Genomic DNA, 57,671 nt, shown 5'->3' on the forward strand with positions numbered 1-57,671 from the left:
TGCAACACCTGCGGCGGCACATCGGGCTGTAGCTGATGGAACATGCGTTCGAAATTGCGGGCATCCGCTGTGATGCCAATGAAATCCGCTTGCGTGGACGCAGTGTCGAGGCGCAGTTTGCGCCCGATGCTGCAGGGCCGCTCACCGATGCGTTTTCCAATAACATGGCGGTCGCATTCCTTGGGGCTTCCGCGATGAACGCACTTTATTCCGTTGATGCAATTGAAACTGAAAACGGAGCCTGCCGCGCCGTGTTTTCAATGCATTAACACAGTAATCCGGGGCGGATGCGTTCGCCCTTGGTGCCGATCAGGCCACAGGCAAAAAATCAGAGCGGTATAAATACTGAGCCTGATCAGCAAGACTTTAGGGGGGCAATGCCCTCCTTTTTTTTGCGTGATTTTCAACAAGGTATGGTTTTCGTGCCTTTGTGATAATTTGAAGCTATTCTATGATATGAAAAGTAAATTTTAGGAGATTTTTCAATGCAGTGCCACGAAGTTGATTATGAGATTTTCGGCGATGATATGCAGATCGTCGAAGTGGAATTAGACCCGCAAGAAACAGTGATCGCCGAAGCGGGCGCCATGAATTACATGGAAGACGGCATCGCGTTCGTGTCCAAAATGGGTGACGGGACAACGCCAACCAAGGGCGTGATGGGCGCGCTTTTGAACGTGGGTAAACGTGTGTTGACCGGCGAATCAATCTTTCTGACGCACTTTTCAAACGACGGGCAGGGCAAAAAGCGCGTGGCATTTGCGGCCCCTTATCCCGGTAAAATTATCCCCGTCGATATGACCACTGTCGGCGGTGAATTGATCTGTCAAAAAGATGCGTTCCTATGTGCGGCCTTTGGCACCACAACCGATATCGCGTTCCAAAAGAAACTGGGTGCTGGGTTCTTTGGCGGTGAAGGGTTTATCTTGCAGCGTCTACGTGGCGACGGCATGGCATTCATTCACGTCGGCGGCACGGTAATCAAACGCGAATTGCAACCGGGTGAAGTGTTGCGCGTCGACACGGGGTGTATCGCGGCGTTTGACGCAGGTGTGACTTACGACATCGAACGTGCGGGCAATCTCAAATCTATGGTGTTCGGCGGCGAAGGCTTGTTTCTTGCCACGCTACGCGGCCCCGGCACAGTGTATCTGCAAAGCCTGCCATTCTCGCGCCTCGCTGATCGCATTCTGCGCGCGGCAGGGCCGGGCGGCAACAAGGGCGAAGGATCGGTTTTGGGCGGTCTTGGCGATATGTTCGGCGACCGCTAACGCGGGATGTCAAAGCCGGGTTCTGCAAGGTGGAACCCGGCAAAATCGAACCCCGGCGACACGGTGCAGCTGACCAATGTCCAATCACCCGTTGTGGCTGCGGCCTGCCAGTGATTTTCTGGCACAATGATTTGCGGGGCTTGGTCACCCAACACATCCGGACCTAGGATATGATCGACCGCTGGCCCTTGGTCGGTGGCGGATAGGCTTAGCATAATCGGCGCGCCAGCGTGATAGAGCCAAATTTCGGTCGCATCAACACGGTGCCAATGGCTGCTTTCGCCATCTTTCAGCAAAAAATAGATGCAAGTGCCTGTTGGTCGCCCGTTATTTTCTGCAATCCAAGTTTGACGATAGTAGCCGCCTTCCGGATGGGGCTGTAGGTTCAGCTTCTTAATGATCGCATCAGCTGTCATTTGAGCACCGGAATATGCGCGGCGGCTGTGATCGGGAGTTGACCCGCGAGCCGTGGATCCTCTGCAACTTCAACCTTTTGCAGGATTATTTTAAATCCAGAGCGGCGGTAAAACCCTAATGCTTGCGGGCTGTCAAAGGTACAGGTGTGAAGATGCATCCGTTGAATGGGGCGTGAAAACCCGCGCGAAAGCGCATGGCCCATCATCGCGCGCCCCAATCCTTTGCCGACCGCAGCTGGAATCAGGCCAAAGAACGCCAATTCGCTTGTGTCTGCGGTACGGTGATCAATCTCGACCAGCCCCACATCCGCGCCATGATGTTGAAGCGTCCAGAGTTCATAATCAGGGTGGTGCAGCACGGCCGTTAGCGCGTCATCATCCATCTTGAGCCGCGAGAGCCAAAGCCAGTCTTCGCCCACGGCCCGAAACATGCCTCGATACCAATCCGGCGCGGCATGCGTGTGTCGATGAAACGCATATCCCGCCGGTAGCGGAGCATCAGCAGCCTGCGGTGGCGACGTCATCTCGAGGTAGGTTACAATTGTTGCGACCATGCCGCGCGGAATTTGGTGAAAGCCGGGGTTTATCACTATATCTACTTCCAATTAGTAAAACCGATCACGAGTTTGCTTTGCTAGTTTGATAGCGAAAATTAGTATGGATAGTAGGAAATAGGCAACGGCACCTGAGCCAATGCCAACGAAAATTGGATATGCTGGATATGTCGATAAGAAATAAACGTTTGACGAATTTCTTTCGAGTGAAACTATACTAGGAGAAAACAAAACCCAATATGTGATCCAAAGAATACAAATATTGATGAGAACACCAAAGATGGCCCGCCAATTCATGGGGACATAGCCCCCAGATGCTCTCCATTCACGCAGGTAGATAGTGAGGTACACGCCTGTTGATATTATTGATGCGATCAAACTCCATGGTAATACCGCAAGGTAGATATCACCGGATGCACCATCAATTGATTGAAGATTTCTGTGCCGAATCTCGCAAGATTCACAGATTCTTATGATCAATTCTGGGTAATAGAGAAATTTGATGCCAATAAGACCAGAATAAACAAGGCTTCCAAATATGAACAGCACGGCCGTGAAGGGCAACGTGAACCTGTTAAAGAAGCTAGAAGTCTTGCTTTGCAGGTTAGGGTATTCGTCGATTTCCATCGGATAATTATGCGGGTTGTTCAAAAAACTCTTAAACATCAATTTTCCAAATGGTTGAACTGCCTACGAAATTTGTGATCATTTGGTCAGAATTGCGTATCGGGAAGGTTACCCCGCGCAACCAACCGGTGCGCGGGGCAGTTATTTAGCCTTTTAGAATCGAACGGCCTGCGTAAGTCGCTGTTTCGCCGAGTAGTTCTTCGATGCGGATCAGCTGGTTGTATTTCGCCAGACGGTCAGAGCGTGACAGCGAGCCGGTTTTGATCTGGCCGCAGTTTGTGGCGACCGCAAGGTCTGCGATTGTCGCGTCTTCGGTTTCGCCAGAACGGTGTGACATCACATTGGTGAACTGTGCACGGTGCGCCATATCAACGGCTTGCAGGGTTTCTGTCAGCGTGCCGATTTGGTTGACCTTGACCAGCATTGAGTTGGCTGAGCCTTTGGCGATACCGTCCGCCAGACGGGCAGGGTTGGTCACAAACAGGTCGTCACCGACCAGCTGCACCTTGTCGCCGATCATGTCGGTCAGGGCTTTCCAGCCGTCCCAGTCATCTTCGTCCATGCCATCTTCGATGCTGATGATCGGGTAGTCGGTGGCGAGCTTGGCAAGGTAGGCGGCGTTTTCTTCAGACGTGAGTGACACGCCTTCACCAACCATTTCATATTTGCCGTCTTTAAAGTATTCCGTCGCTGCACAATCAAGCGCGAGATAGATATCTTCGCCCGGTTTGTAGCCCGCTTTTTCAATCGATGTCATAATGAAATCAAGTGCTTCGCGTGTAGAGCCAAGGTTGGGCGCGAACCCACCTTCGTCGCCGATGCCTGTGTTGTGGCCGGCAGTGGACAGTTCTTTTTTCAGCGTATGGAACACTTCGGACCCCATGCGCACCGCTTCGCGGATATTTGCGGCGGATACGGGCATGATCATAAATTCTTGGATGTCGATCGGGTTATCCGCATGTTCGCCACCGTTAATGATGTTCATCATCGGCACGGGCAGGGTGCGGGCGGATGTGCCACCGATATAGCGGAATAGCGGTTGTGCTGTGAAATCTGCGGCCGCTTTGGCCACGGCCATAGAGACACCCAAGATTGCGTTCGCGCCAAGGCGGGCCTTGTTCGGGGTGCCGTCAAGTTCGATCATCGCCATGTCGATAGCGACCTGTTCAGTCGCATCGAAGCCAAGGATCGCTTCGGCGATTTCGCCATTTACGGCTGCTACGGCTTCGAGCACACCTTTGCCCATGTAACGGGCTTTGTCGCCGTCGCGTTTTTCAACGGCTTCATGCGCGCCGGTTGAGGCGCCAGACGGCACAGCTGCACGGCCCATAGTGCCATCTTCAAGGATCACGTCCACCTCAACGGTTGGGTTCCCCCGGCTGTCAAGAATTTCGCGGGCGTGGATATCGATGATGGTGCTCATTTTGTGCTCCGTAGCTGGTATGTTAGCGGTATCATGTGTTCTATAGCGTGGGTTTTGACGCAAGGGAAGTGCGGCGCAACCGGGCTTCGCGCCAAAGAGTGTAGATGCCGGATGTAACAATAATTGCAGCACCCAAAAGGGTCAACGCATCGATCGTTTCATCAAAGACGATGATCCCAATGGCGAGCGCGAAGACAAGCCGCGTGTAGCGGAAGGGCGCGATCAATGACATCTGCCCAATCCGCGTTGCGCCGACCAGCATGTAATAGGCGATCACCCCAACAAGCACTGCACCGCCAAGCCGTGCGATATCTGTTGGGCCGGGCATCACAGGCGTTGTGCCGCTGACAAATAGCACGATTGCCCCCATCGGGACCAAGATTAGGAACGCATATGTCGAAATCTGTCGTGATGTGACGGTGCTGGGCACGCGCCGGGTGGCAAGGTCGCGGATCGCAAGCCCAATGACGCCTTGCACGGCAAATAAGGAATTCGCGTCAAACCCATCAAGGCCCGGACGCAACACAAGTAAGACGCCCCCCAATCCAATTGTCACCGCAACCCAGCGTCGCCAGCCGACAGTTTCGCCCAAGAAAAGCGCCGCACCTATCGTGACCGCCAATGGGGTTGCCTGCAAAATCGCCGAAGCTGATGAAATGGGGGTCAGCGCGACCGCTGTCACAAACCCAAAGGTGCCAATGACTTCACCGACGTTGCGAATAAGCACAGCAGGATGCAGCAGATCGCGCGACCACAATGCATCCCCATAGCGCTGCGCGAGAACGGCAAATATGACACCACCGCCCGCGCCTAAGATCATCAGGATTTGCCCGACGTGCAACGCATCCGCGATCAGTTTGATAAACATGTCTTCAAAGGCGAAGCCAAGCATGGCTGCGACCATCAAGATGCTGCCGCGAATATTGTCCATTTGTGCGCCTCGATCGGAATGTCTTGAATCGCATACGCCTGCTTGCTTCCAATGCAAAGCCACGATCGTATCAAATCAGCATGGTTTTGGGCGGGGTCTACCCTTTTTTGATTGGTACGGCGTATAGCTCCAACCGGTGGCCCTTCAGCTCATATCCCAGTTTGGCGGCGATCCGTTCTTGCAGGGCTTCGATGTCAGGGTCCACGAATTCGATCACCTCGCCTGAATGCATGTCGATCAGATGGTCATGATGGTCCCGGTCCGCGGCTTCGTAACGGGCACGCCCGTCGCCAAATTCATGCTTTTCAAGAATGCCGGTTTCCTCGAACAGTTTGACGGTCCGGTACACGGTGGCAAGCGAAATGCCCGCATCCTCAGCCGAGGCGCGTGCGTATAATTCTTCGACATCTGGATGGTCAGTCGCAGCCTCAAGCACGCCCGCAATGGTGCGGCGCTGGTCGGTCATGCGCAGGCCATTGGCTTCGCAACGTTCAAGAATTGTGGATTTCATCGGCAACTCGGTCTGTGGTCATAGGGTAGATACCGTTAAAGCCAGCGGGTTTCCAGCCGTGACGCGGATCTAAAACCACTTGATCCACCGTAGGATCGCATAGGTCGCGGCCCCCAAACCCACCATGAGCGCGCAAAGGATCAAAAATGCGTCCGGATGGTCCACCCAAGGCATGCCGCCGACGTTGACCCCCAACAGCCCAGTGATAAAGCTGAGCGGCAGGAAAATCGCCGCCACAACAGATAGCGTATAACCGTTGCGCGCGATCCGCGCCTCTTGGGTGATGTCGATATGGGCGGAAAGGGCGCGCAGCCGGTCGCGTACCTCTTCGACTTCTTCGACAGAGCGCATCGCGCGATTGGCCGTGTCGCGCATACGGTTGCGCAAACTGTCGGTCAAAACCCCACCGTGATTGATTGCCAAAGCGCCCAGCGCATCCTTTAGCGGCCCAATGTGGCGTCGCAAACGGATGGCGGTGCGTTGCAGGTCAAACAGGTCGGGCACATCGGAGGCCCCGGTTTGGTAAACGCCGTCCTCCATCGCGTCAGCGCGTTCTTCAAGATCGACTGACACTTTTTCAACCCGCTCAACGATGTCTTCGGCTATACGGGTGATGAGATTGCCAGGGGCCGCAGGACAATCGCCATCGGCAATTTGTATTGCAAGCGTATCTACTGTCTTCACCGGCAATCTGCGCACGCTGATCACCAAACGCGGGGTGATCCAAAGCCGGAGCGACACCATATTCGCAAGCTCTTGCCCGTCATTCAGGTTGATCCCCCGCAGTGTCAGCACGATCCCTTTTTCGTCATCGTCCATATGCGGGCGGGTCTTTGCGGCCAACAATGCGCGCGCGGCGCGTGGCGGCAGCGCGTCATCACACCATGCGCGCAGATGCGGATCAGCAAGATCAAAATGCAGCCAGCGATAGGCGATCTTATCGTCCACCTCAGTGGAAATCGCACCGGCGGGGGCGGATGTGCCGTCCAGGCCAATGTCATAGGCGTGTAATGGGTTAGGTAACAAGCCGCCCCTCCATCACGCGCACTGCGGTGCCGCTGATCGTTACAGGGGCGGGGCGTTGGTTTTGTGTGGTCGCTGTGATTAGTGACGGGCGCCCCATCTTGACGCCTTGTGTGATCGTCAGGTTTTGGGGTGCGTCCAGAACTTCAGTCAATAAAGCCGCCAATGTGGCTGCGGCGCTGCCTGTGGCCGGGTCTTCTGGGATTTTATCCAAAGCGGCGAACATGCGCGCATCGATCTGGCCGCCTTCACGCACATAGGCATAGATCGCAAAATCTAAGCTGGCGGGGTGTTTTTGCGCACCTTCACGTATTGCATCAAGATTGGGCGCACAGGCCGCAAGGCTATCTGCGCTATCCAATGCGACAATCACAAACGTGAGCCCAAGGCTCGCTTGCACGGGCAGGTGGGTCGTTGTGTCGATGGCCGTTTCCGGCAGCCCCAGCGCCGCTGCAACCAAGGCAACATCAGGCAAGCTGATCCGTTCAAGCGCTGCGCTTGTTACAAAGGACGCGGTATCGCCTGCAAAGGAACAGGGGATTGGGCCGACCCCAAGTTCCAGCACCATTTCCCCGCTATGCCCTTGGTCGCGTAGCGCGATTGCGGTGCCAATTGTCGGATGCCCGGCAAAGGCGATCTCCATCGTCGGGGTAAATATGCGCACCTTGGCCGTATGTGCGGGATCATTGGGCGGGTAGACAAACGTGGTTTCCGAAAAGTTAAATTCACGGGCGATTTGTTGAAGGTCACCTTCGGGAATGGCGCGCGCATCCGGAATCACAGCCAGTTGGTTACCGCCAAAGCGGCTTTGGGTGAACACGTCGTAGACAAGATAATCGGTCATTGCGGCAGCTCCGGTTCGCGGCCGACTTTTGCGGCCACCCGCGTGATGGTTAACCCTTGGACGATGATTGAAAACACGACGACGACATAGGTCGCAGTCAGGATCAGCGGTTTCCATTCGCTATCGGGCAAGGAGAGGGCGAGCGCCACAGATATCCCGCCTTTCAGGCCCCCCCAAGTCATGATGGGGATTACCCCGGACGAAAAGCTGCGAAAGGGTTTAAGCATAAGAACCGGCACCGCAACCGCCGCCAAACGCGCGACAAGCGCCAGCGCGATGGAGGCCACGCCGGTGACGATAAAGCTAGTGTCAAACGCCACGGCAAACACCTCTACCCCGATCATCAAGAACAGGACGGCGTTCAAAATCTCGTCGATGAGTTTCCAGAAAGCATCGACATAAAGCCGGGTTTCTTCGGACATGCCAAATTTTGTCCCCACATCGCCAATCAGCAGCCCAGCGCAAACCGCCATGATGGGGGCGGACACATGCAGATAAACCGCCAATTCGTAACCGCCAAACGCAAGGCCAAGCGTGATGAGAACCTCGAGCGAATAATCATCAATCCGGCGCATCACCCGAAAGGTTAACCAGCCAAGAACAACGCCCAGCACCGCGCCGCCCAATGCTTCTTGGACAAACAGCTCAATCGCTGCCGCGGCGCCGCTGCCATGACTGTCACCATGTGGAAAGGCCAACCCAACAAGGATCAAGAAAACCACATAGGCAACGCCGTCGTTAAACAGGCTTTCGCCAGCGATCTTTGTTTCCAACGATTTCGGCAGGTCCGCTTCGCGCAAAACCCCCAATACAGCCACTGGGTCCGTGGGTGAAATCAGCGATCCGAACACCAATGCCGTCAGAAGCGGCATGCCCGTGAGCCAAGAAAAGCCATAGCCAACAATCGTGGTCGATAGGGCGATCCCGATGGTAGCCATCAGTGCGACAGGCACCCATTCGCGGCGCAGGTCTGAGATTTTGACGTGCAACGCCCCGGCAAACAGTAACAGCCCCAACATGCCTTCGAGCAGCGCATCAGAAAAATCGATGCTCAGCACAGTATTGCGCACCGTGTCTTCCAGCCCAAAGCTTGGCATCGCGAAATCAAGGATCATGACACAAAACGACGCGAGCAATGAAACAACCAAAATGCCAATCGCCGCAGGAAGCCGTAAAAACAGATAGTTGATCGACCCAAACGCCCCTGCAAGAACAATGAGAAGCGATGTAATTTGCAAGAGTGTCATGAATATATCCTATGGCCTTCGGCAATTGTTAACAGGTCGCCGCACGCCCGGCTAGAATATCTTCAGCCAGCTTCCTCCCAATTGCCGCGCGGTTGCGCCGCAGCCAAGTTTGAACCGGGCGAGGCCGGGCGCGTGATAGGTGTCGACAGACCCCAAATCGAGTTGTCGGACGCCGCTGCGTGCCAATGACATACTTGCCGCTATCAGTATCCGATGGTGCGCCCTAGATTGGCGCCCCAATGCGTTTGTCCAGCCCAGATGATAGGTGGCGCAGCCGCCGTGGCGCAGAAATAGCATCGCTGCGATTGGAGTATTCCCACGCGCGGCGGTCCAGACCGAGACGTCATCGGGTGCAATATCTGCATAGGCTTTGATGATACTATGGGGCAGGGCACGAAAGCGTTTTTCGCGTTGCTGCAGCAGATCGGCATCGAGCAACCATTGATGCACCAGTGCATCAAACGGGGTGCTTTTGATATTGAATGGCTGTTTTTGTGCGCCGCGCCAAATGTTGCGCCATTTGCCGTGCATCTGCGCGGCCATAACGTCTTGATCCGTTGAAAGCGCGAGTTCTGCCACGGTCGCGGGGGTCATGATTTGGCGGTATCCAGCTTTGCGCAGGGCTTGTCGGTCGCCGCCGTTGCTATTGATCAAACGTAAATGCGCTGTGCGGAGCGCGTGGGCGTCAGGCGGGGCGGTCCAAATTGGCCCGCGCGGCGCAAAGGCGATACCAAAACGTTTGATCACCTGCACGGGGGCTGCGCCGGGGATATCTGCGGTTGTTACTGTCGCGCCAACGCGGCGGAGTGCCTGTCTGTAGTGCGGATGTTGTTGCAACGGCAAAATCATAGGCTGTGTTAAGCCATTGGAAACCTAAGACGTGGTTAATGATGCCATGAAAAAACGTGCCAACTCTGTCGCAGGCGTGATTGCGCCCCCACCTCGCCCAACAGCATTGGGGGCGGCCATGGTGGCCGCCCTCATTTCATTCCCCGTGGGAATCACATTGTTTACAGTGGATTTACTGTTGCTTTAGCCAAGTTGAACCAAAGCATGGCGTTTTTTCCCAGCGCTCAGCTTGATCGGGGTTGCCAGTGCGTCCGCATCAATGATCAAGCCGGGGTTTTCCAAAGGGGCATCGTTCAAACGTGCGCCGTTTTCGCCGATCAAACGCTTAGCGTCTTTACCGCTTTTGGACAGACCTGCGCGCACAAACAATTGCACGATGGAAATGCCATCGCCCAAATCATCCACCGATAGGGTCACAGTGGGTAGGTCATCGCCAACACCGCCTTTTTCAAACACTTCGCGTGCAGTGGCTTCGGCGGCTTGCGCCGCTTCGGCCCCGTGCAGCAGGGTTGTGACCTCATTGGCGAGGATGATTTTCGCGGCGTTGATCTCAGATCCTTCGAGCGCGCCCAGACGGTCGCATTCTTCGACAGGCAGTTCTGTGTAGAGCTTGAGGAAACGGCCCGTGTCGGCATCGGTTGTGTTGCGCCAGAACTGCCAGAATTCATAGGGTGACAGCATTTCAGGGTTCAGCCAAACCGCGCCAGATTGCGATTTGCCCATCTTTTTGCCGTCAGATGTGGTCAATAGCGGCGATGTCAGGCCAAAAATCTGATGATCCAACACACGGCGCGTTAGGTCGATCCCGTTGACGATATTGCCCCATTGGTCCGATCCACCCATTTGCAGCACGCAGCCGTAGCGGCGGTTCAGCTCTAGGAAATCATAGGCCTGCAAGATCATGTAGTTGAACTCAAGGAAGGACAGCGATTGTTCCCGGTCGAGCCGCGATTTCACGCTTTCAAACGCAAGCATCCGGTTAATCGAGAAATGCCGCCCGATGTCGCGCAGAAAATCAAGGTAATTCAACCCGTCCAGCCATTCGGCGTTATTGATCATCATCGCGCCATTTGGTGCATCCGAGTAGTCAAGGTAAGCAGAAAAAACCTGACGGATACCTGCGATATTGGCGTCGATCTGCTCAGGCCCCAAAAGCGGGCGCTCATCTGCGCGAAACGATGGATCGCCCACCTTTGTCGTGCCGCCGCCCATCAGGGTAATCGGTTTGTGGCCCGTTTTTTGAAGCCAGCGCAGCATCATGATTTGGATCAGCGATCCCACGTGCAATGATTTTGCCGTCGCATCAAAGCCGATATAGGCAGGAACAACACCGTTGGAGAGCGCCTCATCAAGCGCCTGATAATCTGTGCAATCGGCCAAAAAGCCGCGCGACATCATTACAGACATAAATTCAGATTTCGGATGGTAGGTCATTGGCTTGTTCCTGCGGTGGTCTCGGTGCACTCTATAGTCAGGTCACGGCCCAAGGGAAAGTCTATGTTGAAATCTGGATTTATGCGTGCGCTTGGCACGATGTCGGGCACGTCTTTGGACGGGGTCGATGCGGCTGTGCTGGACACTGATGGGATCAATATCGCAGGTTTTGGCCCCATCGATTATCGCGCCTATACTGATGCAGAACGTGCGGTACTAAGCGGGCATCTGGGGCGTTGGCATGATAATGATGTCATCGAATGCGCCAAAGTGGTCGAGGCCGCCCATATCGCCGTGATGGCCCCGTTTGAGGATGTTGATATCGCAGGGTTTCATGGGCAGACATTGGCGCATGACCCGGGTGGGCGCGGCACACACCAATGCGGTAACGGTCAGCATTTGGCAGATGCCTTGGATATTCCTGTCGCTTGGGATTTTCGCACCGAGGATGTGGTTTCAGGTGGGCAGGGTGCGCCGCTTTCTCCGTTTTATCATTTTGCATTGGCGAAATGGATTGGGGCGACAGCCCCGGTTGCATTTTTGAACCTTGGCGGTGTCGGCAACATTACTTGGGTCGATCCGCACTATGATGATCCCGCAGAGCCCGGGGCGTTGGTCGCCTTTGACACGGGCCCCGCAAACGCGCCCATCAATGATGTAATGCAGGCGCGCCGTGGTGTTGCCTATGATAAAGACGGGGCCTTGGCGGCAACGGGTACCGCCGACGCGGAAATTATCGCTCAGTTTCTAACGCATCCTTATTTTGCGCGCCCTTTACCAAAGTCACTGGATCGGGATGCGTTTTCTGGCTTGATCGACAGTGTGGCTCATCTTTCTGATGCCGATGCGGTCGCGACACTGACACAAGCTGTGGCGGCAAGCGTGGCTCATGCCGTGGCCCAATGCCCGGCACCAACAACCCAACTATTGGTCTGCGGCGGCGGGCGAAATAACGCGGCGATGATGCGCGCGATCTCGGGTGCATTGCAAACTGACGTCGTGCCGGTCGAGGCCGTCGGTATGAACGGTGATATGCTTGAAGCGCAAGCTTTTGCGTTTTTAGCCGTGCGTGTGGCGCGCGGATTGTCTTTGTCCGCCCCCGGAACAACCGGGGTTGCCGCGCCCGTTTCCGGGGGGCGAGTCGCGAAACCGACAGATTCACCGCTCGAGCAGAGTGCTGGTGTTTCGCTCGACCTGTAAACGCCTTGCGCTTCACGGCGAAGTGATTTGGTTGTGCGGATATTCGCCTTGTTTTTATGGCAATTAGCTCTTTTTCGCTGACCCTATTCACAGGGCTGTGAGACGGTATTGAACGATGTCCATAAAAGAGTAGATGTGTGGACACGACCACAATCCACAAAGGAAGAAACCAAAATGATGAATACATTGAAACTGGTTCGTTTGAGCATGATCGCGACGCCATTGGCACTGGCTGCAGGCATGGCATCTGCTGGCGGACTATCTGAACCTGTTGAAACCGTTGCACCAACTCCGGTACCCGTAGCAGCCCCTACGCCGATGATGCATGATGGTGATTGGACTGGCTTTTATGCTGGTGGCCAAATTGGTTACGGGTCAGTCGAATCTGATGATCTGACTGACGACATCGAAGGCGCAACATATGGTGTTCACGGCGGTTATATGCATGACTTTGGGTCATGGGTACTGGGTGCTGAATTGGATATCGACGGTACAGATGCAGAATCGTCAGCTGACGACGTCGAAATTGACTCTATCGCGCGGGCAAAACTGCGCGTCGGGTATGATGCTGGCGATTGGCTACCATATTTCACCGCTGGTGTTGCGCAGGCTGAGGTGGACTTTGCCGGTACAGATCTTTCGGACACTGGCAGCTTTGCAGGTTTGGGCGCGGAATACCGTGTGAGCGACAGTCTGCGTGTTGGTGGCGAAGTTCTTCAGCACCAATTCGACGACTTTGATGGCACAGGTTTTGACTTCGATGCAACGACTGTTGCAGCACGCGTTTCGTTCCAGTTCTAATCCCCGAACTGGCGCGTTGCGGGTGCGGTCCCTTATCCCCGAGACCGCACCCGCAAACCGGAAAGGCCCGTAGTGAAAACGACGGGTCTTTTCTGTTTAAGTCATCATTTGGTCAATCGTTGCGCTGTCGATACCGTTCTGGAGCGCGCGAAAACTACCCTCAAACATCCCTTCCGCTGTATCATAAATTGCACGGTGCGTTACACGCGCGAGCGCGGAGCCAAGCGAAAGGCGTGCAACGCCTGCCTTGGCAAAACCATCCAGTGATTGCCCTGCAAAATCGCCAGCGACAAGCGCATTCACAGGCTTGTCTACGGCCGCGCAAATGCGTGCAAGCGCGGCCATATCAGGCGGCATTGGTGCGTAAAGGCAATCTGCACCCGCAGCAGAAAATCCTTGCAACCGTTTGATTGCGGCGTCGGTGTCATAGGTGCCGATCATGATGCCGTCGGCGCGCGCGGTCAGCACAAAATCATTTGGCAATGCGCGGGCGGCACTTGCGGCGGCGCGGATCCGTTCAATTGCTAAATCATGGTCATAAGGGGCGTCGCCCGGCAGGATCGTATCCTCGATACAGATCCCGGCAAGCCCAATCTCGGCCGCCATCCGGACGGTCTGTGCGCAGTCATCTGGGCTGTCACCAAAGCCGTTTTCAAAATCGCCTTGCACTGGCACGGTTGCGACGGAAAGGATGTCGCTCGCATGGGCGAGAGCCTCATCGCGGGTGAGCGTGCCGCCATCTACGCGCCCTAGCGTGAATGCATGGGCCGCTGACGATGTGGCCAGCGCCTTGGCGCCCATGGATTGTAGCATCTTGGCGCTGCCTTTGTCCCAGATGTTGGCCATGATGAACGGGTGCCCCGCCACATGAAGCGCGCGAAAAACTGTGCCGGGGTGGGTCATTTTATTGTCCTTTGTGCATAAGTCTTTTCAAGATCGATCAGTTTTTGTTTGCGCCACAGCCCGCCGCCATACCCGGTCAGCGATCCATCCGCGCCGATCACACGGTGACACGGGATAATCAGCGCAATTTGATTGGACCCGTTGGCGCGGGCAACTGCGCGTGTGGCAGTCGGTGCGCTGATCGCCTGAGCAAGCACGCTGTAGCTACGCGTTTCGCCAGCAGGAATATCGCGCAAGGCGGTCCAAACTTGGCGGGTGAAGGGCGTACCGTGCAAGACAAGTGGCACGGTGAAAACGGCGCTCTTGCCATCAAAAAACGCGGTCAATTCTGCGGCGGTTTGTTCCGTGATATCTGTGCGGCCGATCCCTATGTCACCCTTGGACATTTTGCGTAGGCGTGCCAGCTCAGCGGGGAGCGCCTTGCGATCCGCGAATTCGAGTAGATGCAGCGCGCGCTTGTCGCAGACCGCGATCATGTCGCCCAAGGGGGTCGGAATATGCGCCGCGCGCAGCAGGGCGTCTTTTGCGAAATTGCCGGGGGCGGTGCCGATGAGCCTTGCGAAAGCGGCACGAAAAGCAGCTGGGCTGTCGAAACCTGCGTCAAGTTGGGCATCAATCACCTTACCCGTTTCGAGCGTCGTAAACCCGCTGGCCAGCCGCCGCTGTCGCGCCATGTCCAAAAATGTCATGCCAAAATGGCGTTTGAAGCTGCGTCGCACCGTCGATGGATCAAACCCCATCGCGGTCACGTCTGCTTCTGACCAGCGTCGCATCGGGTCCGCATCCAGCGCGGCCAATAGTGCCGTAATCACCGGATCAGTCTGGGCGGCAGGTGCGACCGGGTGGCACCGTTTGCAGGGTCGAAAGCCAGCCTGAATACAATCGGCTACATCGCTGAAAAAAGTACAGTTTTCGCGTTTCGGTTTGCGTGCGGGGCACGTCAATCTGCAAAAAATACCTGTCGAGGAAACGCCAACAAAGGCGGTTCCATCATAGGCGGGATCGCGGGCCAAGAGCGCTTCGTAAAGCACATCGTCATTGGGAAGGGTCATCAACATGTCCAAAGCCTATGCGATTCGTCCGGGTGGTGCCGCCTGAAATCGGGCGTCTATTGCTTGTGCGCGCCTCAACCATCAAGCCCGGTCAAATTGCGGGGCCCTGCGCCCTCCGATCCCTTAACGTCTTGCGGATTGTATAGCGCGCAGCTTTGCAGGCTCAGGCAACCGCATCCAATACAGCCATCCAATTTGTCGCGCAGGTCTGTCAGTGCGGCGATGCGCGCGTCGATTTTAACACGAAACCCCTTACTGATGCGTGTCCAATCTGCTTTGCTTGGCGCTTTGTGCGCCGGAAGCCCCTGTAAATTTTCTGCAATTTCCGACAGTGGAAAGCCAAGCGTTTGTGCCGCCATCACAAAGGATAAACGCCGAATATCAGCACGCCCATAGCGACGATGCCCGCCGTCATTACGCAAAGGCGCAACGATCCCGTGGGTTTCGTAAAACCGGATCGCAGAGACCGCCAATCCGGTGCGTGCAGAAAGGTCGCCAATAGATAATCCCGTGGCCATAAAAATAATCCTTGATCTCAAGTTAACTTTAGAAATTAGAACCCTAATCACGCGAGAAATCTAGTGAGAAACTGCCATGAGACTTTCAAACCAACGCACCTACTTTGCCGATAGTGCCGCCGCCGCGGCCATGCGCCACGAGGGCATCGGTTGGGATCATCAAGACCACAGTCTGATGATGCCGCGTGCGGAGCAGCGCTCTTGGATTGCGCGGATCATTCTTAGAAAAAGGAAAACAGAAAATGAGCCATCTTGAACACGTCAATATTACTGTCTCAAACCCCAAAGCGACCGCACGGATGCTTGAACAGCTTTTTGATTGGCATATCCGCTGGGAGGGTGCCGCGATGGGAGGCGCGGGTTATACGCTGCACGTTGGCACCGACGACAGCTATATCGCGATCTATTCCGGCAGCGACCCCGCCCAAACGGTCCCGAAATCTGACGCGAGCTATCACACACGTGGTGCGATGAACCACATTGGCATCGTGGTCGATGATCTTGATCTCATTGCGGAAAAGGTCAGCGCAATGGGATATGTGGCCCATAGCCATGCAGATTACGAACCGGGGCGGCGGTTTTATTTTAACGACGATGATGGGGTAGAATACGAGCTGATCAGCTATGCTGAGGCAACTGCATAAGACAAGCGTATGCCGACGGCTACGCGATCGGCTTGGTGAAAGTGCAATTGTGCGCATGACATTGTCCGATATGATAGCTGCATGAAAAAGAACGCAAAAACTTTGCGCAAACATGTCTATGCGCATGCGATGTGGCGCACAGGAAGCACTGCGCTCGCTCAGTGCTTCCTCAGATCTACAGACTATCTTGTCTTTTATGAACCATTTCATGAATGTTGTGGATCGCTATGGCACATCGACAATGTGCGCAAGAATATGTCCCATTCGACAAATTTTCTGGGCCACCCGGTTTGGACAGGCGGATATTTTGATTCTTACAAGCTGATCGATCCTAAGACAGGGCAACCGCTCTATGCGCTCTATGATCCCGCTAGTGCAGTCGCAGATGTTTATCGACGACCTTCGCAGCGGTCTTTGACTTACATAGCGGCGTGTAAACGTGTTGCGCGGGCACAGGGAAAGGCAGCCTTTTTTGGTTTTTGTCGGTCCGGGTTTCAGCAGCGGGGGCTTCCTACTGGCGATGACACGACCGGATTTTACCTTTGGCGGGATCCGGCCGCGCAGTTTCAGTCATACAACTGGCCGGACAATACCTATTTTCTGCCCAAAACAATTGCGCAGCTGTGTTATGCGCCGGAGTTGCGGCGCGTTTTGCGTGGGTTATTGGGAAGGCATAGGGCAAAGCTAGCGGTTCACTTTGTCGAAGCGCGGTTTTTGAAGGAGCAAGGACGCAAGGACCTTTTATTGAAGTTTACCGCGCTCTTGACTGAGGAAGAGCGTTTTGCGGTTTTCTATCTCAGCCACTATGTGACGGGGCAGATCGCGCAAGAACAGGGTATTGCTGCTTTTTCGATGGATGAACTGGCCTTGGACCCGGGGCAGCATGCCAAATTCGAAACGGCTTTTGGGGTCAGCCTTGCGACATTGCGACAAAATGATAGACAGATTGATCTCGCAGATTTGAAGCGGTTTCGCGTGATACAAGATCGGGTTGAGGATGCCGTTGCAAAGGCGAGTATTGATTTTCGTCCACTCAGCGCGCGATTTGAATAGTTTGCGCAAAATCGCCGAAATGCTGGACGGATAGTCATTTGCCTGTTACGCATCCCCGTATGAAGAGCATCTGCATCATTATCTGCTGCATTATTACCTGCTGACATCTGTCGCGGGCTGCTCTTTCACGTTTCAATTGAATGCTGAACTTGGTAAGCCCGCCGGCAAAACCCGTGCGTGAGGCGTTATGACTACTATCCGGCTACAAAACACAAAATCCCGCAAACGCGAGGACTTTGTCCCTATTGATCCCCAAAACGTGCGGATGTATGTCTGTGGGCCCACGGTTTATGACCGCGCCCATATTGGGAATGCGCGGCCGGTGATTGTTTTTGACGTGCTCTACCGCTTGCTACGCCATGTCTACGGGGCCGATCACGTGACCTATGTGCGCAATTTCACGGATGTCGATGATAAGATCAACGCACGTGCGGCGCAAAGCGGGCGCTCGATCCAAGACATCACAGATGAGACAACGCAGTGGTATCTTGATGATATGCGCGCCGTGGGGGCGATGGACCCGAATTTCATGCCCCGCGCGACGCAGTATATCCCGCAGATGGTCACGATGATTGAAGATTTGATCGCAAAGGGTTTTGCCTATCCCGATGGGGCCGGGCATGTGCTGTTTTCAGTGAATTCCTATCCCAAATACGGCGCGCTTTCGGGGCGTTCTACCGATGATATGATTGCAGGTGCACGGGTCGAAATTGCGAATAATAAACGCGACCCAATGGATTTTGTGCTTTGGAAACCGTCAGATGCGGATCAACCCGGCTGGGAAAGCCCCTGGGGGCGTGGCCGTCCGGGGTGGCATATTGAATGTTCCGCGATGGCCAAAGATTTGCTTGGGGACACGTTTGATATTCATGGCGGCGGCAATGATCTGACGTTCCCGCACCATGAAAACGAAATTGCACAAAGCTGCTGCGCCTCTGGTCATGCCGAAGATGGCGAAGGCTTTGCGAATTACTGGCTTCACAATGAAATGTTGCAGGTCGAGGGCAAGAAGATGTCCAAATCACTGGGCAATTTCTTTACCGTGCGCGATCTGTTGGATCAGGGCGTCCCCGGCGAAGTGATCCGCTTTGTGTTCCTACAAACGCATTACCGCAAGCCGATGGATTGGACCGCGGAAAAGGCCGCACAGGCAACTAATACGTTACGGCGATGGCGAAAGATAACTGACGGCATCGAGCCCGGTATTGTAGTCGAAACGCTCGTCGAAACTCTTGCAGACGATTTAAACACAGCGGGATCGATTGCAGAGCTTTACCGTTTGGAGCGCGAACTGCTGAGCGCTTACAATGGTGTTGCCGCATTTGGCGCTGAATATGATGGCCCTAATCCCGGCGAGCTGGAGGCTAAGTTTCTTGCCTCTGCGCATTTGTTAGGACTGTTGACCAACGAATTATCTGGCTGGGACACGTTCGAAGATATTGATCTGGATGCCTATGCAGACCATCTGATGGCATTGCGCGCGACGGCGATGGAAACCAAGGCATTTGGACCCGTCGATGAATTTAAATCGGCGCTTTTGGCGGCGGGTGTCGAGGTGCGCATGTCCAAAACTGATATTGAACTGGATGCCGGACCTGAATTCGATGCCTCGAAACTGGAGGGGCTGCTATGACCAAAGAACGTCTTTACCTGTTTGATACGACGCTGCGCGATGGGGCGCAGACGCAAGGTGTACAGTTTTCTGCGGATGAAAAACGGCAGATCACGAGTGTTTTGGATGATCTCGGGATTGATTACATCGAAGGCGGCTGGCCGGGGGCAAACCCGACCGACACAGAATTTTTCGCGGATGCACCTAATACCCGCGCCACGATGACCGCTTTTGGCATGACCAAACGGCTAGGTCGGTCTGCGGAGAACGATGACATTCTGGCAGGGGTGATCAACGCGGGTACGCCTGCGGTCTGTCTGGTCGGCAAGTCGCATGATTTTCATGTGACGACTGCGCTTGGCATCACGTTGGATGAAAACATCGAAAACCTACGTGCGAGCTTTGCCTATCTCAAATCGCTTGGGCGCGAAGGTTTGTTTGATGCTGAACATTTCTTTGATGGTTATAAAGCGAACCCCGATTACGCGCTGCAGGCGGCACATGCGGCTTATGACGCAGGCGCGCGCTGGATTGTGCTGTGTGATACCAATGGCGGTACATTGCCCCATGAGGTCAGCGAAATCGTAACCGCCGTGATTGCCAGTGGCATTCCCGGCGACCATCTGGCGATCCATACACATAATGATACTGAAAACGCCGTCTCCAATTCATTGGCCGCCGTCATGGCAGGCTGTCGGCAGGTCCAAGGGACGCTGAATGGGCTGGGCGAACGTTGTGGCAACGCGAACCTGACAACATTGATCCCGACGCTGTTGCTTAAGGAACCGTTCGCGAGCCAATTTGAAACGGGTGTTAGTCTTGAGGCGCTCAAGGGGTTGCAAAAAGCCTCGCGGATGCTCGATGATATTTTGAATCGGGTGCCTGCGAAACAGGCCGCTTATGTCGGGGCATCGGCCTTTGCGCATAAATCGGGGCTGCATGCCTCTGCGATTGCCAAAGATCCGTCGACATACGAACATATCGACCCGGCGGCGGTTGGGAACAGCCGCATCGTGCCGATGTCTAATCAAGCGGGGCAATCTAACCTGAAGGCGCGGCTAGCGGATGCTGGGATCGCGGTTGAACTGGGCAATCCGGCGCTGGCCCGTATTGTTGAGCGGATCAAAGAGAAAGAAGCCCAAGGGTTTTCTTATGACACAGCGCAGGCCAGCTTTGAATTGCTGGCGCGCGCTGAACTGGGCACATTGCCACGGTTTTTTGAAGTCAAACGATACCGGGTGACGATTGAACGTCGCAAGAACAAGCGCGGCAAAATGGTATCGCTTTCAGAGGCCGTGGTTGTGACCAAGGTGAACGGTGAACGGTTCTTGAACGTCTCCGAGAGCCAAGGCCCAGACGGCAGCGACCAAGGCCCGGTCAACGCACTTTCGCGCGCATTGTCCAAGGATCTTGGGCCGTATCAGCAGTATATCGAAGATATGCAACTGGTTGATTTTAAGGTCCGGATCACAAATGGCGGGACCGAGGCCGTGACCCGCGTCATCATCGACAGCGAAGACGGGCAGGGCCGCCGGTGGTCTACCGTTGGGGTCAGCGCCAACATCGTTGATGCGTCCTTTGATGCGCTGGTGGATGCGATCAATTGGAAGCTGATCCGTGATGGGGCGAAGGCGTAGTTTTTTGAGTATTTTTGGCAAGATGATATTGATATGAGCCTGAATGCTTGTGCGGCCTTGGTTGAAAAAGCTGATCCCGAACGGTTTCGCGCGGCGATGGCTGCGCCCGTGCCCGCGCGCAAAATCCTGTTTCCGCTTTATGCGTTTAACGTCGAAGTCGCGCGCGCCCCTTGGGTGACCAAAGAACCGATGATCGCTGAAATGCGCCTGCAATGGTGGCGCGACGCGCTTGAAGAAATTGCGGGCGGGGTCAAGCCGCGAGGGCATGAGGTCGTAGATGCGCTGGCGGATGTTTTGGATGTGGAAGGGGCCAAGCTGCTTGACGGTCTGATCGCCGCGCGCCGTTGGGATATTTATAGTGATCCGTTTGAGGATCAGGCGCATTTGGACAGCTATATTGATGCAACCGCTGGCCATCTGATGACCACAGCCGCGCGGTTGTTGGGGCAGGGTGATCTGGGCATGGTTGCCGATTTTGCCTATGGGGCGGGTGTCGCAAACCTGTTCCGCGCAATCCCTGATCTTGAAGAGCGCGACCGCAAGCCACTTCTGGATGGGTCCGAGGCTGGGGTTTTAGCGCTTGCACAAGGTGCTGAGGCACGGCTGGCGCGGGCGATTACGGCGCGACGCCAGATATCCGCAGCTGCCGCGCCCGCATTGTTTGCTGGTTATTTGGCCCGGCCAGTCCTGCGGCAAATCCGCAAAGACCCCGGCAAAGTCGCGCGCGGCGCGCTTGGCCTGCCGCCGCTGCGCGAAAACCTGCGGTTTACGAACGTCGCATTGCGGGGGTGGTGGCGTTAGTCTGTGTATACTGAGCTACATGACGTTATTGTTGTCGAGAATCATGTGAAATTGGGCGACAGCTGTTTTCGCACGTTCCATTTGAATTTCAGCGGCCGAATTTTGTTGGTAAACGACGGAAATGACTTCATCCCACTGACGCAACTTTGCGAAAGAGGAAACTGTTTGGATCGTTTCTCTATTATTTTTTGCCGTTTCTAAGCCCGTGTCAATTTCATCTAGCAAAGTTTCAATCATGGTATCCGCTTGTGTCACCAATTCTGTTGTGTCTTCTGAAATTCTTTGAAGACGATGCCGTAGGCTTACTTGCTCTGATCGCAAATAGAGAGCCGTTTTATGTAGCAGTGTCTCGAATTCGGTGTTCAGGCGGCTAGCTTCACTCTTTTTCTCACTTTTTACTTGGTTAGCGCGTTGGCTTAGGCCAAATACAGACAGTATGGTTGAAATAAGGGTTTCCACGCAAAAGCTCCAATGAATACGCAATACTATGAAAGCGTGCTTCATTCGCAACCTAAGCGTTAGTCAACTTTAAGGCAATGACTTCGGTTGCCGCATCAGCCAGATCAGCGAGCCCCCAGCGAGCACCAAAAACGGAACCATCGCGAGGTTCACGGCGGTCCAGCCTTCGACCGCTGTGCCGCCAGAGCAGTTCATCAACCCTCCTGAGGCAAGCGACGCAAAGGTCACCATGCCAAAGACGATCATGTCGTTCATGCCTTGGACCACGCCGCGCTCTTCTGGGAGGTGTGCGCCTGCCAGCATTGTGGTTGCACCGATGAACCCAAAGTTCCAGCCTAGGCCTAGCAAAATCAGCGCGATGTAAAAATTGGTCAGCGACACGCCCGATAAGGCCACCATCCCAGCGCCCGCCAAAATCACCAGACCCGTTGCCAGAATTCGCTGCACCCCAAACCGCGCGATCAAGTGCCCGGTAAAGAAAGAGGGGATATACATGGCCAAAACATGTGCCGATACGATATCATTGGCATTGTTTTTATCAAAGCCACAGCCGACGACGGCCAGCGGCGTGGAGGTCATCACGAGGTTCATGAGGGCATAAGAGACCATGCCGCAGATGATCGCGACGATGACGCGCGGTTCGCGCAACAATTCCTTGCGGCTACGTGGTTTTGGCGTATCCACAGCAGCGGTTGCATCTTTTGCGCCTTTGGGCAGCTCGAGCAAGAAGAACAAAAACATCCCGCCGAGGTTCAAAGCCGCGACCGTCAGATAGGTGCCCAAGAATGGCACAGCATAGGCGTCTTGTACAACTTTGTTCAATTGCGGTCCAATGATCGCCGAAAGAAGCCCGCCCGCCATAACATAAGAAATTGCTTTGGGGCGGAACGCGTCAGACGCGGTATCGGTCGCGGCGAATCGAAAGAAACCCTGCGAGGACATATAGATACCCGTAAAATATGACCCAACCAGTAAAATCGGGAAGGACGCGATATAGAGCCCATAGGCCGAAATAAGCGCCCCAACCGCGCCCGCAAACGCCCCGATAAAGAACCCAAACCGGCGCCCATTTCGCTGCATCAACGGGCTTAGCCAAGGCGCAGTCGTCATTGATCCAAACACGATAAATGAGATGGGCAGGGTGGCCAGACATGGGTTGCTGGCCAGCATCCCACCGGCCAAGCCGCCGATCACAAAAATCATCGGCATTTGCGCGCCCAAAATGGCCTGCGCCATCACGAGGACGGCGACGTTGCGCTTTGCGGCTTTATCGTTTGTCGTATTCATAGGGGCATCGGTACGCATCACATTCGTGGTTTGCAATATGCATTATGCCGCGTCGATCAAATGAGCGAATGAGCCGGACACATTGCGGTTAATCAGCCCCATTGCGGGCAATGCGGTGCCTTCGGCATCATTTGCTTGAAATAATGGGGTCCCAACGGCCTTTATCGTTGTTGCGTAGTGAAATTCATGCCCTTTCCACGCGCCGGGCATCGGCCCTTGATCGGCGCGTAATTCACGGTACCCAAGATGAAGCTTACGCGCGGCGAAAGAGGTTTCAAGCCGCAGCAGCCCGGCCATCTTATGGGGTGTGCCATCCGCATCTGTGAGCGCGTCACCCAAGACCATATACCCGCCGCATTCACCGTAAATCTGTGCTGAAGTCTGACGCAAACTATCCAGAAACTGCGTATTTGCGGCCAATCGCCCGGCGTGTAATTCGGGATAGCCGCCGGGCAAGTAGATGAAATCCGCGTGCGGGGCGGGTTCATCCGCAAGGGGTGAAAAGAAGGTGATGGTCGCGCCTGCACTGTGCCAATCATCAATCATATGCGGGTAGCTAAATGCGAAGGCCGCGTCGCGGGCAATGGCGATAGTTTGGGCGGGGGGCGTCAACCTGCGGGCGCGTTCGGCGGGCAGGGCCGCAGTCTGCAGCCCCAAAAGCGCGTCAAGATCGACCGTGTTTGCGATCAGGTCACCCGCCGTGTTGAGATAGGTTTCTAAATCTGGTCGCTCAACCGCCTGTACAAGCCCAAGATGCCGAGATGGTTGTTTCAGATCAGGCCTGCGCGGCACCACCCCAAAAACGGGGATGTCTTTCAGCGCGCGGCGTAGCATGGCTTCGTGCCGTGGCGATCCGACGTTGTTTAAGATAACTCCGGCAATCTGCACATTTGGATCGTAGTTGATGAACCCTTGCGCGAGCGCTGCGACGGATCCGGCCATGCGCCCGGCATCAATGACCAAGACAACTGGCAGCCCAAGAATACGCGCAAGATCTGCCGTCGCCCCTTTGCCGTCGGGCGGGGCGCCGTCAAACAGGCCCATAGCGCCTTCAATGATCAGGGGCACGTTACCAGAAGCAAGTGCCTTGATCCGCGCGGGCGTCATCGCCCAAGCATCGAGGTTTACGCATTGCGTGCCGCAGGCGCTGGCATGAAATTGCGGGTCGATGTAATCGGGGCCGGATTTGGCGGCGCGCACGGGGCTCATCCGGCTGATCGCGCGCAAAAGCCCCAAAGTGATCGTTGTCTTGCCGCTGCCAGACGCGGGGGCGGCGATCACAAAGCTCATTTAAGGGGTTTCGGCTGGGCGACCGCGCCCTAACGGGTCAAGGTTGCGCGGCTTTTCCCCGGCGGCCATCCCTTGCCAATCAAGCACTTGGCGCATTTTGACAGACTCGCCGACGCAGATGATTGCAGGGGGCTCCAGTCCAGAAGCCGCGACATCGGCAACCATCGTACCAAGCGTCGTTTCAAGCACCTTTTGGTCTGGTGTCGTGGCCGAGGTCACCACCGCAACAGATTCATCTGCATCCCGTCCGGCCCCGATCAATTTACCAGCGATCTGCGCGATGTGTTTCATTCCCATATAGATCACAATGACTTGCGATCCTTTGGCGATGCTATCCCAGTCCAGCGATCCGGGCGTGTTGCCGGATTGATCATGCCCGGTGACAAAGGTGACGGATTGGTTGACGTCGCGGTGGGTCACGGGAATGCCAGCATAGGCCAGCCCACCAATACCCGCCGAAATGCCGGGAATGATCCGCACAGGCACATCATGTTGGATCAGGGTTTGGGCCTCTTCGCCGCCGCGTCCAAAAACAAAAGGATCACCGCCCTTTAGGCGCAGCACCTTTTTGCCCGCCCGTGCGAGGTCCACCAATTGCAGCGAGATATCGCGCTGTTTCGCCGAGGGTTTGCCGCCGCGTTTGCCAGCGTAGATGTGTTCAGCTTGCGGTGCCCAATCCAAGATCGTCTCTTGGACAAGTGCGTCATAAATCACCACGTCAGCTTGGCGCAGCGCGTTTGCGGCGTGCAGGGTCAAAAGCCCTGGATCGCCGGGACCAGCCCCGCAAAGCCAAACCCATCCGGGTTGCAGAATGGGCCAGTCAAATGCGGGAAGTGTCAGTGTATCTGTCATAGCGCCTTTATGGCGCTGAACGCAGGGATTGGAAAGGTGTCAAACGACCAACGATTGCGCATTGGCGGCATGGGTTTGGGAGCTTATAGTCATGGTGATGACACGTAAACCAACCGGGGATTTACGCCGTGGTTGGACCACAGGCGCTTGTGCGACGGCCGCGACAAAGGCCGCGTTGATCCAGCTTTGGGGCGGGGCGTTTCCGGATGCCGTGTCGATCACATTGCCAAAAGGCGAAGCGCCTGTTTTTCCGCTGGCTTTGGCAGAATCCGGGCGAGGTTGGGCGCGGGTTGGTATCACCAAAGACGCAGGCGACGATCCTGATGTGACGCATGGGGCGCTCATTATCGTGACAGTACGGGCCGGGCAGGGCGTTCAGTTTGTCGCGGGCGCGGGCGTTGGGACCGTGACCAAACCGGGTTTGCCGATTGGGGTCGGTGAACCTGCCATCAACCCTGTCCCGCGTCAGATGATGCGCGATGTCGTTGCTGAAATAGCCGCTGAATATGACCAAAGCCCTGATGTGAAGATCGAAGTCTCCATCCCCGATGGCGAAGCAATTGCGCAAAAGACATGGAACCCGCGCTTGGGGATTGTCGGCGGGCTGTCGATTTTGGGTACAACTGGGGTCGTGCGTCCGTTTTCTTGCGCAGCTTGGATCGCGTCGATCCATCGCGGCGTTGATGTGTCCCGTGCGGATGGGTTGACCCATGTGGCAGGGTGCACCGGGGCGACCTCGGAAAAGACGGTCCAGACCCTGTTTAATCTGCCCGATCATGCCATGCTTGATATGGGTGATTTTGCGGGGGGGATGCTGAAGTATCTGCGCAAACACCCCGTTGCGCGAGTCACAATTGGCGGCGGCATTGGCAAGATGGCCAAGCTGGCGCAGGGCGCGGTTGATTTGCATTCCTCGCGCACGCAGGTTGATTTTGCGAAGCTGGCTGAATGGGCAGGCGACCCGTCAGTCAGCAATGCAAATACCGCGCTCGAAGCCTATACGATTGCAGGCGCGCCTTTGGCGCAACGGATCGCGCAGGAGGCCCGTATCGCAGCGCAAGCCGTTGTCGGGGATCAGTCTTTGATCGATACGGTTGTGATTGACCGGGCCGGGCATATCATCGGACAGGCACAGACATGACGGTTCTTATTCTTGGTGGCACGGGTGACGCACGCCGCATTGCGCAGGCGTTGCAAGGCACAGATGCGGTGATTTCACTGGCCGGGGCGACGCGCACGCCTGATCCTTTGCCACTGTCGACACGGATCGGCGGGTTTGGCGGGGACGATGGATTTCGCGACTATTTGCGCAGTGAAAACATCACCGCAGTTTTGGACGCAACGCATCCTTTCGCAGACCGGATCACGCAGCGCACGGCCCGTATATGTGCACAATTGAAGCTGCCCTATCTGCAAATGCTGCGCCCCGGTTGGGCAGCAGAATTCGGTGACATCTGGACCGAAATCGCATGCGAAGAAGATGCCGCGCAGCATATCCCGCTTGGTGCTGTTGTGTTTTTGGGGACGGGGCGACAAACGCTCGACCGTTTTGCAAACCTGACGGGGCGCGAGGTCATCTGCCGACAAATTGATCCGCCCAACGGCCCGTTTCCCTTTGCGGGGGGGCGGTTCCTTGTTGGGCGCCCGCCGTTTTCCACCGAAGATGAAATGCAGCTGTTTTCCGCCCTTGGGGTGACTCATTTGGTCGTGAAAAACGCGGGCGGTGCGGCGAGCCGTACAAAACTAACGGCTGCCAAGCATCTCTCTATCCCAGTTCTGATGATTACACGTCCGAAGCGCGGCGATTGGCCGATCGTTGAAAGCGTTGATGCAGCCCTTGATTGGGTGCGCGACCAATGACGGAACGGGTGATCGAAACGCTTGATTGTGTGGCAGAAGGTGCGGCTTGGCTTTGCGCACATGAACCGCGCTTTGGTGTTGCGATGCAGGGCTTGCCGCCCTTGCCGTTGCGGCGCAAGCCCGATGGGTTTGCCGAATTGCTCAGCGCGATTGTCAGCCAGCAAGTCAGCGTGGCCTCGGCCAACGCGATTTGGGGGCGTTTGCAAGACGCGGGCATGGTGACGGCAGATGCCGTCAGGCAGGCGTCCGATGAATCCTTGCGCGCATTGGGGTTGAGCCGTCAAAAAGCGAAATACGCCAAAGCCTTGGCCGGGGCTGGGATCGATTTTGAGGCATTGCGCGACATGCCGTCGGATCAGGTGATGAAAACGCTGACCGCCGTGTCTGGTATCGGCGCGTGGACCGCCGAGATTTACGCGATGTTTTCGCTCGGGCGTGCTGACGTTTTCGCACCGGGGGATTTGGCGTTGCAAGAGGCGGCAAAATTGATTTTCGATCTAGATGAACGCCCCAAAGAACGGGCGCTGCGCGCAATGGCCCAAGATTGGTCGCCGTGGCAATCGGTTGCGGCGCGGATCATGTGGGCCTACTACAAGCAAAACAAACAACGAGAAGGTATCAGATGACACGGGCACTCGAGGCGCAGCGGCGCGAACCATTATCGGGCGAAACGCGGTCTTGCGTGGTGTTTTTGCACGGGTACGGCGCAAATGCGGCCGATCTGATTGGTCTGGCAGACCCGCTGGGCGAACATATGCCCGACACGCTGTTTATCGCACCTGATGCGCCCGAAGATTGCGCAGGGGCCCCGATGGGGTTCCAATGGTTCCCAATCCCTTGGATTGATGGATCATCCGAAGAAGAAAGCCGCGCCGGGCTAGATCGGGCTGCCGCTGATTTAGACGCGTTTCTTGATGGGGTGATGGTCGACGAAGACTTGCTACCTGAACAGGTTGTTGTCTTGGGTTTTTCACAAGGGACTATGATGGCTTTGCATGTAGTGCCGCGCCGCGAAGATCCGGTTGCGGGGATTGTCGCCTTTTCAGGACGCCTGCTGGAACCCGAATCCTTGGTAGACGAGGTCCAATGCCGTCCCGCGGTGCTGTTGATCCACGGCGATGAGGATGATGTCGTTCCGCCGCAATCGCTGCCGCAGGCCGCCGAAACATTGCAAGGCGCTGGCTGGAAAGAAGTCTACGCCCATATCATGAAGGGCACAGGCCACGGAATCGCGCCTGACGGATTGCAAGTGGCTTTGGCGTTTATGCGTGACCGTTTGGGGATGAGTTAACCCTAAACTGCCTAATATTTGGAATATGCTGGGGCTTGTCACATTTCTGACGCGATATATAGTCTTTACTTAAGAAGACTGCGGGAACGCCAGTTCTATCTGGCGCCCGCATTTCGCGATGTGGGATGTAAGATATGACGCAGGCAGATTTTCGAACCGATTTTACCCGCGCCCCGGCCGCGTTAAAACAGTATCCGGCTTTGGTGTTGAACGCGGATTACCGGCCTTTGTCCTACTACCCGCTGTCGCTGTGGCCCTGGCAGGATGCGATCAAGGCGGCTTGGCTCGACCGGGTGGATATTGTCAGTGAATATGACGCCTATGTGCGTAGCCCGACCACCCAGATCAAAATCCCATCCGTTGTAGTGCTGAAGGATTTTGTGAAACCACAGAAAAAAGTGGCATTCACACGATTTAACCTGTTTTTGCGGGATTCATTTTGCTGCCAATATTGCGGGGCGAAGGGCGAATTGACCTTTGATCACGTTGTGCCGCGTGCCGCAGGCGGGGTGACAAGCTGGGAAAACGTGGTGGCGGCGTGTTCGCCGTGTAATCTGCGCAAAGGGTCCAAATCATTGCGCCAATCCGGGATGAGCCTGCGCAAACCGCCACGCCAACCGGTGACAGATCAGCTGCATAGTATCGGACGTAAATTTCCGCCAAACCATTTGCATGAAAGCTGGGTTGATTTCTTGTATTGGGATGCGGAACTAGAAGCTTAGCGCGATCTGGTGCTAGACTTGCACAGCAGTGCGGGTTAGATAGTTCGCGTTAGCGCTAACGTACCCAAGCAAAAAGCGGAGTAAGCAATGGTTTCTCGCGTCATTCCTGTCGAAACATTTGATCTGGTCATTTTTGGCGGGACGGGTGATTTGGCTCGCCGTAAAATTTTACCGGGGTTGTTCCGCAGGTTTCGATCTGGACAGATGCCCGAAGGATCGCGGATCATTGGTGCGGCACGGTCGGATATCGACGGTGCCGGATATCGCCAAATGATTACGGATGCCGTTGCCGAATTTGGTGGTGAAGAAAAGAATGACATCAAGGGCTTAGAGGCGTTCATTGCCACGCTTGACTATGTTGCAATCGATGCAAAAGGTGACGGTGGCTGGGCGCAGCTAGCCGCGATGGTGCGTCAAGACGTTGTGCAAGCCTTCTATTTTTCGGTTGCGCCATCGCTGTTTGGGGATCTGGCGGAACGGCTTCATACTCACAAAATCGCCAATGCATCCAGCCGTATCGTTGTCGAAAAACCCTTCGGTCGTGATCTTGCAACGGCGCGGGCGTTGAATGAAACGTTGGCCGCGCACTTTGACGAAAGCCAAATTTACCGCATTGACCACTATCTGGGCAAAGAAACTGTTCAGAACCTCATGGCTGTGCGCTTTGGTAATATGCTGTTTGAACCGCTTTGGAACAATCACTACGTCGATCATATCCAAATTACGGTCGCCGAAACGGTCGGGATCGGTGGGCGCGGGGCTTATTATGATAAGTCGGGCGCGATGCGCGATATGGTGCAAAACCACTTGATGCAACTGCTTTGCCTTATCGCGATGGAGCCGCCAAACCAGTATGGCGCAGACGAAGTTCGCGACGAAAAACTAAAAGTTATTCGTGCGTTACAGCCCGTAAAGCCCCATCATATCGTGCGGGGGCAATATGATGCAGGCCCTGATGGGCCAAGCTACCGTGAAGACGCTGAAAACCCGCGTTCTTTCACCGAAAGCTTTATCGCGATGAAATGTGAAATCGCGAACTGGCGGTGGGCCGGGGTGCCGTTCTATCTGCGGACCGGGAAGCGGATGAAGGCGCGATCATCTGAAATCACCGTTTATTTCAAGGATCTTGGGCATACGATCTTTGAAGGTGACGAAGCCCGGCACCGCAATATCCTGTCGATCAGGTTACAGCCCAATGAAGGCATGGATTTACAAGTGACCATCAAGGAACCCGGTCCGGGCGGGATGCGTTTGGTCGATGTGCCGCTGGATATGACATTTGCCGATGCGCTTGGTCCTGATGTCGAAGAAGTCCCGGATGCCTATGAGCGTCTGATCATGGATGTGATCCGCGGCAACCAAACACTGTTTATGCGCGGTGATGAGGTTGAAGCGGCTTGGGGGTGGACTGACCCGCTGATCAACGGCTGGGAAGCCCGCAATGATGTGCCAAAGCATTACGATGCCGGGTCGAACGGGCCCGAAGATGCGCTGGCTATGTTGCACCGTGACGGTAGAAAGTGGCGTGAAATCAAGGCCTAAACCCTTGAACTTTACTCAACATACAAGACATAAAAAAGGCGATCCCAAATGAAATTGCTTGAATATCCCGACGCGGAAATGATGATGATGAATTTGGCGGATACCCTCGCGGGTGAGCTAAAGAACACGTTGCTTACCCATGATACGGCGTCGCTTGCGGTGCCCGGAGGCACAACGCCCGGTCCAATATTTGATAGCCTTTGTGCCGTTGATCTAGACTGGGCGCGGGTGCATGTGATGCTGACCGATGAACGCTGGGTGCCGGAAACATCCGACCGCTCGAACACGCGTCTTTTGCGACACCGTTTGTTAGTCAACCGGGCTGCTGCCGCGCGCTACATGCCGCTGTATGGCGATGCGCCGACGCCCGAAGAAAAGCTGCCTGAACTGGCGGCGGACCTTGACCCTGCGTTGCCGCTGTCGGTCTGTTTGCTTGGCATGGGCGCAGATATGCATACTGCGTCTATTTTTCCCGGTGCGGATCAGCTTGATCTGGCGATTACCGGCGATGATCGTTTGGTCGCGATGCGTGCCCCGGGCGCGCCAGAGCCGCGCATCACACTTTCGGCAAAGGTGATTAACGCGGCGATCAACCGTCATATTGTCATTGTCGGCCCCGAAAAACGCGCAGCGTTTGAACGTGCACAGACCTGTCGCCCCGAAGACGCCCCAGTCGCGGCTATTCTCAACGGCGCAACCGTCCATTGGGCGGAGAAATAGCATGTGGGATAAACTCAAAGAACATCACGCACAGGTCGCGGATCGCCGTTTTGAAACGCTTGTCGATGCCGCGCGGGCGGACGCGTTTTCGGCGCGGGCCGGCGATATGCTGTTTGATTACGCCAAAACGAATATCGATGCCGACGGGCGCGCATTACTGATTGATTTGCTGGACCAGACGGACGTCGCACAAAAGCGCGATGCGATGTTTGCCGGTGCTGCGATCAATGAAACCGAAGGGCGCGCCGTACTGCACACTGCGTTGCGTAACCTTGATGGTAATCCGGTGTTTGTCGATGGCGCGGATGTGATGCCCGGTATTTTGGACACGCTTGACCGGATGTCTGCATTTGCAAATGCCGTGCGTGATGGCAGCTTTGCCGGGCAGGGTGGCCAGATCACCGATGTGATTAATATCGGTATTGGGGGCTCTGATCTTGGTCCGGCGATGGCGGTCAAGGCGCTGGCCCCGTTTCACGACGGTCCGCGTTGCCATTTCGTGAGCAACGTTGATCCGGCGGATATTGCGGCGGCAATGCAAGCCTGCGACCCTGAAACGACGTTGGTGATTGTCGCTTCAAAGACCTTTACCACGATTGAAACCATGACCAACGCACGCACCGCGCAGGCGTGGATGGGGCAAACGGTTACAGATACGGGCGCGCAGTTCGCGGCGCTGTCGACGGCTGCTGACAAAACTGCGGATTTTGGCATTACGCCAGAGCGGGTCTTTGGTTTTGAAGACTGGGTCGGTGGCCGCTATTCGATGTGGGGGCCGATTGGCCTGTCACTGATGATCGCGATCGGGCCAGATGCATTCCGTGCGTTCTTGCGTGGCGGGCAGGCGATGGACGTGCATTTCAAAACGGCGAAATGGGAAGACAACCTGCCTGCGTTGCTCGCACTTGTTGGCATTTGGCACAACCAAATTTGCGGTTATGCGACCCGCGCAGTGCTGCCTTATGATAATCTTCTCAGTCGGTTACCAGCCTATCTTCAACAGCTTGAGATGGAAAGCAACGGCAAGGGCGTCAGCATGGATGGTGCTGATCTGACCGTGAATTCTGGCCCTGTTGTCTGGGGTGAGCCAGGCACAAACGGGCAGCACGCGTTTTACCAGTTGATCCACCAAGGGACGCGGGTGATCCCTTGCGAATTCCTTGTGGCGGCGCGTGGGCATAATGACGGGTTGCACCACCAGCATCAGCTCTTGGTGGCCAATTGTCTGGCACAATCCGAAGCATTGATGCGCGGGCGTGATCTGGATGAGGCGCGCAGCAAAGTCGCTGATAAATTCACCGGGGCTGAATTAGAGCGTCAAGCAAAGCACCGTGTGTTTGCGGGCAATCGCCCCTCGGTGACGATTGCCTATCCGCAGCTTGATCCATTTATGCTGGGCCAGATCATCGCCCTTTATGAACATCGTGTGTTTGTCGAAGGCGTTGTGCTTGGGCTCAATTCCTACGACCAATGGGGGGTTGAATTGGGCAAAGAGCTGGCCACTGCGCTACAGCCTGTTGTCGAAGGGGCGCAGTCAGCGGACAATAAAGACGGATCAACGGCGGCGCTTGTCGGGTTCTTGCAAAGTAACGGCGTTTAGCGCAAAACCCTGACTGACCAACTAGAAAGCGATGCGATGATTGCCCAATATATCCCCTATGCGATGGCCGCTGTGCTGATCCTCGCACTTTGTATCGATATTCGGACGGCACGGATGCCCAATTGGCTGACGTTGTTACCTGTTGTCTTGTTTATCGTGCAGATTGCGACCTCTGGCGACCCATCGGCCTATGGATGGCAGTTGGCACAGGGGGCTATCGTTTTTGTGTTGGGGATTGGGCTTTTTGCCGTGGGCGGTATGGGCGCAGGCGCGGTCAAATTGCTTGCAGGCACGGCGCTGCTTATCCCGACATCAAACGGGTGGATTGCGGTGGTCGGGTTTTTGGGCGCGGTTTTTGTGTTGTTCCCAATCATCATTTGGACCCGCAAGGCCATTGGTTCAGAAGATAGCAAATGGGCTATTCTTGCACGCCAAATTCTGCCGATGAGCCTGCCGATCGCTGCGGCAGGCCTGTTGGGTATGTTCTACGCTTAGGTGGATCAAGATCCACCCTACGTTAGATCGCGGCCGTCACGATAATTTCGACGTTGTAGTCAGGCGTGGCCAGCTTTGCCTCGCCGGTCCAGCGCGCCGGCGCGTGCCCTTCAGGCACCCAAGCATCCCATGCGGCGTTCATGTCTGCAAATTCGCTGGCGATATCAGAGACCCAAATCTGTGCGGTCAGCAGGTTGGTCTTGTCAGTTCCTGCTTCGGCCAAGAGCGCATCGATTTTTGCAAGAATATCGTTGGTTTGATCGGTGACTGACGCCCCGGCAATCCCGACCTGACCGGCGAGATAAGCAATCCCATTGTGGATCACCAATTGGCTCATCCGGGCGTTTGTGTGTTTGCGCGTAATCTGTGGCATGCGTCATTTTCCTTATGCATGAGTTCATGATTTTCTACGCAAAAACTCTGCCCAGGCCAAGTTCATTCACGAGGCTTAACCCATTGCCCCCTGTCACTTGGTAGACGAGGCCGATCACCAGTTTGCAAGCCAGCGCTGCACGGTTTTAGGCAGTTTGGCGCGTTTTTCAGCGCGCGCATAAAGGGCGGCTTTGCGATCTGCATTGACCTCACAAAACTGCTCTACTGGGTCAAAGTGAATTAAATCCGTGGACTGGTCCGATTTGATCGTATCGTAATCTACGCTAGGAAAGGTGATATCCTTTGTATCGCGCAACCAAAAAAGGTCCGGGGCCGACCAGTTGATCAGCGTCTGCGCTATGCCGGGGCGAAGTCTTGGCTTGGTTGGTTGATCAAATTTGCTGTCGGCCTTCATGATTTGGTTAATGAGGTCTTGCGGGGGGACGGTCTGATTCAGACGGCCTTGGTTGCAATCATAAAGTAGGGACATCGCTTCGGCAGATAGGCTTGTATTTGCGGTGCTTTCCGCACGGGTTAGGTCGTTTTGATCTAAATTTGGGAGGTGCTTGCTTGCAAAATCTGTCACGATGTCACCGTCGATCATCGCTGACCGGTCAAAAACATGCAGGCGAATTGTGCCGGACCAGTTATTGTAAAGTGGCTCAAGCGCGTCGCGTATGCGCGTGCGCGACATCTGCTGCACCGTTCTGACCTTTTTGAGGCTCTGCTGAAACGCAGACAAGAAGTAGGTATCTGGCGCGCGTAAGTAGGCAATTGCCGTCTTGGTTTGTGCAACATTGTTTGTGAGACGCTCGAAGCGCTGTACTGTGTCCTGTCCGATGAGGCTGAAAAAAAATTCACTGCTTAGCAAAACCGTTTGGGGAGGTTTTCTCTCGACCGTGTCTAAGACTTTTGTCCACTCAGCTTGTGACTTCTTTTGCGCCTGTGCCAATGTTATCTTCAACCAATCGGAACGCACGGCGTCATCCGTTTTATCATCTAGCAGATGGTATCCTAGGATAATCCCATTGCCAGAATGCGGATAAATGTCTGGAAAATAGATGCCTTTTTCCATCATGGCAGCGCGCGATTGTGTCAACACCTTTTGCAGTGTTGTTGTGCCCGTTTTGTGGTGTCCCAGATGTATGAGGAGTTCTTGGGCTTTCATTAGCGCGTTGACCTTTTGGAATGCTTCTTGCGGTGTAGATGGCGTATTGAGACCTCGTTCACCAGTGCGAAGTCAAGTGGATGCGATGAGCGCGAAAACGTGATCAATAGTCTGCTCTAGCTAAGAGTTACTACTAAGAGTAAGGTAGTCATCACTCCTTCACTGCCTTACGTTGTTTTTTCGAGAGGCCTCTTAAATAAATACATTTCCTTTGATGATTTTGCTCGCCAACTGGCTTTAGAGTGTCTAATTTTTTAGAATTTCTGCAGATCAATTTGCCAAGTTAAATATTATAATAGGAAAGAACATTGGAAAACCCACACCTAACCTGCATCGTTGAATGGGAAAACGCCAACGCATTGGAACGAGAAGCTGCACGACACTTTCTGGACGGTATCGGTAAGCGTTTGATCGAATTTGGAAAAACGTCAAATCTTTCAGCTGAAATTTTGCTGGTGTTTGATGAGGACGTCTTGGAAAGCGACCTAAGGGAAGATATCGCATCTTGTCCCAGCCTTCAGGGGGCAGATCTTCCCGTGCGATTGCTCTTTACCCCTCAAGCCAAATATTATGAAAAGAAGGGGCTTGCGGCACAGCATTCGCAGGCGGAAATACTTCTTTACGGTGATAGCGACTGCGATTTTGTTCAGGGCTGGATTGAGGCGCTGACAGGGCCGATCTTGCGAGATGAGGCCGACATGTGTCGCGGAGCTACGCGCGCGAAGATGGAAAAGGGAACCATCCCCATCACCTCTGCAATCGCTTGGTTTTTTGCGACACCATATGCGGGCGATCCACTGCAAAAAAAGATGGCCGATCGGTTCTTTGCAAATAATTTTGCCATTCGGCGGAGCGTAATTGAGGCCGTGCCTGTGCCGCGGTTGGACGGATCGCGGACCAGTGGCGGACCTTGGATCAAGCGGCTCAAAGGCGCGAATGCGCGCGTGCTGCACGTGTCCGAAGCCGTGGCCGACCATAAGCAATACGATACATTTGGGGATCTGATGAAACGTGCCAAGCTCCTTGGCGCTGATCGCGATGTCTCAAATGCAATTGCAGGGCGGCGGCGTTCAACACGGGTGCTGCGGGCATTGCGCAGTTATTTTGCGATGTCGTTTTCGTTCTTGCACCGCTTTGTCAAAGTAGCGCCGCAATACGCGAAGGTTTGGCAATTTTTGCCTGTGCTGTTTATCGGCCTTATGTTTCAAATCGTGGCCGCGAGCGCGCAGTTCATATCGGCTGTGACCGCAAACTTAGGTGACGAAAAAGAGAGCTATAACGAACTATTAGAGATAGCGAAGGTGTCTTCCTAGCTTCCGTGTAGCTTTTCGTAGTGGGCGCCATAGCGCCCGCTAACGGCTGACACGCGCCCGAAGGCCGCACCAAGTTTGCGCAGACCAAATGTAAGATGCGGACCTGGTATGATTAAACCGTAGACGGATTGAAATGTGCCGACAGTTGCTTTGTTTGTGATGAAGGGGAGGGACCGCAAAAACATGGTCAAGCCGCCGCCTCGTTTGCGCCGCAGCCATTCTGCTGCGGTTTGATCCCGCCCTCTTTTAAACTGATAGGACATGCTTAATCGCGAAATGGGAACCGTGTCGAACACGAGCGCATCGTCGATCCACGTGCTGGATCCACCCAGTTTCTGTAAATCACGCCAGAAAGCTGTGTCAGATCCGCCCCCAAGCCCGATGTCGTCGTCAAATCGTAAGCCGGTGCGCCGCACGAAATCCAGATCACATATCCAGTTGTTGGTAGCAGCCCCAATTCTATGGCTTTCGCCGCGTGCGACATTCCGACAGTTTTTGGTCCTTGCGCGCGCATACCATTCAGTGACACCTTGAATCAGTCGCCGCTGAACCCAACTAAGTTTTTGGTCTTCGATATACTGGGGCGAGATCGGCCCAGTTGCAAGGTTGTCGCCTGACACTGCGAAGCCTTTGTACAGATTCACAAGCCAGTCTTCGGAAACCCATTCATCGTCATCGACGAAAACGAGATACTTCGCGTCTCGTTCTACTGCGTGACTAAGAACGGCGTTGCGTGCAAAAGGAATGCCCAGCCGTGGCTCAATTAGTAGTTCACACTGGCATCCCGTCGCATCACGTAAGGTTTCGGCGTCATGTTCAATACTGAGAGCCTCAGCGTTTTCGGCAAAAACAAAGACAATCTCGATACCTTCTGGCCGCTTCATCGCGGCGAAAGAGGCGAGCAAACGCCGAAACATTTCAGGCCGCGCCCGTGTAATTGCGCCAACAACTAATACGTCTGTCATTAATCGAAGCCCCCTAAAATATGTCGCAGTTTAGAGCCTAACTGATCGCCCTAGAATCGTAAAAACTTCATTGGTGTTGACTACGCGAAAACATGCTCACCGGGAACCAACTTGTGCGGCCTTAGCAATAGGCCCCATTTCAGTCACCAGCCACAGTCACCTGTTGCTACGGTGCGACCCCTCAGAGGAGACATTCGCTGCGCGTAAGAAATCGTACGACATGCGGATTTTCATAGCGCAAATGAAGCGCTTTTTCGCTGTGTTTGCCCGGGTGATCGCCTTGAATCATTGGGCGTATGGCGATCTCGTATCGCCATACGCCTTAGTTCTATGCAATGGCCCTATTTGCCATCCACGTCGCTTATCTGCGCAGGGATAGTATTCCGTACAAGACCGCCATGGGACCATATAGCTCGGGTTTCTCCGTGACGAGGCAGCCTGACGCGTGGCAAATGGCCAACCCGGCGTAAAGCACACGATGCGCGAAAAGAGCGTTTAGGACAAATCTCATTGCAGCTTTCAGTAGTTGTAGCTCGAACATCTTTTTCTCCTTAGGATGTTGAACCAGGCCTGGCGGTTGAATTAACGATATCGATGGTTAGAGTTGTGCCAGACGTACCTCGGACGGTCGTTTCAATTAAGTTACCGAGGTCGATAACTCTTGGAGACAATCATGTCTGATGACGCCAGGGCGTTCGGCCAAGTGGTACGACAGCGCCGCAACACTCTGAATTGGTCAGGAGAGAAATTAGCCGCTGAGGCGTTCGGCAACCCCGAGCGCAAAGGCATGATTTCACTAATAGAAAACGGCAAGATCCCGAATCTCACACGCGACACTGTCAGAAAAGTCGCGCAAGCCCTCTCCCTCGAAGTTGAGAATATCCCGGCCTCCCTACGCTGGGTTGAGGCGGTTGAGGTCGGCGAAGACACCAACTCGATGGTCCGCGAAATACACGCAGACACTGAAAAGCTTGTTGAAATCTTCTCTTCGCAGGCTCAGAAGTTCAAAATTAAGGAAGGGATGCTGATCGCACTTGCTAAGAAATACGCTAAGGGAAGCCCACATGACTTCGATGATGCTTATGAGGGACTGGGTCGCGCACTAGAGGTTGCCGCAAAAGACCGAGAGAATGGGAAACTCCTTACCAACCTCGATGATGCAGTGAATGCTATCATAACTCGAATCGATGCATTGAACGACGCGGGGAACCTCGAAACCGCAGCGGCGTTGCTAGTCGAAGAGGAGGCACGCGCAAAAACCGGTTTAATTAACCTTTATTACAAAGGCATAAATCAAGCCATTATTATGAGAAATGTAAGTGTTGCCGCCGACTATCAAATGAAAATACTGTCTTTGAAGGCTCCAGAGCCAGATGATACTTACCATCATTTGAATTGTACTTACATGGGGTGGTCTATGCGCGCATTGAGAAGTGGCTCGAACTTCGACATCGAAGTCTCGAATGCACTTATGCGGCGTATGATGGACCGTTTCAGCTATGACCGGCGCATCAAAGGCCGTTGCCTAGATTACTTAGGTGATGGCCTCAGAAGGCTCGCGTACCGAGAAAACAATCTTCAAAGGTTGGAGGAAGCACTTGTCGTTTTTCGTTTTGCACTAAGTGAAACTGATCGTGATGTTGATGTACTTTTATGGTCAAGTCGTCAAATGAGCCTAAACTTCACCCTCTACGAACTCGGAGAGCGAGAGAAAGGTATAGAGGGGTTGGAAGAGGTGGCGGCTGCGTTCTGCGAAGCTCTTGAAAAAAGGACACTGGGCGAGCAAAGAATTATGTGGACGCAACAACACAAGCAGCTCGGGTTATCACTCTGGGAACTTGGAGAGAAAAGTGGCGGGTTAAAGAGACTGAAGGAAGTGATCGCTGCTTTCAACATATTTCTCGAAGGCGAACTGGTTGACACGAAACCCGTTAATCGCGCCATCATGCAGTGCCAACAAGCTGTTGCAATGTTCGAGTTAGCTGAGCGTACCGATGATTCCGCTGCTGCCATCCGTGCTTTGGGACAATTAAGAAGTGGAGCTGATACTATTCGTGAGCACGGTAAGGAGGCGATTGCAAACAGGCTTGAAGGCATGATTCCGGATGCGCATACGTTACTTTCTCATTTGCAGAAAGACAGGCAATACTAGTGCAACTAGTCGAACCTAGCTTTTCTGAAGCAACCATTCCGGCAGGAGGTGGAATTAGGAAGCTGGGAACACCCCAGCCTTCTATCGGAGCTTCGCCGCCATTGGCGCTGGCCACAGCCGTCATCGCCTGATGAATGGCTACTCTCAAGAATAATCGTCCAAATGCTTGGGGCTCATGACGGAGCTGTCATTGCGTAAAACACGAACTCGGATTTGGTATACACTGCCTTCACAGTTCCCTGCGATGGGAGCGGCGGCTTTGTCCGCAAAGCAGCCATCTGGGCGCCAGAACTGCGCTGCGACGCGGAGAATGGCAGCAATGAGCCCAAAGTGTCGGATGCTGCAAGGTCAATGGATGTCCGCTGTTGCGAGACAGCCAGAAATCTTCAACAACTGATTGAGTTTTGAACGGGTTTTTTTGGCAGCCGAAAATCGACCGTTCCTCAGCCATTCCAAAAACGAGGGTTTATGAAAAATAGTATGCAGTGTAAATACTTTATTAGCGTGCTGACTTATTGAGATTGGGAGCGATAGTTGAAGATTTTTCCTAACTATAGAAAAAAGGAGAGAAGAGAAGAGACCAAAATTTCATTTGAAGGACTTCTTTTTTCTATCTTACTCTTTTCCATTAGTTGTGGAATTTTTGTGTGGGGCGGAAGCGATTTTCCACCTGTGAGCGATGGAGCTTGGAATAAAGTTCGGTGGGCTTCATTACTTGTTTCCATTTTGGCATTTTTTCTTTTCCTACAATCACTTTTGGAGTTCGCCATCGCGGCAACCGTTGGTCCCGAAAGATTTTTCGCCGCCTATTTTCTTATCTTTGCTGCTTTTGGAGCGGTTGCTTGGTTTTTTAGGTAAAGGACTCCAAAAGCCACCGTTTTTGAATGGTTCGCTGAGCCGGACATTGGCGCACTTGCAGCAAAGGTCTGAACAGTCCCGCATAGCCGCCATTAAAGCTGCTCAACAAATACCCGACTACTAAAGCCCTTGCCTAACCGGCCCGCCTGACCGCCACCACCTAAAGTTTGACAATCCCGCACACCGCGACGGTTTTCCGCCCGCGCCCATTGTCGTGCGCATACCACTATCTTGAATTGGAGTTTTCTCAATGTCGGCATCGGTCATCGGCGCGCTGCGCGTTAATTTGGGATTGGATAGTGCCCAATTCGAGCGCGGCGCAAAACGCATGGATGCACCTTTGCGACAAATGCGAAAGCAGTTCATGGCCGTTTCAGCGGCGGCAGTGACCACAGCCACAGCTTTGGCTGGGGTGACAATGGGAGTGGCCGCGAACGCCCGAGAGGTCGACAACTTCGCGCGTGTTGCGAACACTACGCCAGAGGTGTTTCAGCGATGGGCTGCCGGCGCGCGCACGGTTGGCATAGAGCAGGACAAGTTGTCCGACATCCTGAAAGATATGAATGATCGCATCGGTGATTTTGCATCAACGGGCGCTGGTCCAATGGCCGATTTTTTTGAGAATGTCGCACCAAAAGTCGGCGTCACAGCGGCGTCATTTCGAAATCTTTCTGGCGCTCAAGGTTTGCAGCTTTTTGTCAGCAGTCTTGAAAAGGCGAACCTGACCCAAGCAGAAATGACATTCTACATGGAGGCGATGGCCAGCGATAGCACGCTGCTTTTGCCGCTGCTGCGTGACAACGCAAGCGAGATGGATCGATTTGGCGATAGCGCTTCATCATTGGGCGCAATTTTAGATCAGGACGCGATTGCCTCCTTGCGTAAAACCAGCCTCGCGATTGCCCAAGTGGGCACCGCGTTCACCGGAATGGCAAACCGCATTGCGGTGCAGGTGGCCCCATCGCTTGCAGCGCTCGCCAATGCCTTCGTGGCATCCATGCAAGAGGGCGGGCTGTTGCGCGGGGTGACCGATGCGATCATCAATAACCTCGACCGCTTGGCTGTCTACGCAGGCGTCGCAGTGACCGCTTTTGGCACGCGGTACGTTGGCGCACTTGTTGCGGCGAAGATCGCAACGCTTTCACTGTCTGGCGCACTTGTGGCGCTGCGCACGGCGCTGATCCGCACCGGCATTGGCGCATTGATTGTTTTTGCAGGCGAACTGGTGCTGCGGTTTGGCCGCTTGGTGGCGCGCGTTGGTGGCTTTGGCAATGCGCTTGGGTTACTGAAGAATGTGGCCGTTGAGGTGTTTGGCCGCATCGGAAAGTCTTTTGCGATGGTCCCAGCAGCGGTCAAGGCGGGTGCTGCGCAAATGGCCTATTACTTCTCGCAGCAACTCTACCAAATGGCATATGATTTTGCGTTGTTTACACAAGACATAGCAGAGGGTCTCAACAACATTTTTGGGAGCAATCTGTCTGGGTTAAGTACGCGTGCGCTTTACGCCAGTGATCTAGGACAGGCAATGCGCGGTCTCGGGGAGACGGCGGCATTTGCTGCTGCAGAAGTGTCGGCACTGGGCCGCGAAATCACTGCTCCGCTCGAAAGTATGAATGCATTGCGGGCGGCCACTGTGGCGGCTGGCGAAACAATCGCCGACACTGATGACGGCGCAGGCGATCTTACGGATAGCCTTGTGCATCTGCCCTCCGAAGGCAGGGGTCACAAGATGGGCGGGTGTCAGTGTTCGTATGGGCGGAACCGGACTTTCGCTGCACTTTGCCGAGATGTCTGCTGTGCGGACAAAGCACCATTTCGCTGCAATTGCGCCAATGTCTGCATCATAGCTTTTATGAAGGCAAAAGCGTTCGAAGCGTCGCAGAAGGCGAACGGTCACCGACCGTCAACTCACTCACGGATTCCGCAATAGAATGTCGGTCAATTCGGAAGTGACGATACAGATCGTCGATGCTTCCCGTTTGGCCAAAATGCTCTACGCCGTGGGGGATGGTTTTGTGACCTGCAACTGCGCCAAGCCATGACAGTGTCGCGGGGTGGCCGTCGATGACAGTGACAACCGTGCAGGAACTTGGAAGCTTTCCCATCAATGCCTCAACGTGGCTCGTGGCTTTCTCATTGCCTCTGGTGCGGTCGCGTTGCGCGGCGGTCCAGCCTGCGTTCAGCCGATCGGCGGAGGTTACGGCCAACACGCCAACATCGCGTCGGTATTCACCAATCATCCCGGCGGCGGCGATTGCCTCGGGTGCGACGGCACCTTGGTATGCGATGACGATTGAACAGTTGGGGCCGGGTTTGCGCAGCCAGTAAGCGCCGTCGATTGCGCCTTGCCTGAAGTCATCGTCAACACGTTTTCCGGGTTGTTCGATTGGGTTGGTCGTCAGGCGCAAATAGACCGAACCACCAGTTTCATCACGAAGCCAAGTGCGCTCGTCCGGGTCGCCATCGCCGCTGCGCTGCATGTAATCAAACGCCCATTCCATGATGACGGCCAGTTCATCGACGAAAGCCGGTTCAAACGCGGCCAATCCGTCTTGCGACATACCGATCAAAGGGGACGCGATGGATTGATGCGCCCCGCCTTCGGGGGCGAGTGTCACGCCAGAGGGTGTGCCAACCAACATAAACCGCGCATCTTGGTAGCAGGCGTAGTTCAGCGCATCGAGGCCACGAGACACGAAAGGGTCGTAGACCGTCCCGATGGGGATCAGGCGCTTGCCGAAAAGCGAATGGGACAGACCAGCCGCGCCGAGCAGCAGCATCAGGTTCATTTCCGCGATGCCAAGTTCAATGTGCTGGCCTTCGGGGGCGAATTCCCACTTCGCAGTAGATGGGATTTTATGATCTTTGAAAGTGTCGGCCTGCGCAGTGCGGGCAAACAGCTTGCGACGATTGACCCATGGGCCGAGGTTGGTAGTGCCCGTCACATCCGGTGAGGTCGTGACAATCCGGTCGGCCAAGGCACTGTCGCCTTTCGACAGGTCATCAAGGATTTTACCAAAGCCCATCTGAGTGGAGATTTCGCGGTCGCTCGCAATCGCGATGTCCGGCACCGGTAGGGTTTGATCAGTGAACCGACGTGCCCCTTTGGCAAAGAACGGCACTTGATCCAAGTAAGTTTGGAAACTGACAGCGTCATTCACTGTCGCCAAAGCATCCCATTCCGCACCTTCCGGAACACCCATATCGGATTGCCATGCTGCCATTTGGTTCTTCGTCATCAGCCCGCCATGGTTGTCCTTGTGACCCGCAATCGGCGTGCCCCAACCTTTGATCGTATAGGCCAGAAAACAGACAGGTCGGTCATGATCGATGGCGGCGAATGTCTCTGCCATCGTTTCTACACAGTTGCCACCGAGGTTTTCCATCAAAGCGGCAAGTTCTGCATCACTCCGCGCATCCAGAAGGGCCGTCACATCGCCTTGGTCGCCCAGATCATCCATCAAATGTTTGCGCCAAACGGCACCGCCCATATAGGTCAGTGCGGAATAGAGCTGGTTGGGGCAATTATCGATCCACGTTTGTAGTTTGTCACCGCCGGGTTCCGCGAAAGCCGCCCGTTGCAGCACGCCGTATTTGACGCGCACGACGTCCCAACCAAAGGCATCAAAGACCTTCTCAGCCCGTTCGAACAGCCCTTCACGAACAATCCCATCCAGCGATTGACGGTTATAATCGATCACCCACCATGTATTTCGCAGATCGTTCTTCCAGCCTTCTTGCAAGCATTCGTAGATGTTGCCTTCGTCCAGTTCAGCGTCGCCCATCAGCGCAATCATCCGGCCAAGTGGCACTTCTTTGCCCCAAGTCTTCGCCTGCACATAGTCTTGGATCATCGACGCAAAAGACGTGATTGCAACGCCAAGCCCGACAGAACCGGTGGAAAAGTCCACATCATCAATGTCTTTAGTCCGTGAAGGATAGCTTTGCACACCGCCAAAGCCGCGAAAGTTCTCCATCTTCTCACGCGTCATATTGCCCATGAGGTATTGCATCGCATGAAAGATCGGCGAGGCATGGGGTTTGACCGCGATACGGTCCTCGGGTTTCAGCACCGAGAAATAAAGCGCCGTCATCAACGACACCATCGAGGCAGAAGACGCCTGATGCCCACCCACCTTGATCCCATCCGCCTTGGGGCGAATGTGGTTGGCGTTGTGGATCATCCAATGCGACAGCCACAAAAGGCGTTGTTCGACGGTTTTCAGATGGGTGTTTTGATCAGGCATGTACGGCACTCACAGGATGGGGTTTGGGATGCGCCAACAACGCATCCCGAAGTCAGGTTCAGCCGTTGCGATATGTGTAGCTGTAACCGTTCAAAGCGGGCTGACCGCCCAAGTGCGCATAGAGGACCTTGGAGCCATCGGGGAAGAACCCCTTCTTCACCAAATCGATCATGCCTTGCATGGATTTGCCCTCATAAACAGGATCAGTGATCATCGCCTCGGTCTGTGCAGCAAGGCGGATCGCATCGTTGGTCTCCGCACTCGGGACGCCGTAAGCCGGATAGGCGTAGTCAGGGTTGATGTGGATGTCGTCATCCTCAATTGAATAACCGCACTCGATCAAATCACAGGTCTTGTTCGCGATGTCTTTGACCTGCGCACGAGTCTGATCAACCGTGCCGGATGCATCAATTCCGATCACGCGATCCGCGCGACCGTCTTTCTTAAAGCCAACGATCATGCCACCTTGAGTCGAACCGGTGACAACACAGACAACGATGTAATCAAACTTAAAGCCAAGCTCGGCTTCTTGCTCACGCACTTCTTCTGCAAAACCGACATAGCCCAAGCATCCATGCGGATGAACGGAGGCACCAGCGGGAATGCCATAAGGCTTACCGCCCTCTTTTTTTACATCCTCAATAGCTTCCTCATAACTTGTGCGAATGCCGATATCGAAACCGTCATCAACAAGACGGCTATCAGCCCCCATCAGGCGGGTCATCATGATGTTGCCAACACGGTCATAAACGGCGTCTTCATGTGGCACCCAAGCCTCTTGTACCAAACGGCATTTCATCCCGATTTTCGCAGCCGTCGCCGCCACCATGCGCGTGTGGTTGGATTGGACGCCACCGATTGACACCAGCGTATCCGCCCCGGACTTGATCGCATCAGGCACGATGTATTCCAGCTTGCGCAGCTTGTTGCCACCTTGGGCGAGGCCAGAGTTACAGTCTTCGCGTTTGGCGTAGATTTCGACCTTACCGCCGAGGGTTTCGGTCAGACGTGGTAGATGCTCAATCGGCGTCTTGCCGAATGTGAGAGGATAGCGTTCGAATTTGTCCAGCATGGGAAGCTCCTGCGATTTGGATTTCTTGCAGGATAGCAAGATGAACCTGATGGGTGCTTTCAAACTTGCAGCCTAAATTTCATCTCAATAGGTTATTGGCGTTACTAAAAATGCTATACTGATCACCAACCACATCAAAAACGGAAGATTCTTTCAGATGACTTTAGATCGAATCGACAAACGCATGCTGCGATTGTTGCAAGAGGACGGACGGCTCACAAATGCGGAACTCGCGACGAAGGTAAACGTCAGCCCTGCGACCTGCCATAGACGGACCCAACGGCTGTTCAACGAAGGCCACATTCAATCAGTCCGCGCTGTCGTGAACCCAGAAGCTGTGGGGTTGGGCGCGATTGCTATGGTTGGCGTGGTCTTGGACCGCTCAACCCCTGAAAGCTTTGCAAATTTCGAGACCGCGATCCTCGACCTTCCCATGATCCTCGATTGCCACCTTGTGGCTGGCGATTTTGACTACCTACTCAAGATACGGATGGCAGACATGGCCGACTTCAACCGCCTGCATGGAGAGGTTCTGATAGCGTTGCCAGAAGTCCGGCAAGCACGAACGTTCTTTGTGATGAAAGAGGTCAAAGACGGTGCGCCGTTAAGTTTTTGAATTACCCAAAGCCGCCATTCGTGCAGTGCGCAGCATCTAGTAAATTGGGCTCGAAGCCGCCGTTAGCTGCAATCTGCACTAATGTCGGCTCTGGCCTGTTCCTTGCCCTGCATGATGCGCATCGTAGCCGATCTTTGATTTCCATAATGGATAGATCCGGATAGTCGGCAGCGTGAACCAAGACATACCTTCCGCATTGGCAATAGACATCAATCTCGGCGTTTCTCATTTGCACCCAGGCCGATCAGAGCCGCCTCTTAGTGTCTGGGGGATTCTCTGGGGGTCATATTCAAAAGTCGCCCCAGACGTTCCTGTTTTTTCCTATTTACTTCGTGATCTGTTTTTGAATTTACGTACAATAATCGTGATAAGATCATGTTATTATGCAATTAAAATCCGTGAAATTGTGGAGCGGGTAACGAGAATCGAACTCGTAACTGAAGCTTGGGAAGCTTTCGTGATACCTTTTCACCATACCCGCATCACTGCGTGTGAGGTAAGCATAGCGGTCTGTGAGGTCAAGCCTGATCTCAGAATTGCTTCGTGGAAATTTCAATTTGGTGATAGGGTTCATGCATTAACCGACCCTTTGAGAGGCCAGAAATGTCCCCCAAACTACCGCATGAAACGGGCCGTCTTTTTCTGACGCATACGGGCGCTGAAACGGATCTCATCTTTCGCCGTGGCGTTGATCTTCCCAATTTTGCGAGCTTCCCGCTGCTAGAAACTGAACAGGGCCGCGCCGAACTTGAAGCGGTCTATCGTGATCAGATTATGGCTGCTCAGGGCTGTGATTGCGTCACGATCCTTGAAAGCCCGACTTGGATGGCGAACCGCGCCCGCGCGACCCCTTTGGGCTATGAAATCGATGCGTTACACCGCGCGAATATTGCCTCGGTTGATTTTGTTGCGCGCTTGCGAGATCGCCACCAAGACCCCGATATGGTTATCAGTGCAAATCTTGGTCCAATGTCAGATGCTTATGGTCCGGCGGCGGATCAAAGTGCAAATCATTATCATGCCTACCACGCGCAGCAGATTGGTTGGTTTACGCAAACCCCCGCTGATATGGTCGCGGCCTATACGATCAACCATATCCCAGAGGCGATTGGCATTGTGTGTGCGGCGCAAGACGTCCAAATTCCGGTCGTGATATCGTTCACAGTTGAGACGGATGGCAAATTACCTGACGGGACATTGCTTGCGGATGCGATTGCTCAAGTGGATGTCCAAACAAGTGAATATGCAGCCTATTTTATGATCAACTGCGCGCACCCTGATCATTTGGACCCTGTCGTTACGGCAGTGAAACGGCTGCGCGGATTGGTGGCAAATGCCTCGCGGTGTAGCCATGAAGAGCTCGACAATGCCACCGAACTTGACGATGGCGACCCGGCAGAGCTGGCGTCACAGCTTGCGGATTGGCGCAAACGCGCGCCGCAGATCAATGTACTTGGCGGGTGTTGTGGCACAGATGCGCGGCATCTGCGAGCGATTGCCCGCCAATTATCAGGTTGAACGCCGCCGCCGCCCGCCACCACGGCCACCGCCCGTGTTGTGGTTTACATCTGGCAGGGTCACGATTGAATTCAGGATCGGGAAGGGCTCTACTGCGTTGGGGATCGCCGAGGCATTCACAAAGTGTTCTTGAAAGCGCGGCTCGATCGCGGTTTCGATCTTGTGGATGTCGCGCACAGTTTCTTCGATCTCTGACCGCGCATCGGTATTCAACAGTGCAATCCGCGCGCCTGTCCCCGCTGCGTTGCCCGCACTTGTCACCTTATCCAGCGGTGCATCGGGGATCATCCCCAAGACCATCGCGTGCTTTGGGCTGATATGCGCGCCAAAGGCACCTGCAAGCACCACCCGGTCGACTTGATCCACGCCAAATTTGTCCATCAACAGCCGCGCACCAGAATAAAGCGCGGCTTTGGCCATTTGGATTTGCCGGATATCGGTATTGGTCACCGTGATCTTGGGGCCACCATCGGCGGTGCCATCGTGCAGCAAATATGAATTCGTGCGCCCATCGGTAAAGCAGTTTGGCGACCCGGTTTGTTCCGCCGATCCGATTAGCCCCGGCGCGTCGACAATCCCCGCCATGCGCATTTCGGCGACAACTTCGATAATCCCAGAGCCGCAAATACCCGTGACCCCAGTTTGCGCGATGGCCGCGTCAAACCCGTCTTCATCGGACCACAGATCAGAACCGATAACTTGGAACCGGGGCAGTTTGGTCACAGGGTCAATTTGCACATGTTCAATCGCGCCGGGGGCGGCACGTTGGCCCGAACTGATCTGCGCCCCTTCAAAGGCAGGGCCGGTGGGGGAAGAGCAGGCCAGTACTTTGTCACGGTTGCCAAGGATAATCTCGGCGTTGGTGCCTACGTCAACGACCAGCATCAGATCATCAGATTTGCCCGGTGCCTCGGACAGGGCAACGGCCGCCGCATCCGCGCCAACATGGCCCGCGATACATGGCAACAGATAGACTCGCGCCGCAGGGTGCAAATGCAGGCCAAGCTCAGCCGCGCGCAATGACAGGCTGTCAGAGGTCGCGAGCGCAAAGGGCGCTTGCCCCAGCTCATAGGCATCAATGCCCAAGAACAGATGATGCATGACCGGATTACACACAAAAACTGCGTCCACGATCAGGTCCGGGTCAATCTGCGCCTCAGAGGCAATCTGGGTGAACAGGGCATTCATGCCTTCGCGCACAGCGGCGGTCATTTCAACAGACCCGGTATCGTTCATCATGCCGTAACTCACCCGGCTCATTAGGTCTTCGCCAAAGCGGATTTGCGGGTTCATAATACCCGACGATGCGATGACCTCGCCCGTGTGTAGATCACACAGATGCCCCGCGATGGTGGTCGATCCCAGATCAACCGCCAGCCCATAAAGCGTGCCCTCATAAAACCCCGGCCAAATCTGAATGATTCGCGGGCTAAAGGTATCGTCGCCCAAATGCACGGCGACGGTGACTTTCCATGCGCCTTTGCGTAGGGCTGCTTGCATGGTTTGCAGCACGCCCAGATCGGCCTCGAGCGCGGGGAGGTCCCATTCTGCGCGCAGCGCTGCAACCAGACGTTCCAAATCGCCTGACGGGTCATGCATATCAGGCTCGGCCACCTCAACATAGTAAAGCCGCGTGGACGGGTTCATCACGATGTCACGGGCCTCTGCGCGTTTGCGCACGACCTGTTTGTGGACTTGGCTTTCGGCGGGCACATCAATGACCACGTCTTTTTGGACGGTGGCCTGACAGCCCAAACGCCGTCCTTTTTTGAGGCCCCGAATATCGTCATAGCGCTGTTCAACGCTGTTCCATTCTGACAACGCATCGTCGACAACCGTGACGTTATGCTTGGAAAATTCACCATATGACGGGGTGATCTGACATTTTGAGCAAATCCCGCGCCCGCCACAGACACTATCAAGATCAACGCCAAGCTGGCGCGCCGCCGTTAACACGGGTGTACCAACCGGAAAGCGCCCGCGCTTGCCAGAAGGTGTGAAAATAACGAGAGGGTCGTTGCTCATGAGGGCGGCCTTCACTTGTTTGCCCCTCAATACCGCGCCGCGCGGCAATTGTAAGGTCCGAACCCGTCATAATGATTATGTGAAACGGCAAGATCTTAATATTCTATGGATGCCTGGGCATAATCAGGATATGTATGCGGAGTTTTGGAGAGGCGTGCAGTCAACTCGGCCAGCAAGCTGTACCGTCGTCAAACAATCAATTGTCGCTGAGGACTAGCTTTGAAAATCATTTGGCATTTGGGGTTCCATAAAACGGGGACAACGTCGATTCAGGCGATTCTAGCCGAGAATCTGGACGTTATTGCCGAAAACACAGCGATGGTTATACCGGCGGGCAATTTAGATCACCCCGGCGTACGAAACAGTAAACCTCTCGCGGATGCAATGCGGAACTATGCCAGTGAGCCGTCTCTCAGTAATCTTAAAACTCTCGAATTGGTTATTGATGAGGTCGTTTCATGGGGCGACAAGCAAGGTTACGGGCAGCTAGTCTTTTCAGATGAAATGGCGCTCGGTACAAATATATTTGACGCGAGCGGCGATGTGTTCCAGCATGCGCAAAGGCTTCTGCGCGCACTTGATGACATGAAAATTTGCGCTAACCAAGTAGCAGTAATCTATACAAGAGAATGCGCTCCTTGGCTGCAAAGCGCATATGCGCAGTCCCTCAAATGCGGCCGAAATTGCCTTTCGTTCAATGATTGGTGCGCGCTTTTTCCGCAAATGAGCGAACTTCCGGATCTACTCGCAGATGTACAGAACTCGGCGTCTTTCTGCGTACGGATTATTCGTATGGAAGAAGAGATTTTTGAAAGCGAATTTCTAGGAAATAGTTTGCTGCAGGAAATGGGTGTTGAACCAAGGAAGATTGTCGCGGTCGGCGCTAAGAACACCCGTATGCCTGCCGCCGCGCTTGAGTTCTTGCTTCGGCTGAACCGATCCGATGTTGTCGGGGCAAGATACTTTAAGACGCGTTCGGTGGTGCTGCGAAACCCAGAGCTCTTTGACGGTCTTTAAAGTATTACACCCGCTTGCCGGCTGGTAATCCCTGGGGTGCCCAAATCTAGAAATCTAACACATTTGGGGCTTTTGCTGGATCCGTTTTCGTGCAATAGCGCAGTGCCAACGATGCCACCCAAGGAGACGGTTGATGGAAATTCGCGAGGCGCTTACCTTTGATGATGTGTTGCTGGTGCCGGGGGCATCAAGCGTTTTGCCGTCGACCGCTGACACAAGCACATTTGTGACAAAATCGATTGCTTTGAATATCCCGGTTTTATCCAGTGCGATGGATACAGTAACCGAAGGGCGCATGGCCATCGCCATGGCCCAAGCGGGCGGCATGGGTGTCATTCACAAGAACCTCAACGTTGAAGAGCAGGCCAAAGAGGTCCGTCGTGTGAAACGGTTTGTCTCTGGGACTGTTTATAACCCAATCACATTGCGCCCTGATCAAACCCTTGCCGATGCCAAGGCATTGATGGAACGCTACCGTATCACTGGGTTTCCAGTTGTGGGCGAGGGTGGCAAGATCGTTGGGATCGTCACCAACCGTGATATGCGCTTTGCCCAAGACGATAGCACCCCCGTCAGCGTCATGATGACCACCAAAGATCTGGCGGTCTTGCAAGAACCTGCCGATCTTGATGAGGCACGGTCGTTGATGCAGGCGCGTCGGATCGAAAAGCTTTTGATTACAGACACCGGCGGCAAGCTGACCGGGCTTTTGACGCTGAAAGACAGCGAACAGGCTGTGCTGAACCCGATGGCGTGCAAAGACAGTCTTGGTCGTTTGCGTGTCGGCGCAGCATCCGGTGTTGGTGATGCCGGGTTCGAACGCACGCAGGCCTTGATTGATGCAGGCGTCGATATGGTTGTGATTGACACGGCCCACGGGCATTCCGAAGGTGTCGCACAAGCCGTGGAGCGCGCGAAAACGCTGTCAAACGAAGTGCAAATCGTTGCAGGCAACATTGCCACAGGCGAAGCCGCAAAGGCGTTAATTGGTGCGGGCGCGGATGCGGTGAAGGTCGGGATCGGGCCGGGCTCTATCTGTACGACCCGCATGGTCGCCGGCGTCGGTGTGCCGCAATTGACCGCGATTATGGATTGCGCGGCGGCAGCGGGCGATGTGCCTGTAATTGCCGATGGCGGGATCAAGTTTTCAGGTGATTTTGCTAAGGCCATCGCGGCGGGGGCGTCCTGCGCCATGGTTGGATCAATGATCGCAGGTACAGATGAAAGCCCGGGCGAGGTGATCTTGTACCAAGGTCGCTCTTTCAAGTCGTACCGCGGCATGGGCAGCCTTGGCGCGATGGCGCGTGGCTCTGCGGATCGGTATTTCCAAAAAGATGCGGCCAGCGACAAACTCGTACCCGAAGGCATCGAAGGTCAGGTGCCCTACAAAGGGTCCGCCAGCGCTGTGGTGCACCAGATGGTCGGGGGGCTTCGTGCCGCGATGGGCTATACGGGCAACGCAACAGTGGCCGAGATGCGCACGAACTGTTCGTTTGTGAAAATCACGGGCGCCGGGCTGAAAGAAAGCCATGTGCACGATGTGCAAATCACCCGCGAAAGCCCAAATTACCGGGTCGGGTAATGGTCGCGACAGCACGCTACACCGTTGGTGATACAGAGGTCATTTGTATCACTGACGGCGGCACGTCCTTTCCTGCGGATGTGTTTCCAAGCCTTACCGAAACCCAGCGGCAAGAGCGGCTTGATATGGCCGGGCTGACGGAGATCAAGACTGCGTTCAACTGCTATGTGCTCCGGTCGGGAAATGGGGGGATCACGCTTGTTGATACGGGGTGCGGCGCCGCATTCGGCGATGACGCTGGCGCGCTACCTGCGCAATTGGTTGCGCTAAATATAGCAGCTGCGGATGTGACGCGCATCATTTTCACCCATCTGCACAGTGATCACTGTGGCGGGGCGATGCATGGAGATACGCTTTTATTTCCAAACGCAAAAATTCTGTTGCATCAAGCTGAGGCAAGCTATTGGTCTGGAAAAGACGCGCCGGGTGGGCGCCTGCTGGGGCGGGCCTCAAATATCATCACGGTTGCGGATGATGCCGAACTTGATGATGGCTTACGCGTCTGGGCCTTGCCAGGGCACACGCCAGGACATATGGGATTGCGGCTCGGGGATTTGGCATTGGTCGGCGATATTGTCCATTCAGAGGCGCTGCAATTGCCTGATCCCACCACCGCGACCATCTATGACTGCGACCAGCCGCTGGCCACGCACAGCCGTTTACGCGCCTTGGCGGCCGTGGCGCATGAAAACCTTGTTTGGTCGGGCAGCCATATGCTTGGCCCTGACAAATTTGCACGGCTGCGCGCGGATGGGCCAGCCTATGAAAGGATTACACGATGACCCCAGGTGCGCGGGTCGCGGCGGCGGCCGAAATTCTTGACGCCATTCGCGATGGCCAAGCGGCCGAACAAGCGCTGACCACATGGGCGCGCGGCAGCCGGTTTGCGGGGTCTAAGGACAGGGCCGCCGTTCGCGACCATGTCTACGATGCCTTGCGCGCGCGCCGATCTTTGGGGGATGGGACCGGGCGTGGTTTGATGATCGCGCTTGCGCAGCGTGATGGTGCCGATCCTGATGCGCTGTTTACGGGCGAAGGCCACGCGCCAGCGGTTCTAGACGGCGCAGAGCGTGCCGCACTTGCTGAACATACCGCGCAAAGTGACGCCCAAAAATGCGATATGCCCGATTGCCTGTGGCCGCTATGGCAACAAAGCCTTGGCGCGGATGCAACCCAGGCTGCCATGGCGCAACAGCGGCGTGCGGATGTGTATTTACGTGTCAACCGGCGCCGCACATCCGTGACAGAAGCAATCGCCGCTTTGTCACAAGACCAAATCATAGCTGTGCCACACCCTGATATCGCCGGGTGTTTGCGCGTGACGGCCAATCCAAGACGCATCAAACTTGCCGCCGCCTATTTGGATGGGCGGGTCGAGCTGCAAGATGCGTCCTCGCAATTCGCGATCAGTCAGTTGCGGGTACCGGCTGGCGGGCGGGTATTGGACTATTGTGCTGGTGGTGGCGGTAAGGCGCTTGGCATTGCAGATCAGTTTGATGCACAAGTTTTTGCACATGATATCGCGCCGCAACGGATGGCTGACCTCTCGGCACGGGCCACGCGTGCGGGTGTCGATGTGCCGCAGATCGCCACGGATGATTTGCTGCAATCTGATCGCTTTGACGTGGTGTTTTGTGACGCCCCATGTTCCGGGAGCGGGACGTGGCGGCGGACCCCTGATGCCAAATGGCGGCTCACGGAAGAGCGGCTAGATAGAATGCAGGGCATGCAAGCAGACGTCATCGCGGCAGGAGCTAAGCTGGTGCGGCCGGGCGGGGTTTTGGCCTATGCGACCTGCTCTGTCTTAGCGATCGAAAATGACGCCATTGTCGATGCGTTTTGCGCGCAACATCCGACATGGCAGCGGCGCGCCCGCCATCAGCTTTTGCCCGGAGAAAACGGCGACGGGTTTTACCTGTGTTTACTTGAAAACACATAGCAACCCAGAGTTGCGCCGTCAGCTACGATATGCGACGTTAGGGAACGGTTAACCCTTTTGGGGTTAGACCTCTCTGACGCAGGTATGAGGTAGGCAGTGTTCACAAGGCAAGCATTTGAAACGCCACGTATTTTGATGACTACCCTTCATTGGAAACGGGGCGCCCTTGCCGGTGTGGCTGGGCTTTGTCTGCTCAGCTCGGTGTATTTTGAATTGCATTTGCTTCGTTTGGCGTTGGTCCTATTTGGTACGGCATTGGGGTATTTTGCCTTTCGTCCGCAAGGATTGCATGCACGTATGGAGCGGCAGGTTGCATTTGATCCCGACCACGCGTTCATCACCAATGCGGAAAACTGTGTACAACATTGCAATCCGATGGCGATTGGGCGCTTTGGCGATTGTATCGGGCGTGATCTTGCGGAAGTCTTTGAAAATCTAATCGCGGACCCAGCATCGCTTTTGTCACGTATGCGCTGTGTGGCGGACGCGCAGCATGCGTGCAAAGAATATATTATGACGCGGCGGGCCCATTTTCGGCTGCGGCTAACACAAATTGCGCCGGATCTGTTGCTTTGGCGGCTGGATGAATTGGGCGGGATTGACGCGCTCAAAGGAGAGGGGCTCGCGGTGCCATTGATCGCTGCCGCGTCAGATGGTGTTATTTCCTATAAAAACAAAGCATTTCGTGACTTTTACGGAGCAGAGGCCAATAGTTTGGTCGATCTATTTGATCACCAGCCGTTGGAAACCGGGAAACCTTTGGAAATGAACGCAGTGTCGGGGCGCACTTCGGTTGTGGTTGCCGAAATCAAGGGACACGCCGGACGGCGGGATATTATCATTATGCCTGCACCGCCAAAGGTGCCGGTCAAACGCGCCATTGGTGTCGGATGGGACGCGATCGAAGACCTGCCCGTCCCGCTTTTGAAAATCTCAGCAACAGGCGATGTGCTTGCCGCGAACCGGGAGGCCAGGCAGTTGCTCGGGTTGGACGGTATAGAAGGGCAGCATGTAGCCGATTTGTTTGATGGCCTCGGCCGCCCTATAGCCGATTGGTTGCGCGAAGCGGCGGAGGGGCGCGGCTCTCAGGTCTCGCAATTTTTACGGGGGCGTGGTTCGCGGCATAATACATTTGTTCAGGTTACTCTGAATATGGCCGGCACCCAGCCTGACACGCATTTGATCGCGGTATTGAACGATGTCACAGAGCTAAAATCACTTGAAGCGCAATTCGTGCAAAGCCAAAAAATGCAGGCGATTGGGCAGCTTGCAGGCGGGGTTGCGCATGACTTTAACAACCTATTGACTGCAATTTCGGGCCATTGTGATTTGCTCTTGTTGCGTCACGATGAAGGTGATCAAAACTACGGTGACCTGATACAAATTCATCAAAACGCAAACCGCGCAGCCAGCCTTGTTGGGCAACTTCTAGCGTTTTCGCGCAAGCAAAACTTGCAGCCCGAGGTGATCGACCTGCGCGATACGCTCTCTGATTTGACCCATCTTTTGAACAGGCTGGTGGGCGAAAAGGTAACTTTATCGCTGCATCATGATCCGGCTTTGGCCCAGATTAAGGCCGATAAGCGACAGCTTGAACAGGTCTTAATGAACCTTGTTGTGAATGCACGTGATGCGATGAACGGGGCAGGTGAGATTCATGTGGAAACTGAAAACCTCACCCTGACGGAACCGATGATCAAAGACCGCGCCATTGTCCCGCCCGGCGATTATGTCGTGGTCAAGGTCATTGACCATGGCCATGGGATTGCGCCTGAAAAGCTGCCTAAGATATTTGAACCCTTTTACACAACCAAGCGCACCGGCGAGGGGACTGGGCTGGGGCTGTCGACCGCCTACGGGATCGTCAAGCAGACAGGTGGTTACATCTTTGCCGATAGTGCGGTTGATAGCGGAACGGAGTTTTCACTGCTCTTTCCCGCCTTTCATTTGCAGGTTTCGGCACCGATTCCGCCTGTTCAAACGTCGCATCCTCAAATGTCAGACCCTGCAGATGGCGTAATTCTTTTGGTAGAGGATGAGGCGCCTGTACGTGCCTTTGCATCGCGTGCGCTGCGGTTGCGCGGCTACTCGGTGCTTGAAGCGGATTGCGCCGAAGCGGCGCTTGATTTGTTGTCGGACACTGAATTACACGTCGATCTTTTTGTGACGGATGTCATCATGCCGGGGATGGATGGCCCAACATGGGTGCGTAAGGCATTGAAAGAACGCGAAAATACAAAGGTTATTTTTGTATCAGGGTATTCGGAAGACGCGTTTAGTGACGGCCAGCCCCGCGTGCCCAATTCGGTGTTTTTACCCAAACCATTTTCGCTAAATGCGCTTACCCAGACTGTGCAAACCCAGTTAAGCGCCAATGTTGCGGGTTAATCGCCCTGCGCCAAGCTGACCAAATGTGCGGCCGATCCGTTCAGCGCCGCATAGTCGTCATGCACGACGTAGACACCGAAATTCCCCATAAACCCAGCAAAGCGGCCCTTGTCGCGAAACGCGTCGCCAAAACCCAGCGCTGTTAAATGTCCTGAAATGGCACGTGCAACGCCGCCAACCAAATAAACACCGCCAAATGGCAGTTGTATCAGGGAAAGATTGCCGCAGACCGTGCCCAAGATACGTGTGAATAGCTGCGCTGCTTCTATCGCGCGTGCATCGGTTCGCTGGTCGCAATGTGCCATGATATCTTTGGCCGAAAGCTCACGGGGATCACCTGCTTCGACGCCCAAAAACGCATAAGCGCGTTCAAGCCCGCGCCCCGACAGCACGTCTTCGACCGCTGGAAACCCATGCGCCGTCGACACGAATTGGCACAACCGCAATTCCAATTCAGTGCGGATCGGCAAATTCGCGTGTCCGCTCTCGGATGGGGGCACGACGCGCCCATGCGCCAGATCATAGACCGGTGTCGCGTTAAAACCTGTGCCAACCCCAACGACTAACTTTGCTGCGTTATCATGGGCTTGGGGGCCTTCCAGCACTGTTTGTATCTTTGCGGGATCAAGATGCCCCAGCGCATGGCCTTGCGCCTGCAAATCGTTCAAAATGGCGACGGTGTGCGCCCCGGTTGCGCGGGTCAGCGTGTCGCGGTCGATTGTCCAATCAAGATTGGTCATCGTGGCTTCACCGTCGCGCACGGGCCCGGCGACAGCGACGCAGGCCGCCGTTGGCGTTACATCGCCTTCATCCGCAACGTATTGGCGCAATACGGATTCGAGGCCGGGAAATTTGTCGTTGCTATAGCGCCGGATGGTATCCGGCAGGATATCTTTCCCATTTGCAAGGGCGACGCGGGTGTTCGTACCGCCGATATCGGCCACCAAGGACAGGGTCGTTTGTGCAGTGT

General features: G+C 54.8%; 54 protein-coding genes and 1 tRNA gene (2 of these 55 running past the window's edge). 30 read left to right on the plus strand and 25 right to left on the minus strand.

Annotated features, from left to right (window positions below):
* The 3 genes from Yoon_RS07460 to Yoon_RS07470 all read left to right on the plus strand — a co-directional run.
* Window positions 1–36, plus strand: partial view of a vitamin B12-dependent ribonucleotide reductase gene (locus tag Yoon_RS07460; protein ID WP_238111495.1) — the final stretch only. The gene continues 3,591 nt to the left of window position 1, outside the view; the window shows 36 of its 3,627 coding nt (coding positions 3,592–3,627); its start codon lies beyond the left edge, outside the window; its stop codon occupies window positions 34–36.
* Window positions 36–269 carry a hypothetical protein gene (locus Yoon_RS07465; RefSeq protein WP_113775959.1) on the plus strand — a complete coding sequence of 78 codons (234 nt, stop codon included), beginning with the start codon at window positions 36–38 and terminating at the stop codon, window positions 267–269. The genes Yoon_RS07460 and Yoon_RS07465 overlap by 1 nt, the downstream gene beginning before the upstream one ends.
* Window positions 270–485: 216 nt before the next feature.
* The gene (locus tag Yoon_RS07470; RefSeq protein ID WP_238111496.1) at window positions 486–1,271 is read left to right on the plus strand and encodes a TIGR00266 family protein; all 786 of its coding nucleotides are present in this window, start codon (window positions 486–488) and stop codon (window positions 1,269–1,271) included.
* Here Yoon_RS07470 and Yoon_RS07475 read toward each other — a convergent pair.
* The 10 genes from Yoon_RS07475 to tyrS all read right to left on the minus strand — a co-directional run bounded on the left by Yoon_RS07475 (window position 1,268) and on the right by tyrS (window position 11,130).
* Window positions 1,268–1,687 (minus strand): cupin domain-containing protein, encoded by a 420-nt coding sequence (locus Yoon_RS07475; RefSeq protein WP_238111497.1) that lies wholly within the window; start codon window positions 1,685–1,687, stop codon window positions 1,268–1,270. The genes Yoon_RS07470 and Yoon_RS07475 overlap by 4 nt on opposite strands.
* Entirely contained in the window at window positions 1,684–2,277 is a 594-nt protein-coding gene (locus Yoon_RS07480) for a GNAT family N-acetyltransferase (RefSeq protein ID WP_238111498.1), read from the minus strand. The genes Yoon_RS07475 and Yoon_RS07480 overlap by 4 nt, the downstream gene beginning before the upstream one ends.
* Window positions 2,278–3,013: 736 nt before the next feature.
* Complete coding sequence (gene eno / locus Yoon_RS07485; protein ID WP_238111499.1) at window positions 3,014–4,291, minus strand: phosphopyruvate hydratase; 1,278 nt, start codon at window positions 4,289–4,291, stop codon at window positions 3,014–3,016.
* A 40-nt stretch (window positions 4,292–4,331) separates the two neighbouring features.
* Entirely contained in the window at window positions 4,332–5,222 is an 891-nt protein-coding gene (locus Yoon_RS07490; RefSeq protein WP_238111500.1) for a DMT family transporter, read from the minus strand.
* A gap of 97 nt (window positions 5,223–5,319) precedes the next feature.
* Window positions 5,320–5,733, minus strand: a complete 414-nt coding sequence (locus tag Yoon_RS07495) for a Fur family transcriptional regulator (RefSeq protein ID WP_238111502.1) — start codon at window positions 5,731–5,733, stop codon at window positions 5,320–5,322.
* A gap of 69 nt (window positions 5,734–5,802) precedes the next feature.
* On the minus strand, window positions 5,803–6,759 hold the full coding sequence (locus tag Yoon_RS07500; protein WP_238111503.1) for a CorA family divalent cation transporter: 957 nt from the start codon (window positions 6,757–6,759) through the stop codon (window positions 5,803–5,805).
* Entirely contained in the window at window positions 6,749–7,600 is an 852-nt protein-coding gene (locus Yoon_RS07505; protein ID WP_238111504.1) for a PhzF family phenazine biosynthesis protein, read from the minus strand. Before Yoon_RS07505 ends, Yoon_RS07500 begins: the two co-directional genes overlap by 11 nt.
* The gene (locus Yoon_RS07510; protein WP_238111505.1) at window positions 7,597–8,847 is read right to left on the minus strand and encodes a sodium:proton antiporter; all 1,251 of its coding nucleotides are present in this window, start codon (window positions 8,845–8,847) and stop codon (window positions 7,597–7,599) included. The genes Yoon_RS07505 and Yoon_RS07510 overlap by 4 nt, the downstream gene beginning before the upstream one ends.
* Before the next feature lie 51 nt (window positions 8,848–8,898).
* A complete protein-coding gene (locus tag Yoon_RS07515) occupies window positions 8,899–9,696 on the minus strand; it encodes a GNAT family N-acetyltransferase (RefSeq protein WP_238111506.1) in 798 nt (265 codons plus the stop codon).
* A gap of 183 nt (window positions 9,697–9,879) precedes the next feature.
* On the minus strand, window positions 9,880–11,130 hold the full coding sequence (tyrS, locus tag Yoon_RS07520; protein ID WP_238111507.1) for a tyrosine--tRNA ligase: 1,251 nt from the start codon (window positions 11,128–11,130) through the stop codon (window positions 9,880–9,882).
* A gap of 63 nt (window positions 11,131–11,193) precedes the next feature.
* Here tyrS and Yoon_RS07525 point away from each other — a divergent pair, with 63 nt between their 5' ends.
* Together Yoon_RS07525 and Yoon_RS07530 are read left to right on the plus strand one after the other, a co-directional pair.
* Window positions 11,194–12,330, plus strand: a complete 1,137-nt coding sequence (locus Yoon_RS07525; RefSeq protein ID WP_238111508.1) for an anhydro-N-acetylmuramic acid kinase — start codon at window positions 11,194–11,196, stop codon at window positions 12,328–12,330.
* Window positions 12,331–12,504: 174 nt separating this feature from the next.
* Entirely contained in the window at window positions 12,505–13,131 is a 627-nt protein-coding gene (locus tag Yoon_RS07530; protein WP_238111509.1) for an outer membrane protein, read from the plus strand.
* Between the two features lie 96 nt (window positions 13,132–13,227).
* On the opposite strand, the gene Yoon_RS07535 is transcribed toward Yoon_RS07530, so the two are convergent.
* The 3 genes from Yoon_RS07535 to soxR form a co-directional block, all read right to left on the minus strand.
* Window positions 13,228–14,034, minus strand: coding sequence for an isocitrate lyase/phosphoenolpyruvate mutase family protein (locus tag Yoon_RS07535; RefSeq protein ID WP_238111510.1), 807 nt, complete (start codon window positions 14,032–14,034; stop codon window positions 13,228–13,230).
* A complete protein-coding gene (locus Yoon_RS07540; protein WP_238111512.1) occupies window positions 14,031–15,092 on the minus strand; it encodes a bifunctional transcriptional activator/DNA repair enzyme AdaA in 1,062 nt (353 codons plus the stop codon). The genes Yoon_RS07535 and Yoon_RS07540 overlap by 4 nt, the downstream gene beginning before the upstream one ends.
* A gap of 68 nt (window positions 15,093–15,160) precedes the next feature.
* The gene (gene soxR / locus Yoon_RS07545) at window positions 15,161–15,604 is read right to left on the minus strand and encodes a redox-sensitive transcriptional activator SoxR (protein ID WP_238111513.1); all 444 of its coding nucleotides are present in this window, start codon (window positions 15,602–15,604) and stop codon (window positions 15,161–15,163) included.
* Between the two features lie 242 nt (window positions 15,605–15,846).
* Here soxR and Yoon_RS07550 point away from each other — a divergent pair, with 242 nt between their 5' ends.
* The 5 genes from Yoon_RS07550 to Yoon_RS07570 all read left to right on the plus strand — a co-directional run bounded on the left by Yoon_RS07550 (window position 15,847) and on the right by Yoon_RS07570 (window position 21,351).
* Window positions 15,847–16,248, plus strand: coding sequence for a VOC family protein (locus Yoon_RS07550; protein ID WP_238111514.1), 402 nt, complete (start codon window positions 15,847–15,849; stop codon window positions 16,246–16,248).
* An 81-nt stretch (window positions 16,249–16,329) separates the two neighbouring features.
* Window positions 16,330–17,301: a hypothetical protein gene (locus tag Yoon_RS07555; protein ID WP_238111515.1), complete on the plus strand. Its 972-nt coding sequence runs from the start codon at window positions 16,330–16,332 to the stop codon at window positions 17,299–17,301.
* Between the two features lie 187 nt (window positions 17,302–17,488).
* Window positions 17,489–18,934 (plus strand): cysteine--tRNA ligase, encoded by a 1,446-nt coding sequence (cysS, locus tag Yoon_RS07560; RefSeq protein WP_238111516.1) that lies wholly within the window; start codon window positions 17,489–17,491, stop codon window positions 18,932–18,934.
* Entirely contained in the window at window positions 18,931–20,550 is a 1,620-nt protein-coding gene (gene cimA, locus Yoon_RS07565) for a citramalate synthase (RefSeq protein WP_238111517.1), read from the plus strand. Before cysS ends, cimA begins: the two co-directional genes overlap by 4 nt.
* 33 nt (window positions 20,551–20,583) lie before the next feature.
* Entirely contained in the window at window positions 20,584–21,351 is a 768-nt protein-coding gene (locus Yoon_RS07570; protein WP_238111518.1) for a squalene/phytoene synthase family protein, read from the plus strand.
* A 15-nt stretch (window positions 21,352–21,366) separates the two neighbouring features.
* On the opposite strand, the gene Yoon_RS07575 is transcribed toward Yoon_RS07570, so the two are convergent.
* The 4 genes from Yoon_RS07575 to cobA all read right to left on the minus strand — a co-directional run bounded on the left by Yoon_RS07575 (window position 21,367) and on the right by cobA (window position 25,239).
* Window positions 21,367–21,810: a hypothetical protein gene (locus Yoon_RS07575; protein ID WP_238111519.1), complete on the minus strand. Its 444-nt coding sequence runs from the start codon at window positions 21,808–21,810 to the stop codon at window positions 21,367–21,369.
* Between the two features lie 69 nt (window positions 21,811–21,879).
* Window positions 21,880–23,097 (minus strand): MFS transporter, encoded by a 1,218-nt coding sequence (locus Yoon_RS07580; protein ID WP_238111520.1) that lies wholly within the window; start codon window positions 23,095–23,097, stop codon window positions 21,880–21,882.
* Window positions 23,098–23,139: 42 nt separating this feature from the next.
* Window positions 23,140–24,387, minus strand: a complete 1,248-nt coding sequence (locus Yoon_RS07585) for a cobyrinate a,c-diamide synthase (protein WP_238111521.1) — start codon at window positions 24,385–24,387, stop codon at window positions 23,140–23,142.
* A complete protein-coding gene (gene cobA / locus Yoon_RS07590; protein ID WP_238111522.1) occupies window positions 24,388–25,239 on the minus strand; it encodes a uroporphyrinogen-III C-methyltransferase in 852 nt (283 codons plus the stop codon).
* 97 nt (window positions 25,240–25,336) lie between these two features.
* On the opposite strand from cobA, the gene Yoon_RS07595 reads away from it, so the two are divergent.
* The 9 genes from Yoon_RS07595 to Yoon_RS07635 all read left to right on the plus strand — a co-directional run bounded on the left by Yoon_RS07595 (window position 25,337) and on the right by Yoon_RS07635 (window position 33,469).
* Complete coding sequence (locus tag Yoon_RS07595) at window positions 25,337–26,380, plus strand: cobalt-precorrin-5B (C(1))-methyltransferase (protein WP_238111523.1); 1,044 nt, start codon at window positions 25,337–25,339, stop codon at window positions 26,378–26,380.
* Window positions 26,377–27,099, plus strand: coding sequence for a cobalt-precorrin-6A reductase (locus Yoon_RS07600; protein WP_238111524.1), 723 nt, complete (start codon window positions 26,377–26,379; stop codon window positions 27,097–27,099). Before Yoon_RS07595 ends, Yoon_RS07600 begins: the two co-directional genes overlap by 4 nt.
* Entirely contained in the window at window positions 27,096–27,725 is a 630-nt protein-coding gene (locus tag Yoon_RS07605; protein WP_238111525.1) for a DNA-3-methyladenine glycosylase, read from the plus strand. The genes Yoon_RS07600 and Yoon_RS07605 overlap by 4 nt, the downstream gene beginning before the upstream one ends.
* On the plus strand, window positions 27,722–28,390 hold the full coding sequence (locus Yoon_RS07610) for an alpha/beta hydrolase (RefSeq protein ID WP_238111527.1): 669 nt from the start codon (window positions 27,722–27,724) through the stop codon (window positions 28,388–28,390). The genes Yoon_RS07605 and Yoon_RS07610 overlap by 4 nt, the downstream gene beginning before the upstream one ends.
* A gap of 134 nt (window positions 28,391–28,524) precedes the next feature.
* Window positions 28,525–29,112, plus strand: a complete 588-nt coding sequence (locus tag Yoon_RS07615; RefSeq protein WP_113775931.1) for an HNH endonuclease — start codon at window positions 28,525–28,527, stop codon at window positions 29,110–29,112.
* Window positions 29,113–29,199: 87 nt separating this feature from the next.
* Entirely contained in the window at window positions 29,200–30,654 is a 1,455-nt protein-coding gene (gene zwf / locus Yoon_RS07620) for a glucose-6-phosphate dehydrogenase (protein WP_238111529.1), read from the plus strand.
* Window positions 30,655–30,702: 48 nt separating this feature from the next.
* Window positions 30,703–31,374, plus strand: coding sequence for a 6-phosphogluconolactonase (gene pgl / locus Yoon_RS07625; protein WP_238111531.1), 672 nt, complete (start codon window positions 30,703–30,705; stop codon window positions 31,372–31,374).
* A gap of 1 nt (window position 31,375) precedes the next feature.
* On the plus strand, window positions 31,376–32,974 hold the full coding sequence (pgi, locus tag Yoon_RS07630; RefSeq protein ID WP_238111533.1) for a glucose-6-phosphate isomerase: 1,599 nt from the start codon (window positions 31,376–31,378) through the stop codon (window positions 32,972–32,974).
* A 36-nt stretch (window positions 32,975–33,010) separates the two neighbouring features.
* Window positions 33,011–33,469, plus strand: a complete 459-nt coding sequence (locus tag Yoon_RS07635) for a prepilin peptidase (RefSeq protein ID WP_238111534.1) — start codon at window positions 33,011–33,013, stop codon at window positions 33,467–33,469.
* Window positions 33,470–33,491: 22 nt separating this feature from the next.
* Here the strand turns inward: Yoon_RS07635 and Yoon_RS07640 are convergent, their stop codons facing one another.
* Window positions 33,492–33,842: a RidA family protein gene (locus Yoon_RS07640; protein ID WP_238111535.1), complete on the minus strand. Its 351-nt coding sequence runs from the start codon at window positions 33,840–33,842 to the stop codon at window positions 33,492–33,494.
* A 114-nt stretch (window positions 33,843–33,956) separates the two neighbouring features.
* Window positions 33,957–35,009 (minus strand): hypothetical protein, encoded by a 1,053-nt coding sequence (locus Yoon_RS07645; protein WP_238111536.1) that lies wholly within the window; start codon window positions 35,007–35,009, stop codon window positions 33,957–33,959.
* Window positions 35,010–35,317: 308 nt separating this feature from the next.
* Between Yoon_RS07645 and Yoon_RS07650 the strand changes: the two genes are divergently transcribed.
* The gene (locus tag Yoon_RS07650; protein ID WP_238111537.1) at window positions 35,318–36,322 is read left to right on the plus strand and encodes a hypothetical protein; all 1,005 of its coding nucleotides are present in this window, start codon (window positions 35,318–35,320) and stop codon (window positions 36,320–36,322) included.
* On the opposite strand, the gene Yoon_RS07655 is transcribed toward Yoon_RS07650, so the two are convergent.
* Window positions 36,319–37,287: a glycosyltransferase family A protein gene (locus Yoon_RS07655; RefSeq protein ID WP_238111538.1), complete on the minus strand. Its 969-nt coding sequence runs from the start codon at window positions 37,285–37,287 to the stop codon at window positions 36,319–36,321. The genes Yoon_RS07650 and Yoon_RS07655 overlap by 4 nt on opposite strands.
* A 673-nt stretch (window positions 37,288–37,960) precedes the next feature.
* Between Yoon_RS07655 and Yoon_RS07660 the strand changes: the two genes are divergently transcribed.
* From Yoon_RS07660 to Yoon_RS07670, 3 genes are all read left to right on the plus strand, one after another.
* Window positions 37,961–39,439 (plus strand): helix-turn-helix domain-containing protein, encoded by a 1,479-nt coding sequence (locus Yoon_RS07660; protein WP_238111539.1) that lies wholly within the window; start codon window positions 37,961–37,963, stop codon window positions 39,437–39,439.
* Window positions 39,440–39,973: 534 nt separating this feature from the next.
* Window positions 39,974–40,297 carry a hypothetical protein gene (locus Yoon_RS07665; RefSeq protein ID WP_238111541.1) on the plus strand — a complete coding sequence of 108 codons (324 nt, stop codon included), beginning with the start codon at window positions 39,974–39,976 and terminating at the stop codon, window positions 40,295–40,297.
* A 250-nt stretch (window positions 40,298–40,547) separates the two neighbouring features.
* Window positions 40,548–42,227, plus strand: a complete 1,680-nt coding sequence (locus tag Yoon_RS07670; protein ID WP_238111542.1) for a hypothetical protein — start codon at window positions 40,548–40,550, stop codon at window positions 42,225–42,227.
* Here the strand turns inward: Yoon_RS07670 and Yoon_RS07675 are convergent.
* Both Yoon_RS07675 and Yoon_RS07680 read right to left on the minus strand, forming a co-directional pair.
* Window positions 42,148–44,544, minus strand: coding sequence for a 1-deoxy-D-xylulose-5-phosphate synthase N-terminal domain-containing protein (locus tag Yoon_RS07675; protein WP_238111543.1), 2,397 nt, complete (start codon window positions 44,542–44,544; stop codon window positions 42,148–42,150). The two genes, Yoon_RS07670 and Yoon_RS07675, sit on opposite strands and share 80 nt — an antisense overlap.
* Before the next feature lie 58 nt (window positions 44,545–44,602).
* Window positions 44,603–45,616 (minus strand): 1-aminocyclopropane-1-carboxylate deaminase, encoded by a 1,014-nt coding sequence (locus tag Yoon_RS07680; protein ID WP_238111544.1) that lies wholly within the window; start codon window positions 45,614–45,616, stop codon window positions 44,603–44,605.
* A 157-nt stretch (window positions 45,617–45,773) separates the two neighbouring features.
* On the opposite strand from Yoon_RS07680, the gene Yoon_RS07685 reads away from it, so the two are divergent.
* Window positions 45,774–46,232, plus strand: coding sequence for an Lrp/AsnC family transcriptional regulator (locus tag Yoon_RS07685; RefSeq protein ID WP_238111545.1), 459 nt, complete (start codon window positions 45,774–45,776; stop codon window positions 46,230–46,232).
* A 407-nt stretch (window positions 46,233–46,639) separates the two neighbouring features.
* Here the strand turns inward: Yoon_RS07685 and Yoon_RS07690 are convergent.
* Window positions 46,640–46,713 (minus strand) — tRNA-Gly (locus Yoon_RS07690).
* A 122-nt stretch (window positions 46,714–46,835) separates the two neighbouring features.
* Here Yoon_RS07690 and Yoon_RS07695 point away from each other — a divergent pair.
* Window positions 46,836–47,750, plus strand: coding sequence for a homocysteine S-methyltransferase family protein (locus Yoon_RS07695; protein ID WP_238111546.1), 915 nt, complete (start codon window positions 46,836–46,838; stop codon window positions 47,748–47,750).
* Here Yoon_RS07695 and Yoon_RS07700 read toward each other — a convergent pair.
* Complete coding sequence (locus tag Yoon_RS07700) at window positions 47,742–49,775, minus strand: ASKHA domain-containing protein (protein WP_238111547.1); 2,034 nt, start codon at window positions 49,773–49,775, stop codon at window positions 47,742–47,744. The genes Yoon_RS07695 and Yoon_RS07700 overlap by 9 nt on opposite strands.
* A 219-nt stretch (window positions 49,776–49,994) precedes the next feature.
* Between Yoon_RS07700 and Yoon_RS07705 the strand changes: the two genes are divergently transcribed.
* From Yoon_RS07705 to Yoon_RS07725, 5 genes are all read left to right on the plus strand, one after another.
* Window positions 49,995–50,792, plus strand: coding sequence for a hypothetical protein (locus Yoon_RS07705; protein ID WP_238111548.1), 798 nt, complete (start codon window positions 49,995–49,997; stop codon window positions 50,790–50,792).
* A 133-nt stretch (window positions 50,793–50,925) separates the two neighbouring features.
* Window positions 50,926–52,374, plus strand: a complete 1,449-nt coding sequence (gene guaB / locus Yoon_RS07710) for an IMP dehydrogenase (protein ID WP_238111550.1) — start codon at window positions 50,926–50,928, stop codon at window positions 52,372–52,374.
* A complete protein-coding gene (locus Yoon_RS07715) occupies window positions 52,374–53,156 on the plus strand; it encodes an MBL fold metallo-hydrolase (protein ID WP_238111551.1) in 783 nt (260 codons plus the stop codon). The genes guaB and Yoon_RS07715 overlap by 1 nt, the downstream gene beginning before the upstream one ends.
* The gene (locus Yoon_RS07720) at window positions 53,153–54,313 is read left to right on the plus strand and encodes an RsmB/NOP family class I SAM-dependent RNA methyltransferase (protein WP_238111552.1); all 1,161 of its coding nucleotides are present in this window, start codon (window positions 53,153–53,155) and stop codon (window positions 54,311–54,313) included. The genes Yoon_RS07715 and Yoon_RS07720 overlap by 4 nt, the downstream gene beginning before the upstream one ends.
* Window positions 54,314–54,448: 135 nt before the next feature.
* On the plus strand, window positions 54,449–56,701 hold the full coding sequence (locus Yoon_RS07725) for an ATP-binding protein (RefSeq protein WP_238111553.1): 2,253 nt from the start codon (window positions 54,449–54,451) through the stop codon (window positions 56,699–56,701).
* Here Yoon_RS07725 and Yoon_RS07730 read toward each other — a convergent pair.
* Window positions 56,698–57,671: the 3' portion of a glucokinase gene (locus Yoon_RS07730; protein WP_238111554.1), read on the minus strand. Its footprint extends 4 nt past the window's final position; the window shows 974 of its 978 coding nt (coding positions 5–978); its start codon lies off the right edge, out of view; its stop codon occupies window positions 56,698–56,700. The genes Yoon_RS07725 and Yoon_RS07730 overlap by 4 nt on opposite strands.

The organism is Yoonia sp. I 8.24, from assembly GCF_022096995.1.
In the GTDB taxonomy this organism is placed as follows: Bacteria; Pseudomonadota; Alphaproteobacteria; order Rhodobacterales; family Rhodobacteraceae; genus Yoonia.

Bases quoted from the DNA above. Each gene is read 5' to 3' on its own strand.
- Yoon_RS07465 (WP_113775959.1), top strand. From the start codon at position 36: ATGGAACATGCGTTCGAAATTGCGGGCATCCGCTGTGATGCCAATGAA.
- Yoon_RS07470 (WP_238111496.1), top strand. From the start codon at position 486: ATGCAGTGCCACGAAGTTGATTATGAGATTTTCGGCGATGATATGCAG.
- Yoon_RS07475 (WP_238111497.1), bottom strand. From the start codon at position 1,687: ATGACAGCTGATGCGATCATTAAGAAGCTGAACCTACAGCCCCATCCG.
- eno (WP_238111499.1), bottom strand. From the start codon at position 4,291: ATGAGCACCATCATCGATATCCACGCCCGCGAAATTCTTGACAGCCGG.
- Yoon_RS07490 (WP_238111500.1), bottom strand. From the start codon at position 5,222: ATGGACAATATTCGCGGCAGCATCTTGATGGTCGCAGCCATGCTTGGC.
- Yoon_RS07495 (WP_238111502.1), bottom strand. From the start codon at position 5,733: ATGAAATCCACAATTCTTGAACGTTGCGAAGCCAATGGCCTGCGCATG.
- Yoon_RS07505 (WP_238111504.1), bottom strand. From the start codon at position 7,600: ATGACCGATTATCTTGTCTACGACGTGTTCACCCAAAGCCGCTTTGGC.
- Yoon_RS07510 (WP_238111505.1), bottom strand. From the start codon at position 8,847: ATGACACTCTTGCAAATTACATCGCTTCTCATTGTTCTTGCAGGGGCG.
- Yoon_RS07515 (WP_238111506.1), bottom strand. From the start codon at position 9,696: ATGATTTTGCCGTTGCAACAACATCCGCACTACAGACAGGCACTCCGC.
- tyrS (WP_238111507.1), bottom strand. From the start codon at position 11,130: ATGACCTACCATCCGAAATCTGAATTTATGTCTGTAATGATGTCGCGC.
- Yoon_RS07525 (WP_238111508.1), top strand. From the start codon at position 11,194: ATGTTGAAATCTGGATTTATGCGTGCGCTTGGCACGATGTCGGGCACG.
- Yoon_RS07530 (WP_238111509.1), top strand. From the start codon at position 12,505: ATGATGAATACATTGAAACTGGTTCGTTTGAGCATGATCGCGACGCCA.
- Yoon_RS07535 (WP_238111510.1), bottom strand. From the start codon at position 14,034: ATGACCCACCCCGGCACAGTTTTTCGCGCGCTTCATGTGGCGGGGCAC.
- Yoon_RS07540 (WP_238111512.1), bottom strand. From the start codon at position 15,092: ATGTTGATGACCCTTCCCAATGACGATGTGCTTTACGAAGCGCTCTTG.
- soxR (WP_238111513.1), bottom strand. From the start codon at position 15,604: ATGGCCACGGGATTATCTATTGGCGACCTTTCTGCACGCACCGGATTG.
- Yoon_RS07550 (WP_238111514.1), top strand. From the start codon at position 15,847: ATGAGCCATCTTGAACACGTCAATATTACTGTCTCAAACCCCAAAGCG.
- Yoon_RS07555 (WP_238111515.1), top strand. From the start codon at position 16,330: ATGAAAAAGAACGCAAAAACTTTGCGCAAACATGTCTATGCGCATGCG.
- cysS (WP_238111516.1), top strand. From the start codon at position 17,489: ATGACTACTATCCGGCTACAAAACACAAAATCCCGCAAACGCGAGGAC.
- cimA (WP_238111517.1), top strand. From the start codon at position 18,931: ATGACCAAAGAACGTCTTTACCTGTTTGATACGACGCTGCGCGATGGG.
- Yoon_RS07570 (WP_238111518.1), top strand. From the start codon at position 20,584: ATGAGCCTGAATGCTTGTGCGGCCTTGGTTGAAAAAGCTGATCCCGAA.
- Yoon_RS07580 (WP_238111520.1), bottom strand. From the start codon at position 23,097: ATGAATACGACAAACGATAAAGCCGCAAAGCGCAACGTCGCCGTCCTC.
- Yoon_RS07585 (WP_238111521.1), bottom strand. From the start codon at position 24,387: ATGAGCTTTGTGATCGCCGCCCCCGCGTCTGGCAGCGGCAAGACAACG.
- cobA (WP_238111522.1), bottom strand. From the start codon at position 25,239: ATGACAGATACACTGACACTTCCCGCATTTGACTGGCCCATTCTGCAA.
- Yoon_RS07595 (WP_238111523.1), top strand. From the start codon at position 25,337: ATGACACGTAAACCAACCGGGGATTTACGCCGTGGTTGGACCACAGGC.
- Yoon_RS07600 (WP_238111524.1), top strand. From the start codon at position 26,377: ATGACGGTTCTTATTCTTGGTGGCACGGGTGACGCACGCCGCATTGCG.
- Yoon_RS07605 (WP_238111525.1), top strand. From the start codon at position 27,096: ATGACGGAACGGGTGATCGAAACGCTTGATTGTGTGGCAGAAGGTGCG.
- Yoon_RS07610 (WP_238111527.1), top strand. From the start codon at position 27,722: ATGACACGGGCACTCGAGGCGCAGCGGCGCGAACCATTATCGGGCGAA.
- Yoon_RS07615 (WP_113775931.1), top strand. From the start codon at position 28,525: ATGACGCAGGCAGATTTTCGAACCGATTTTACCCGCGCCCCGGCCGCG.
- zwf (WP_238111529.1), top strand. From the start codon at position 29,200: ATGGTTTCTCGCGTCATTCCTGTCGAAACATTTGATCTGGTCATTTTT.
- pgl (WP_238111531.1), top strand. From the start codon at position 30,703: ATGAAATTGCTTGAATATCCCGACGCGGAAATGATGATGATGAATTTG.
- pgi (WP_238111533.1), top strand. From the start codon at position 31,376: ATGTGGGATAAACTCAAAGAACATCACGCACAGGTCGCGGATCGCCGT.
- Yoon_RS07635 (WP_238111534.1), top strand. From the start codon at position 33,011: ATGATTGCCCAATATATCCCCTATGCGATGGCCGCTGTGCTGATCCTC.
- Yoon_RS07640 (WP_238111535.1), bottom strand. From the start codon at position 33,842: ATGCCACAGATTACGCGCAAACACACAAACGCCCGGATGAGCCAATTG.
- Yoon_RS07645 (WP_238111536.1), bottom strand. From the start codon at position 35,009: ATGAAAGCCCAAGAACTCCTCATACATCTGGGACACCACAAAACGGGC.
- Yoon_RS07655 (WP_238111538.1), bottom strand. From the start codon at position 37,287: ATGACAGACGTATTAGTTGTTGGCGCAATTACACGGGCGCGGCCTGAA.
- Yoon_RS07660 (WP_238111539.1), top strand. From the start codon at position 37,961: ATGTCTGATGACGCCAGGGCGTTCGGCCAAGTGGTACGACAGCGCCGC.
- Yoon_RS07670 (WP_238111542.1), top strand. From the start codon at position 40,548: ATGTCGGCATCGGTCATCGGCGCGCTGCGCGTTAATTTGGGATTGGAT.
- Yoon_RS07675 (WP_238111543.1), bottom strand. From the start codon at position 44,544: ATGCCTGATCAAAACACCCATCTGAAAACCGTCGAACAACGCCTTTTG.
- Yoon_RS07680 (WP_238111544.1), bottom strand. From the start codon at position 45,616: ATGCTGGACAAATTCGAACGCTATCCTCTCACATTCGGCAAGACGCCG.
- Yoon_RS07685 (WP_238111545.1), top strand. From the start codon at position 45,774: ATGACTTTAGATCGAATCGACAAACGCATGCTGCGATTGTTGCAAGAG.
- Yoon_RS07695 (WP_238111546.1), top strand. From the start codon at position 46,836: ATGTCCCCCAAACTACCGCATGAAACGGGCCGTCTTTTTCTGACGCAT.
- Yoon_RS07700 (WP_238111547.1), bottom strand. From the start codon at position 49,775: ATGAGCAACGACCCTCTCGTTATTTTCACACCTTCTGGCAAGCGCGGG.
- guaB (WP_238111550.1), top strand. From the start codon at position 50,926: ATGGAAATTCGCGAGGCGCTTACCTTTGATGATGTGTTGCTGGTGCCG.
- Yoon_RS07715 (WP_238111551.1), top strand. From the start codon at position 52,374: ATGGTCGCGACAGCACGCTACACCGTTGGTGATACAGAGGTCATTTGT.
- Yoon_RS07720 (WP_238111552.1), top strand. From the start codon at position 53,153: ATGACCCCAGGTGCGCGGGTCGCGGCGGCGGCCGAAATTCTTGACGCC.
- Yoon_RS07725 (WP_238111553.1), top strand. From the start codon at position 54,449: ATGACTACCCTTCATTGGAAACGGGGCGCCCTTGCCGGTGTGGCTGGG.